85 protein-coding genes and 2 pseudogenes (1 of these 87 running past the window's edge) are annotated in these 51,719 nt (G+C 38.6%); 4 read left to right on the forward strand and 83 right to left on the reverse strand.

The window, feature by feature from the left end; genetic code table 11:
* The 5 genes from BPR_RS20830 to BPR_RS20465 all read right to left on the reverse strand — a co-directional run.
* Positions 1-144: the 5' portion of a hypothetical protein gene (locus BPR_RS20830; RefSeq protein ID WP_154649892.1), read on the reverse strand. 3 nt of this gene lie to the left of the window's left edge; only the first 144 of its 147 coding nucleotides appear in the window; its start codon is at positions 142-144; the stop codon falls past the left edge of the window.
* Between the two features lie 8 nt (positions 145-152).
* The gene (locus BPR_RS16720; RefSeq protein ID WP_013282671.1) at positions 153-437 is read right to left on the reverse strand and encodes a hypothetical protein; all 285 of its coding nucleotides are present in this window, start codon (positions 435-437) and stop codon (positions 153-155) included.
* Positions 438-478: 41 nt separating this feature from the next.
* Positions 479-991 (reverse strand): hypothetical protein, encoded by a 513-nt coding sequence (locus tag BPR_RS16725; RefSeq protein WP_042258490.1) that lies wholly within the window; start codon positions 989-991, stop codon positions 479-481.
* The gene (locus BPR_RS16730) at positions 949-1,164 is read right to left on the reverse strand and encodes a hypothetical protein (RefSeq protein ID WP_042258493.1); all 216 of its coding nucleotides are present in this window, start codon (positions 1,162-1,164) and stop codon (positions 949-951) included. Before BPR_RS16730 ends, BPR_RS16725 begins: the two co-directional genes overlap by 43 nt.
* A gap of 319 nt (positions 1,165-1,483) precedes the next feature.
* Positions 1,484-2,926, reverse strand: a complete 1,443-nt coding sequence (locus BPR_RS20465) for an ATP-binding protein (protein ID WP_013282674.1) — start codon at positions 2,924-2,926, stop codon at positions 1,484-1,486.
* A 417-nt stretch (positions 2,927-3,343) separates the two neighbouring features.
* Here BPR_RS20465 and BPR_RS16740 point away from each other — a divergent pair, with 417 nt between their 5' ends.
* Positions 3,344-3,910: a tyrosine-type recombinase/integrase gene (locus tag BPR_RS16740; RefSeq protein ID WP_081441828.1), complete on the forward strand. Its 567-nt coding sequence runs from the start codon at positions 3,344-3,346 to the stop codon at positions 3,908-3,910.
* Positions 3,911-4,200: 290 nt separating this feature from the next.
* Here BPR_RS16740 and BPR_RS16745 read toward each other — a convergent pair whose 3' ends face one another.
* The 11 genes and pseudogenes from BPR_RS16745 to BPR_RS16795 form a co-directional block, all read right to left on the reverse strand.
* Entirely contained in the window at positions 4,201-5,787 is a 1,587-nt protein-coding gene (locus BPR_RS16745; RefSeq protein ID WP_013282676.1) for an AAA-like domain-containing protein, read from the reverse strand.
* A 101-nt stretch (positions 5,788-5,888) separates the two neighbouring features.
* Complete coding sequence (locus tag BPR_RS16750) at positions 5,889-6,686, reverse strand: hypothetical protein (RefSeq protein WP_013282677.1); 798 nt, start codon at positions 6,684-6,686, stop codon at positions 5,889-5,891.
* A gap of 40 nt (positions 6,687-6,726) precedes the next feature.
* Complete coding sequence (locus BPR_RS16755; RefSeq protein ID WP_013282678.1) at positions 6,727-7,536, reverse strand: TIGR02452 family protein; 810 nt, start codon at positions 7,534-7,536, stop codon at positions 6,727-6,729.
* A 48-nt stretch (positions 7,537-7,584) separates the two neighbouring features.
* A complete protein-coding gene (locus BPR_RS16760; protein WP_042258496.1) occupies positions 7,585-8,091 on the reverse strand; it encodes a hypothetical protein in 507 nt (168 codons plus the stop codon).
* Positions 8,088-8,501 carry a DUF4259 domain-containing protein gene (locus BPR_RS16765; RefSeq protein WP_013282680.1) on the reverse strand — a complete coding sequence of 138 codons (414 nt, stop codon included), beginning with the start codon at positions 8,499-8,501 and terminating at the stop codon, positions 8,088-8,090. The genes BPR_RS16760 and BPR_RS16765 overlap by 4 nt, the downstream gene beginning before the upstream one ends.
* Before the next feature lie 35 nt (positions 8,502-8,536).
* On the reverse strand, positions 8,537-8,806 hold the full coding sequence (locus BPR_RS16770) for a hypothetical protein (protein ID WP_143754379.1): 270 nt from the start codon (positions 8,804-8,806) through the stop codon (positions 8,537-8,539).
* Positions 8,793-9,179, reverse strand: coding sequence for a hypothetical protein (locus BPR_RS16775; protein ID WP_013282682.1), 387 nt, complete (start codon positions 9,177-9,179; stop codon positions 8,793-8,795). Before BPR_RS16775 ends, BPR_RS16770 begins: the two co-directional genes overlap by 14 nt.
* 303 nt (positions 9,180-9,482) lie before the next feature.
* Positions 9,483-9,791: a hypothetical protein gene (locus BPR_RS16780; protein ID WP_013282683.1), complete on the reverse strand. Its 309-nt coding sequence runs from the start codon at positions 9,789-9,791 to the stop codon at positions 9,483-9,485.
* Entirely contained in the window at positions 9,788-10,330 is a 543-nt protein-coding gene (locus tag BPR_RS16785) for a hypothetical protein (RefSeq protein ID WP_013282684.1), read from the reverse strand. Before BPR_RS16785 ends, BPR_RS16780 begins: the two co-directional genes overlap by 4 nt.
* 1,004 nt (positions 10,331-11,334) lie before the next feature.
* A pseudogene (locus BPR_RS16790) lies at positions 11,335-12,712 on the reverse strand (transposase).
* 402 nt (positions 12,713-13,114) lie between these two features.
* Positions 13,115-14,492 (reverse strand): annotated as a pseudogene (locus BPR_RS16795) (transposase).
* Positions 14,493-14,660: 168 nt separating this feature from the next.
* Here BPR_RS16795 and BPR_RS16800 point away from each other — a divergent pair.
* Positions 14,661-15,098 carry a hypothetical protein gene (locus tag BPR_RS16800; protein WP_013282686.1) on the forward strand — a complete coding sequence of 146 codons (438 nt, stop codon included), beginning with the start codon at positions 14,661-14,663 and terminating at the stop codon, positions 15,096-15,098.
* A gap of 67 nt (positions 15,099-15,165) precedes the next feature.
* Here BPR_RS16800 and BPR_RS16805 read toward each other — a convergent pair whose 3' ends face one another.
* Together BPR_RS16805 and BPR_RS16810 are read right to left on the reverse strand one after the other, a co-directional pair.
* Complete coding sequence (locus tag BPR_RS16805) at positions 15,166-15,954, reverse strand: phosphoadenosine phosphosulfate reductase domain-containing protein (RefSeq protein WP_052301849.1); 789 nt, start codon at positions 15,952-15,954, stop codon at positions 15,166-15,168.
* 152 nt (positions 15,955-16,106) lie between these two features.
* Complete coding sequence (locus tag BPR_RS16810; protein WP_013282688.1) at positions 16,107-16,319, reverse strand: hypothetical protein; 213 nt, start codon at positions 16,317-16,319, stop codon at positions 16,107-16,109.
* A 239-nt stretch (positions 16,320-16,558) separates the two neighbouring features.
* On the opposite strand from BPR_RS16810, the gene BPR_RS16815 reads away from it, so the two are divergent.
* Positions 16,559-17,689, forward strand: coding sequence for an RNA-guided endonuclease InsQ/TnpB family protein (locus BPR_RS16815; protein ID WP_042258628.1), 1,131 nt, complete (start codon positions 16,559-16,561; stop codon positions 17,687-17,689).
* A gap of 137 nt (positions 17,690-17,826) precedes the next feature.
* On the opposite strand, the gene BPR_RS20835 is transcribed toward BPR_RS16815, so the two are convergent.
* From BPR_RS20835 to BPR_RS16910, 22 genes are all read right to left on the reverse strand, one after another.
* The gene (locus BPR_RS20835; protein WP_013282690.1) at positions 17,827-17,985 is read right to left on the reverse strand and encodes a hypothetical protein; all 159 of its coding nucleotides are present in this window, start codon (positions 17,983-17,985) and stop codon (positions 17,827-17,829) included.
* 273 nt (positions 17,986-18,258) lie between these two features.
* Positions 18,259-18,864 carry a hypothetical protein gene (locus BPR_RS16820; protein WP_042258498.1) on the reverse strand — a complete coding sequence of 202 codons (606 nt, stop codon included), beginning with the start codon at positions 18,862-18,864 and terminating at the stop codon, positions 18,259-18,261.
* Complete coding sequence (locus tag BPR_RS16825; protein WP_013282692.1) at positions 18,830-19,231, reverse strand: hypothetical protein; 402 nt, start codon at positions 19,229-19,231, stop codon at positions 18,830-18,832. The genes BPR_RS16820 and BPR_RS16825 overlap by 35 nt, the downstream gene beginning before the upstream one ends.
* 9 nt (positions 19,232-19,240) lie before the next feature.
* Positions 19,241-19,627, reverse strand: a complete 387-nt coding sequence (locus tag BPR_RS16830) for a hypothetical protein (protein ID WP_013282693.1) — start codon at positions 19,625-19,627, stop codon at positions 19,241-19,243.
* Positions 19,628-19,644: 17 nt separating this feature from the next.
* Positions 19,645-20,007 (reverse strand): hypothetical protein, encoded by a 363-nt coding sequence (locus tag BPR_RS16835; RefSeq protein ID WP_013282694.1) that lies wholly within the window; start codon positions 20,005-20,007, stop codon positions 19,645-19,647.
* Positions 20,004-20,357, reverse strand: a complete 354-nt coding sequence (locus BPR_RS16840; RefSeq protein ID WP_013282695.1) for a hypothetical protein — start codon at positions 20,355-20,357, stop codon at positions 20,004-20,006. The genes BPR_RS16835 and BPR_RS16840 overlap by 4 nt, the downstream gene beginning before the upstream one ends.
* A gap of 82 nt (positions 20,358-20,439) precedes the next feature.
* Positions 20,440-20,721 carry a DUF5983 family protein gene (locus BPR_RS16845; RefSeq protein WP_143754380.1) on the reverse strand — a complete coding sequence of 94 codons (282 nt, stop codon included), beginning with the start codon at positions 20,719-20,721 and terminating at the stop codon, positions 20,440-20,442.
* A gap of 8 nt (positions 20,722-20,729) precedes the next feature.
* Complete coding sequence (locus tag BPR_RS16850) at positions 20,730-21,131, reverse strand: hypothetical protein (protein ID WP_013282697.1); 402 nt, start codon at positions 21,129-21,131, stop codon at positions 20,730-20,732.
* 143 nt (positions 21,132-21,274) lie between these two features.
* On the reverse strand, positions 21,275-22,042 hold the full coding sequence (locus BPR_RS16855) for a hypothetical protein (RefSeq protein WP_013282698.1): 768 nt from the start codon (positions 22,040-22,042) through the stop codon (positions 21,275-21,277).
* Between the two features lie 50 nt (positions 22,043-22,092).
* Positions 22,093-22,359 carry a hypothetical protein gene (locus BPR_RS16860; protein ID WP_013282699.1) on the reverse strand — a complete coding sequence of 89 codons (267 nt, stop codon included), beginning with the start codon at positions 22,357-22,359 and terminating at the stop codon, positions 22,093-22,095.
* Positions 22,360-22,542: 183 nt separating this feature from the next.
* The gene (locus tag BPR_RS20840) at positions 22,543-22,716 is read right to left on the reverse strand and encodes a hypothetical protein (protein WP_013282700.1); all 174 of its coding nucleotides are present in this window, start codon (positions 22,714-22,716) and stop codon (positions 22,543-22,545) included.
* 15 nt (positions 22,717-22,731) lie between these two features.
* Positions 22,732-23,661, reverse strand: coding sequence for a DNA-methyltransferase (locus BPR_RS16865; protein ID WP_013282701.1), 930 nt, complete (start codon positions 23,659-23,661; stop codon positions 22,732-22,734).
* A gap of 72 nt (positions 23,662-23,733) precedes the next feature.
* Positions 23,734-24,057: a helix-turn-helix domain-containing protein gene (locus tag BPR_RS16870; RefSeq protein WP_013282702.1), complete on the reverse strand. Its 324-nt coding sequence runs from the start codon at positions 24,055-24,057 to the stop codon at positions 23,734-23,736.
* 198 nt (positions 24,058-24,255) lie between these two features.
* Positions 24,256-24,612 (reverse strand): hypothetical protein, encoded by a 357-nt coding sequence (locus tag BPR_RS16875; protein WP_013282703.1) that lies wholly within the window; start codon positions 24,610-24,612, stop codon positions 24,256-24,258.
* Between the two features lie 15 nt (positions 24,613-24,627).
* Positions 24,628-24,975 carry a hypothetical protein gene (locus BPR_RS16880; RefSeq protein WP_013282704.1) on the reverse strand — a complete coding sequence of 116 codons (348 nt, stop codon included), beginning with the start codon at positions 24,973-24,975 and terminating at the stop codon, positions 24,628-24,630.
* A gap of 12 nt (positions 24,976-24,987) precedes the next feature.
* Positions 24,988-25,620, reverse strand: a complete 633-nt coding sequence (locus BPR_RS16885; RefSeq protein WP_013282705.1) for a hypothetical protein — start codon at positions 25,618-25,620, stop codon at positions 24,988-24,990.
* Between the two features lie 110 nt (positions 25,621-25,730).
* Positions 25,731-26,117, reverse strand: coding sequence for a hypothetical protein (locus BPR_RS16890; RefSeq protein WP_013282706.1), 387 nt, complete (start codon positions 26,115-26,117; stop codon positions 25,731-25,733).
* A gap of 56 nt (positions 26,118-26,173) precedes the next feature.
* Positions 26,174-26,560 carry a hypothetical protein gene (locus BPR_RS16895; RefSeq protein ID WP_013282707.1) on the reverse strand — a complete coding sequence of 129 codons (387 nt, stop codon included), beginning with the start codon at positions 26,558-26,560 and terminating at the stop codon, positions 26,174-26,176.
* A gap of 82 nt (positions 26,561-26,642) precedes the next feature.
* Entirely contained in the window at positions 26,643-26,831 is a 189-nt protein-coding gene (locus tag BPR_RS16900; protein WP_042258500.1) for a hypothetical protein, read from the reverse strand.
* A gap of 106 nt (positions 26,832-26,937) precedes the next feature.
* Positions 26,938-27,063, reverse strand: a complete 126-nt coding sequence (locus tag BPR_RS21505) for a hypothetical protein (protein WP_275450185.1) — start codon at positions 27,061-27,063, stop codon at positions 26,938-26,940.
* A 23-nt stretch (positions 27,064-27,086) separates the two neighbouring features.
* Positions 27,087-27,701: a hypothetical protein gene (locus BPR_RS16905; RefSeq protein ID WP_013282708.1), complete on the reverse strand. Its 615-nt coding sequence runs from the start codon at positions 27,699-27,701 to the stop codon at positions 27,087-27,089.
* Positions 27,702-28,305: 604 nt separating this feature from the next.
* Positions 28,306-29,577 carry a hypothetical protein gene (locus tag BPR_RS16910; RefSeq protein WP_013282709.1) on the reverse strand — a complete coding sequence of 424 codons (1,272 nt, stop codon included), beginning with the start codon at positions 29,575-29,577 and terminating at the stop codon, positions 28,306-28,308.
* 105 nt (positions 29,578-29,682) lie between these two features.
* On the opposite strand from BPR_RS16910, the gene BPR_RS16915 reads away from it, so the two are divergent.
* On the forward strand, positions 29,683-29,958 hold the full coding sequence (locus BPR_RS16915; protein ID WP_013282710.1) for a hypothetical protein: 276 nt from the start codon (positions 29,683-29,685) through the stop codon (positions 29,956-29,958).
* A gap of 86 nt (positions 29,959-30,044) precedes the next feature.
* Here the strand turns inward: BPR_RS16915 and BPR_RS16920 are convergent, their stop codons facing one another.
* The 43 genes from BPR_RS16920 to BPR_RS17105 all read right to left on the reverse strand — a co-directional run bounded on the left by BPR_RS16920 (position 30,045) and on the right by BPR_RS17105 (position 51,711).
* Positions 30,045-30,833 carry a hypothetical protein gene (locus BPR_RS16920; protein ID WP_013282711.1) on the reverse strand — a complete coding sequence of 263 codons (789 nt, stop codon included), beginning with the start codon at positions 30,831-30,833 and terminating at the stop codon, positions 30,045-30,047.
* 106 nt (positions 30,834-30,939) lie between these two features.
* On the reverse strand, positions 30,940-31,128 hold the full coding sequence (locus tag BPR_RS16925) for a hypothetical protein (RefSeq protein WP_042258501.1): 189 nt from the start codon (positions 31,126-31,128) through the stop codon (positions 30,940-30,942).
* A gap of 21 nt (positions 31,129-31,149) precedes the next feature.
* A complete protein-coding gene (locus tag BPR_RS16930; RefSeq protein WP_013282713.1) occupies positions 31,150-31,356 on the reverse strand; it encodes a hypothetical protein in 207 nt (68 codons plus the stop codon).
* The gene (locus BPR_RS16935; RefSeq protein ID WP_013282714.1) at positions 31,353-31,793 is read right to left on the reverse strand and encodes a PIN domain-containing protein; all 441 of its coding nucleotides are present in this window, start codon (positions 31,791-31,793) and stop codon (positions 31,353-31,355) included. Before BPR_RS16935 ends, BPR_RS16930 begins: the two co-directional genes overlap by 4 nt.
* A gap of 65 nt (positions 31,794-31,858) precedes the next feature.
* Positions 31,859-32,206, reverse strand: a complete 348-nt coding sequence (locus BPR_RS16940) for a hypothetical protein (protein WP_207636506.1) — start codon at positions 32,204-32,206, stop codon at positions 31,859-31,861.
* 254 nt (positions 32,207-32,460) lie between these two features.
* Positions 32,461-32,820, reverse strand: coding sequence for a hypothetical protein (locus tag BPR_RS16945; protein WP_013282716.1), 360 nt, complete (start codon positions 32,818-32,820; stop codon positions 32,461-32,463).
* The gene (locus BPR_RS16950; RefSeq protein ID WP_013282717.1) at positions 32,817-33,104 is read right to left on the reverse strand and encodes a hypothetical protein; all 288 of its coding nucleotides are present in this window, start codon (positions 33,102-33,104) and stop codon (positions 32,817-32,819) included. Before BPR_RS16950 ends, BPR_RS16945 begins: the two co-directional genes overlap by 4 nt.
* Positions 33,105-33,205: 101 nt before the next feature.
* Positions 33,206-33,412 carry a hypothetical protein gene (locus tag BPR_RS16955; RefSeq protein ID WP_013282718.1) on the reverse strand — a complete coding sequence of 69 codons (207 nt, stop codon included), beginning with the start codon at positions 33,410-33,412 and terminating at the stop codon, positions 33,206-33,208.
* Between the two features lie 16 nt (positions 33,413-33,428).
* Positions 33,429-33,617, reverse strand: coding sequence for a hypothetical protein (locus tag BPR_RS16960; protein WP_013282719.1), 189 nt, complete (start codon positions 33,615-33,617; stop codon positions 33,429-33,431).
* Positions 33,618-33,654: 37 nt separating this feature from the next.
* A complete protein-coding gene (locus tag BPR_RS16965) occupies positions 33,655-34,161 on the reverse strand; it encodes a hypothetical protein (RefSeq protein ID WP_013282720.1) in 507 nt (168 codons plus the stop codon).
* A 19-nt stretch (positions 34,162-34,180) separates the two neighbouring features.
* Positions 34,181-34,873: a hypothetical protein gene (locus BPR_RS16970; RefSeq protein WP_013282721.1), complete on the reverse strand. Its 693-nt coding sequence runs from the start codon at positions 34,871-34,873 to the stop codon at positions 34,181-34,183.
* A 30-nt stretch (positions 34,874-34,903) separates the two neighbouring features.
* Positions 34,904-35,125: a hypothetical protein gene (locus tag BPR_RS16975; protein WP_013282722.1), complete on the reverse strand. Its 222-nt coding sequence runs from the start codon at positions 35,123-35,125 to the stop codon at positions 34,904-34,906.
* 177 nt (positions 35,126-35,302) lie between these two features.
* Positions 35,303-35,779: a hypothetical protein gene (locus BPR_RS16980; protein WP_013282723.1), complete on the reverse strand. Its 477-nt coding sequence runs from the start codon at positions 35,777-35,779 to the stop codon at positions 35,303-35,305.
* 68 nt (positions 35,780-35,847) lie between these two features.
* Positions 35,848-36,069 (reverse strand): hypothetical protein, encoded by a 222-nt coding sequence (locus tag BPR_RS16985; protein WP_013282724.1) that lies wholly within the window; start codon positions 36,067-36,069, stop codon positions 35,848-35,850.
* Positions 36,070-36,191: 122 nt separating this feature from the next.
* The gene (locus tag BPR_RS20470; protein ID WP_013282725.1) at positions 36,192-36,392 is read right to left on the reverse strand and encodes a hypothetical protein; all 201 of its coding nucleotides are present in this window, start codon (positions 36,390-36,392) and stop codon (positions 36,192-36,194) included.
* A gap of 202 nt (positions 36,393-36,594) precedes the next feature.
* Positions 36,595-37,002: a hypothetical protein gene (locus tag BPR_RS16990; protein ID WP_013282726.1), complete on the reverse strand. Its 408-nt coding sequence runs from the start codon at positions 37,000-37,002 to the stop codon at positions 36,595-36,597.
* Between the two features lie 15 nt (positions 37,003-37,017).
* Positions 37,018-37,206, reverse strand: a complete 189-nt coding sequence (locus tag BPR_RS16995; protein ID WP_013282727.1) for a hypothetical protein — start codon at positions 37,204-37,206, stop codon at positions 37,018-37,020.
* 12 nt (positions 37,207-37,218) lie between these two features.
* Positions 37,219-37,401 (reverse strand): hypothetical protein, encoded by a 183-nt coding sequence (locus BPR_RS17000; protein WP_013282728.1) that lies wholly within the window; start codon positions 37,399-37,401, stop codon positions 37,219-37,221.
* Between the two features lie 67 nt (positions 37,402-37,468).
* Complete coding sequence (locus BPR_RS20845) at positions 37,469-37,636, reverse strand: hypothetical protein (RefSeq protein WP_154649893.1); 168 nt, start codon at positions 37,634-37,636, stop codon at positions 37,469-37,471.
* Positions 37,637-37,780: 144 nt separating this feature from the next.
* Positions 37,781-37,951 carry a hypothetical protein gene (locus BPR_RS20850; protein WP_013282730.1) on the reverse strand — a complete coding sequence of 57 codons (171 nt, stop codon included), beginning with the start codon at positions 37,949-37,951 and terminating at the stop codon, positions 37,781-37,783.
* Between the two features lie 32 nt (positions 37,952-37,983).
* Positions 37,984-38,157, reverse strand: coding sequence for a hypothetical protein (locus tag BPR_RS20855; protein ID WP_013282731.1), 174 nt, complete (start codon positions 38,155-38,157; stop codon positions 37,984-37,986).
* 33 nt (positions 38,158-38,190) lie between these two features.
* Entirely contained in the window at positions 38,191-38,481 is a 291-nt protein-coding gene (locus BPR_RS17005) for a hypothetical protein (RefSeq protein ID WP_013282732.1), read from the reverse strand.
* A 67-nt stretch (positions 38,482-38,548) separates the two neighbouring features.
* Positions 38,549-38,893: a hypothetical protein gene (locus tag BPR_RS17010; RefSeq protein ID WP_013282733.1), complete on the reverse strand. Its 345-nt coding sequence runs from the start codon at positions 38,891-38,893 to the stop codon at positions 38,549-38,551.
* A 244-nt stretch (positions 38,894-39,137) separates the two neighbouring features.
* Positions 39,138-40,247, reverse strand: a complete 1,110-nt coding sequence (gene tnpB / locus BPR_RS17015) for an IS200/IS605 family element RNA-guided endonuclease TnpB (RefSeq protein WP_042258505.1) — start codon at positions 40,245-40,247, stop codon at positions 39,138-39,140.
* Positions 40,231-40,437 carry a helix-turn-helix domain-containing protein gene (locus BPR_RS17020; RefSeq protein ID WP_013282735.1) on the reverse strand — a complete coding sequence of 69 codons (207 nt, stop codon included), beginning with the start codon at positions 40,435-40,437 and terminating at the stop codon, positions 40,231-40,233. Before BPR_RS17020 ends, tnpB begins: the two co-directional genes overlap by 17 nt.
* A gap of 22 nt (positions 40,438-40,459) precedes the next feature.
* Positions 40,460-40,876 (reverse strand): IS200/IS605 family transposase, encoded by a 417-nt coding sequence (gene tnpA / locus BPR_RS17025; protein ID WP_013282736.1) that lies wholly within the window; start codon positions 40,874-40,876, stop codon positions 40,460-40,462.
* Between the two features lie 144 nt (positions 40,877-41,020).
* Positions 41,021-41,365, reverse strand: a complete 345-nt coding sequence (locus BPR_RS17030) for a hypothetical protein (RefSeq protein ID WP_013282737.1) — start codon at positions 41,363-41,365, stop codon at positions 41,021-41,023.
* 10 nt (positions 41,366-41,375) lie between these two features.
* The gene (locus BPR_RS17035) at positions 41,376-41,879 is read right to left on the reverse strand and encodes a hypothetical protein (protein WP_013282738.1); all 504 of its coding nucleotides are present in this window, start codon (positions 41,877-41,879) and stop codon (positions 41,376-41,378) included.
* On the reverse strand, positions 41,860-42,588 hold the full coding sequence (locus tag BPR_RS17040; RefSeq protein WP_013282739.1) for a hypothetical protein: 729 nt from the start codon (positions 42,586-42,588) through the stop codon (positions 41,860-41,862). Before BPR_RS17040 ends, BPR_RS17035 begins: the two co-directional genes overlap by 20 nt.
* Positions 42,589-42,602: 14 nt before the next feature.
* Positions 42,603-42,896 carry a hypothetical protein gene (locus BPR_RS17045; protein ID WP_013282740.1) on the reverse strand — a complete coding sequence of 98 codons (294 nt, stop codon included), beginning with the start codon at positions 42,894-42,896 and terminating at the stop codon, positions 42,603-42,605.
* Positions 42,897-43,005: 109 nt separating this feature from the next.
* The gene (locus tag BPR_RS17050; RefSeq protein WP_013282741.1) at positions 43,006-43,401 is read right to left on the reverse strand and encodes a defense against restriction DarA-related protein; all 396 of its coding nucleotides are present in this window, start codon (positions 43,399-43,401) and stop codon (positions 43,006-43,008) included.
* 10 nt (positions 43,402-43,411) lie between these two features.
* Positions 43,412-44,074: a hypothetical protein gene (locus BPR_RS17055; protein ID WP_013282742.1), complete on the reverse strand. Its 663-nt coding sequence runs from the start codon at positions 44,072-44,074 to the stop codon at positions 43,412-43,414.
* 100 nt (positions 44,075-44,174) lie between these two features.
* Positions 44,175-44,489 (reverse strand): hypothetical protein, encoded by a 315-nt coding sequence (locus tag BPR_RS17060; RefSeq protein WP_013282743.1) that lies wholly within the window; start codon positions 44,487-44,489, stop codon positions 44,175-44,177.
* Positions 44,477-45,202, reverse strand: a complete 726-nt coding sequence (locus tag BPR_RS17065) for a hypothetical protein (protein ID WP_013282744.1) — start codon at positions 45,200-45,202, stop codon at positions 44,477-44,479. The genes BPR_RS17060 and BPR_RS17065 overlap by 13 nt, the downstream gene beginning before the upstream one ends.
* A 10-nt stretch (positions 45,203-45,212) precedes the next feature.
* Positions 45,213-45,506, reverse strand: a complete 294-nt coding sequence (locus BPR_RS17070; RefSeq protein ID WP_013282745.1) for a hypothetical protein — start codon at positions 45,504-45,506, stop codon at positions 45,213-45,215.
* A gap of 2 nt (positions 45,507-45,508) precedes the next feature.
* Positions 45,509-45,709 carry a hypothetical protein gene (locus BPR_RS17075; protein ID WP_013282746.1) on the reverse strand — a complete coding sequence of 67 codons (201 nt, stop codon included), beginning with the start codon at positions 45,707-45,709 and terminating at the stop codon, positions 45,509-45,511.
* Between the two features lie 146 nt (positions 45,710-45,855).
* Positions 45,856-46,284, reverse strand: a complete 429-nt coding sequence (locus tag BPR_RS17080) for a hypothetical protein (protein ID WP_013282747.1) — start codon at positions 46,282-46,284, stop codon at positions 45,856-45,858.
* A gap of 62 nt (positions 46,285-46,346) precedes the next feature.
* Entirely contained in the window at positions 46,347-46,511 is a 165-nt protein-coding gene (locus tag BPR_RS20860) for a hypothetical protein (RefSeq protein ID WP_154649894.1), read from the reverse strand.
* A gap of 10 nt (positions 46,512-46,521) precedes the next feature.
* The gene (locus BPR_RS17085; protein ID WP_013282748.1) at positions 46,522-46,806 is read right to left on the reverse strand and encodes a hypothetical protein; all 285 of its coding nucleotides are present in this window, start codon (positions 46,804-46,806) and stop codon (positions 46,522-46,524) included.
* Positions 46,807-46,950: 144 nt separating this feature from the next.
* Entirely contained in the window at positions 46,951-47,700 is a 750-nt protein-coding gene (locus tag BPR_RS17090; RefSeq protein WP_143754383.1) for an N-6 DNA methylase, read from the reverse strand.
* Between the two features lie 106 nt (positions 47,701-47,806).
* Entirely contained in the window at positions 47,807-50,044 is a 2,238-nt protein-coding gene (gene ligA, locus BPR_RS17095) for an NAD-dependent DNA ligase LigA (protein ID WP_013282750.1), read from the reverse strand.
* Between the two features lie 230 nt (positions 50,045-50,274).
* Positions 50,275-51,402: an RNA-guided endonuclease TnpB family protein gene (locus tag BPR_RS17100; protein WP_013282751.1), complete on the reverse strand. Its 1,128-nt coding sequence runs from the start codon at positions 51,400-51,402 to the stop codon at positions 50,275-50,277.
* 60 nt (positions 51,403-51,462) lie between these two features.
* A complete protein-coding gene (locus tag BPR_RS17105) occupies positions 51,463-51,711 on the reverse strand; it encodes a hypothetical protein (RefSeq protein ID WP_143754384.1) in 249 nt (82 codons plus the stop codon).
* Between the last annotated feature and the right edge of the window lie 8 nt (positions 51,712-51,719).

Genomic DNA, 51,719 nt, shown 5'->3' on the forward strand with positions numbered 1-51,719 from the left:
TTCTCCTATCATTGGCATCCATACTGGCATATTTTTCATATAGTTCTCGGCCTGCTCTATGCTCGGAGTATCCTGGATTTCTCCATAAGAACAATACTTATTGAGTTTCTTGCACAGTTCCAACCACTGTTCTTTTGTTATCATATGTTTCCTCAGATCTCCTCATATGTCGCCATGGCGAGTGCTTCGCCAATCGGGCATCCGTTTCCATTAACTTCGTAAACTTCGTAGCGAAGGCTGTCTATTGGAAGCGCTCCATCATCATTTAGATGGTCAAAAAGGTCGCATATCTTATCGCCGGCATTTTCAACAGCCTCTTCTTTGGTCTTGTAGCCATAAACAAGTGGCTGATTTGCACACTCAATGTATGTACCATCTTTTACACCTGCAATCCTATTTGCTTTTTGTTTGATGATAAATCCAAATGTATTCGCCATTTTATTCTCCTCTCTTTTACCTGACATTAAAATAAATACTTTTAAGTTATGGCATGTTTTAAGCAAAATAAAAAGCAGCCCCATGTGAGCTGCTTTCCAATCATGCCGCCTTGCAAGATAATAACGCTTTTATAAATCAGAATGGTTTTAAAGTTATCCAAGATAAGCCCCGCGGCTACTTCCTGGGGATAAGCTTCTCTTCCAGTAAGAGACAGTTCCTTATCAAGCATCTTCTGGTAGACCTCTGCCGCGCTGTTTCCGAAATTCTCAAGATAATATCCTATGACAAGGAGCGTATCCTGTTCTTCAAATACGTCATTAGGATCCTTTGTAGAATGCCCCTGCATATTGCAGAGATAGTTTGATACAAAGTATTCTTCCTTTTCGTTCGCATGCTGATTTACAATTGCAAGCACGTTGTTAACAAAACCGTTATCTGTATTCAACCTAGCTGATTCTATCTCAGCCGTTTCAATTACCCATGGCTTTATATCCGCTGCCTTTGTCTTTGCTACTGATTCATTTGATTCATAAAAAGGAGACTTTCCACACAAAAAGGAGACTTTCCAGCGGGTTTACGTTCCACATAATCGCATTCAAATTCATCATCGCAATCAAATGGAATCATGAGCTTTGAATATTCGTTGTAAACTGCTCTTGCTAGATCAGGATGCTTTTTAACAAAATCTTTTGCATACATCTCTGCATATTTCGCATCAATATTCATTTGTTTATCCTCCTGTTCACCATACATTAACTGATATATATAAGTATGTTTTGTCTTAGGAAAGATAAAAATATGGCGCCGCTTTGCTACCCGGTCCAAAAGAAGCTTTCGCTTTTGAATATGAGCTTCGCTTTTCTTCAAATCATATTTTTATATTTTTATAAAAATAAGTTTGCGGTTGATAAAGATGTAAATCTTAAAACATAAACCTGCGGTACGTAAAAGAAACATTTAACGTATGACGATGTAAAATACATCTAGGAAAACTGCCTGGCACAAATGATGATGCCAGGCAGTTTTCTCACAATTATATAAATTTTTATCCAAGGTTCACATTGTTTTGATTTGTCTTATAATATTTCTTCCTTCCTTCACCGCTAATGATAAGATAATCATTTTCTACAAGATTATTAAGAATCTTATTCCTAAAATATGTAGAATCACTCACACCCAAATATGTAGTGATTTCTGTTGCTGTCCTTGCATTGTTATAACAAAATGAAAGAATTCTCTCATCATGTTTGCTTCCGTTTGGAACAGGAACATATATGAGATTTCTGGTAGGATCAGCTTCAACGCCTCCGTCATATGTAAGATCCGGAAGGACCAGTGTGAAATGATCGGAAGTTGAATAAATATATGGCCTATGCTTTTCATCTGCCTTTGAATAATCTTCTACTATTTTATCAAATCCTGTTCCGGCAGCTTCCATAACATTACATGAAACCAATATTCCACATATCAGTTCATTTCTTCTTTTTGAGATTATTGAAGAAAGATCATAGGTCTTTTCTGTCTTTGTACTCTGGAAAAAGCTTCCTGGTGACGATATCTCAAGTCGGTCTTTGAACATATCAACCTGAATCTGCGTACCATCAAGAAAGTAGTCTCTATGGGCGACTGCATTTATAAGTCCTTCAAACAATGCTCTTGCAGGATATGCATCAATGTTTATTCTTGAAGATGACTGCTTTACCATAGTATGGTTCATCCTCTGAGTTATGAAATCCTGCATATATTCGATGGTATCTGTTAGACATCCGGAAAATTTATTTACAGTGACTATCCTCTCACTACCTTTATTAAATCCAGAAAAAGCAGAACACTGGACTTCAGTCTTGTTATCCTTATAATCATCAGAGAATAAGACGGCACCATTTGCTAAATTCCTGTTCTCATCAAAAAATCCCAAAGAAGTAAGAGCTTTGTCTGATAGTTTTGTCCCTTTTGAATGTTCGTCATGAAATTTAAAGAGCTTGGAAAAATTGTCCCTTTTATACACTCGATCTGAAATGAGCGTATCATAAGCCTTGTTTTGGCTATTGATGCTCATTTCAATTATCTCTTCATATGTTGCTCCATTAGTAAAGCCTTCTCTCCTCATGTATATGGAAGGTATATTCTTAAACTTTACTATTACGGGTCTAACAGGTGATTTTTCTACTTTTACGGCTAATATAAAGAATTCTGTTTCTCTGACTTTATATGAAATAAAATCAATTTTATATGGAGGTCTTGGAGTAAGATGCTCATTTATCTGGTTGTTAAAATAATTCCTTTCATTATCAGCCTGTTTTCGTTCAAAGCCAATAAGGTTATTGGTCTTATCATCAACACCAATATACATGGTTCCGCCTTCAGCATTTGCAAAACCGGCTATTGTTTTTATCCATCCTTCTATGTCATCCCTGTTAAGGCGTTGTTTACATTCAATTTCTCTGCTCTCAAATGCATTACCATTAAGAATTTCCTCTAAAAACATGCTAAAATCCTCCTATTGAGTACTTCAAAAGCCACTTCAATAATACTTCAATATTCACTTCAATGCTACTTCAATAAAAACTTCAGAACCACTTCAATACAATTTATTTTGATTATATACTTAAATGTTCTTAAAAGATAATTTTTTAGGTTAATGACCGGTTTGAAGATTATCTGGCAAATATACTCAAATAGTACGTAAAATAGATATTTTACGTACCGTTAAATAGCTTAAATGCGTCACTTAAATTTTTAGCCATTCCAGGCATTCAGTATACGTAATTTCCCAAGATAAAATACGTACCGTAATTTTGCGTTTTCAGATAGCTATTTTGTGTTATTATAGGGTTGGGGATTTGAAAAAAAGAAATTTGAAAAGGGGATATGCCGGCGGCCCCGCCATGGCATTTTTATTTTTGTGGCTAATAAAACAACTGTTGCTCTTACACAAGATCAGTATAAAGAAATGATCCAGACAATCCGTGAAGGCGGAATAGGGTTTCGAAAAAACGATCGCATCGCAAATGCTCTTGTCCTGGAAGCGAATCTCGGACTTCGTATCGAAGACATTCTCAATCTTAAATTAAATGATATTATACCGGATGGTGACAGATACAGATTAAACATCGTGGAGCAAAAAACTAAAAAGAAAAGAAGCTTTACGGTCCCATTCCCGATCTACCAGTATATCAAGTTGTATGCTATGGAAAACGGGATCGGGCCAGATGAACGTCTCTTTGCCATTTCAGAAAGGAATGTGCAGAAATATTTACAAAAGGTTTCAGGCTACCTCGGATACGATAATATCGGCACTCATTCGTTCAGGAAGTTTTTTGCGACAGAAATTTATCTTAATAATGATTACAATATTGTTTTAGTGCAGCAACTGCTCCAACACAGCTCTGTTGCTATAACTCAGCGATATATAGGTATCACATCCGAGATGCAGGAAAAAGCACTTCTTGGTCACATACAACTTCTTTGAAAAATTTTAAAATGAAATGATACATAATAATTTATGGAAATAAAAAAAGCGGTCACACAAAAGTGTAACCGCTGCGCTTAGAACTCATTCTACTTGATTATTCTCCGATTTACGATCATAATACCGCAAGCATTAGACGTAACTCAAATCTGCGTACTTATTATCCATACAAATTAACTAACGTTAATTTTATGATTTCATTATAGCAGATATTTTCAAAAATGCAAATTTATTTGCTCATTCTCCCTTTCTGTCTGAAGCTGTTGTGCCTTCTGCGTAATCAGCTTCTTTTATACCGTTGCTTCATATAGGAGTTTATCTCCTACATGGACCTGTTTAACGCCGATTTCTTTGTTCTTGTTGAAATTAAAGCTGAGCATATAACCTGTATCAAGTCCGAAGTAATCCAGGTAATCGCTTATCTGTTCCTCTCCGCTTTCATTATAACGCTCTCCGTGCCATATCTTAAGTTCAATTATATACTGCTGTCCCAGGTAATCGATAATTACATCGGTCCGCTTCTGGTCTCTGGTCTGAGCTTCGATATAGTAATTACCTGTACCGTTGATGACAGGCTTTACATACAGAAGGAAAAATTCTCTTCCGTCTTTTTCCTTGAACTTTTCTTCAAGCTCACCATATATCTGATGATAAGTTTCTACAAAATGTTCCAGAATAAGACGCACATTAAGCTTTCCATTCTCAACAAAAATATTTCTATTAAGATCACCTTCTCTGAAGAATACATTACTCTTCATTTCTTCCTCTGAAAGGAAATAATTATATAGCATAGTCTCAAATATTCTATTTGAAACCTTTACTGTATTATGGTCATTTCTTATAAGTCCATACATTTCCATCTGAACTATTGCATCCTGTTGACCATTCCATGTAAGTCTTGTACCTTCCATAAGGATACTTCTAATGGTCTGCTTGAGTTCCGGAAGGTTATTTAGGTTCTTAGTAAGTGACTGGAACAAAGTATTATTCTCTGAAAGAATAAGCTTTACAGCTTCATCCAGCCCCCACTGAGTCCATATCTTATCGGCACTAATTTTGTCTTTTACACTAGTATCCAGAAGTTCGCATATTCTGCTAACAAGGAAAGGATAACCATTCGTGTAGTCTCTGATCATCTTTGCCATAGCTGCACAATCCATCCCTGTACCATGATCTGCCTCATATTCCTGAAGCATGTTCCTAATGCCATCTTCAGAAAGGCTCATGTCTACATTGAAATCAGCTGCAATATTCCATGGACTATTTTCTTTTGATTCATCTTCAGGACGAATCTTATTCTTTAAATGCTTTACATCTGTAACGCCTGCCAAAATCACAGATTGAAAAGTTCTAATACCGTCTCTGTCACGACTGATATATTTATCCCTAAGCTGGGCTAAAAAATCCAAAAACACTTGATTGTTCGTAGCTGTATCAACTTCATCAATAATCAGAACTATATCTCTTTCAGAAGCCTCGCACCATTTCATGAGTTCATCAAATAACTCTCCTAACCTAGCTTTAGGCTCTTCGCTATCCTTCCATTTTTCTATCGTTCCAATGATACAGCTCATATCTACGTTATCAAGTTTCCTACGATTGCATAAAAGCCTACAAAACTCCTGAACAAATTTTTCTTCGGTAGAAAAACCTGATTCTCCAATGCTTTGAAAGTCCAAGAAAAGAACATCATATTCTTCAGATAGATTTTTTCTAAGAGCAGTTAGCGTCGTGGTTTTTCCGTACTGTCTGGCTCTGTTTATGGTAAAGTATTTTCCCTGATCTACGAGCTCTTTGATCTCCTTAACACGCTCTGTAAGGTCAACCATATAATGTTTAGTTGGAATACAAACTGCTGTCGTATTGAATGTTTTCACTAGTTTCTCCCTTGTGATACATCATTACCCTGCATCATAGCTATACAAATAATATAACACGCAGACTTTTTTCGTACAAACTTAAATACCTGCGCATATCATTAAGGATTGCATTTCTTACATGCTTTATACTTCTGTGCAATGATTGAGTCCCTGCTTTCTGATGAAGTCGCATAATTCTCAGGAGCAATTTTCTTCACTTCGTTACAGCTTGGTCTGTGGAACTTCTGGGTATTAGTATTAAGCACATAAGTTTCGGAAGTCTGCTGCTGTTCTGGAATGTCATATGTATTAAAGTTATCTGCGTTACCGGCGCCGCCTGCTGTCTGATTACTGTTGTCCGCCTCTATTGTAGGCGCCTCAGAAGGAGCTTCTGCAGGAACGTTTTCTTCTACCTTGGGTTCTGCTTTCTCTTCTTTTACCTCAGACTTTTCCTCAGTAGCCGCTGCCACCGCCTCTTCTTTTTCTGCCTCTTCCTTACTGTTTTCAAGTGCTGCAGTATCTTCCGAACTTGCCTCAGATGCAGATTCGGTCTCTTCCATGGCAGGAAGTGCTCTTGCAAGCTCCTGCGCGCTCTCCACAGCTGAAAATTCCTCAGATGCTTCAATGCTTACTTCTTCGCCCGCTTCTGCAGACACTTCTTCAGGCGAAGCTGCTACGATAGATACAAAACCTGCTACAGCAAGGAATACTCCTGCTGCAATCGATATTGATCTGGTCTTATACTTATCTGGCAAATGCTCAAATACTTTCTTTCTTAGTGGGGAAATATAGATTCCCAGTGCCATGACAAGGATACCGCATATGATATCCCCGCTTGTGAATGCGCCAAGTGACGCAAGCATAAACATAGAACCAAACGCCCACTGGCAGACTCCCTTTAACTTTCCTGATTTCATAATATGTTACTCCTCTTTCTCTTTCCTTTGTTACTGTATATCAAGCGCCAAGTATTCGCTTAAATATCTTATAGTTCCTATCATCCCCAGGTGGGCAGTACACTGCAAATTCTATCTTTTCAAATATGCCTGGGAACATTGCAAGAGCATCTTTATATGCCTTTGCTACCACTTCAGGGTTATTTTTAAATGCTCCACATCCAAACGCGCCAAGGATCAGAATATCTACCCCATGGTGAGCTGCACATGTAAGCATATGGACTGCTCTCTTTACATGATATCCATACTGGGCAGCATCATCCAGGTGCATTCTTGGAGTGCTGTTGTTTGGAGCAGCCATGGTGATCACATCCACTATCGCCCAATTGCTTTTTGTAAGGCGTTTTGGAATTTCGTCATCTGTTTTGCAGATCACTATCTCCTCTGAATAGATAAGTGAATCCGTTGCTACAGGAATACCTAGCTCGCAGTGATAGCCGTAAAATGAATCACGTATCTCCCTGCTGTTTAATACAGGATACAAAGTAGTTGATCTGCATAAGCTCTCTTCTTGAGCTCTTGACCCCCTGGTAACACCACCTCCCGGAGTAAATGCGTTTGCAAAGTTAAGCACCGCAATCTTCTTATTAAGGTTAGCGGCATACATGTCCTGAGCTGCCTTTACAGTCTTTTTGTCAGATACCGTAACAACGGTCTTTTTAGAACCTTCGTCATATTTAGGATATACATACTCCCAGTACACAGATGAACTCGCCATGGATTTTCTGACCGAGCTTTTAAGTGTTGGATCCGTCATTGTCCATGTAAGTGTATCCTGGAACGCTTCAATTCTTTCTTCTACTGTTGCCAATTATTATTACTCTCCTTTGTCTACCTTTTATGCTGATATCTGGCTGCCTTACAACAATGTAACACATCTATCAGAATGTCTGATCCCGTGGACTGTCTGACCTATAGCCCAGGAAGTATCCGGGATCTCATCTCCAACTATTACCTGCCTTTTTACAACAAAATCAAAATAATAGCCGCCAATACCTGTGTAAACTTTTGTGATGACACCTTCCCTGAAGCTGTTTAAGATGATCCTGGATTCCTTTGCAAAAGTGCTCTCATGGATGCGAATGTGGTCGCCCACACTATATTTGCTGTCGACCTTCTCGCTTATTACGCATCGGTGCGGAATCTTACCCGTACATATTGATAGCCTGCATTCCCACAGGTAGCCTTTTCTTTTTATGAGCTTGCTCTTATCTCCGCATACCGGGCAGATATCTTCGCCAATAGCTTCTTCTTTTATTCTTTCTTTTTCATATGCATAATCTCCAAGCTCATAGCCAGGATACTTATTCTTATTCTCCACTTTTGATATTTCCTTTACAAAATCATAGGCCTGCTGCCTTATCATTTTCCAAAAAGAGGATCTTTCCATTTGTTTTCTGCTGATCTGATAGCCTTTACCATCTTTTCAAGCAGTAATGTATATTTGATCTTATCTTTGTCTTCAAACCACTCTCTTTTGCTATTTTCTTTAAGCTGCTGCAGTTTTAAAATTGCTTCAGGTTTGTAGAATTCTAAGTACTTACTTTCTGATTTAGCTAATTTCTCAAAAAATTCTTTGTAGTGATCCACCTCTGATGTATCGCCAGTGTAGTATACATACATGATGTATGCTCCAAGAACAGCTTCTTCTTCCTTTTCTGAGTGAAGCATGAGCCTTGTTATGATTCCTAATGTCTGATCACCTGCTGTGCACACTACATTCATAAGATCAAGTGCCTTATCATTAGATAGCGGTCCTGTTCCCCAAGTTCCCATTCTGGTTCCTCCGTTCAAATTTACTATTTTATCTTTTATTCTACAAATCCATTGATCTGCTGTCTTACCAGGCGATCTATGATAAGTTCTCTATCCATACCTGAATATGAACTTTCTTTTCCGTATTTTTCTTTGTTTTCCATATAGCACCTGCTGCAATACGGCTTGTCTTCGTCTTTTAGTAGAACAAGCTGCCCACCGCACAGTGGACACTTGTTGTCATCCTTTGGAAGATCTTCTGAGATGTAAGCATCAGGATATTCTGGCAAGAACTCCTGCCCCCAGTTCATTTCAGTTAGCTTCACTTTTATGTTCCTCCAAACGTTTCTTTTGCAGGCCCATAAAATCGCCTACGTATTTGCCCTTAAAATGCGCATATCTTAGCTCGCAGTTAATGTATATAAGATATGTTGCTAGTTCATCGTTATTCTTGTCCTTATGTTCCTTGTCATAGTACCAAGCATAGCTATCAGCTTCTCCAAAGGTATCAAAGTATGCTTTTCTTACCTCTAAAACCTCGGTGATAGGTCCAATAAAGAAGATGTGCACCAAGTGAAGACCTACGTTGCCTGCCTTGTCGATAGATTTTTGGAATTCTTTTTTCATAAAGTCGTTTGGCTCTATGTCAAAGGTCCCTGTTATGATGTTGGGATCGCCGGTTTTGTTGTTTGCATTCATAATATTTGCAAGTTCCTTCGTTTACTTTAGTTATTATTCTATACTATTTTTACCCTCATATATTTTTCTGCACAAGTGAAATTTTTCTGCACACTTTGTCTTTTGTATTGTGCGAAAGATATCCGGCGGTTATGCTATGCCATATTATCATTAAATGCACGGCCCGTAATCATGATTAAATCCCCGCTTTATTACTGTTAACGAGGATAAAGAAAGGATTTAAAATATGCTTAAAAGACTTATAAATTATCTGGCGAAAAAACCCTCCCAACGAAGTCGGTGGTGGTAGTTTAATTGTATAGCTCAGGCTGCATTTAACTTAAGGTAAGTACGCCCTGGATTATAGCCCGGAGACGTCTTTTTATATATTCTTTCGCTTAACTTCTCATTCCAGAGAGCTTCTTTTATTTTGGTCCCGTGGGTAAAACCATGGATAACACAAATATCATAACCTTCTCTGTCGACTGCGATAAGATTCTTTAAGAGTCTTGTAGCCTCTTTTACCGAAAGGCCGTGCATATCAACAGTAATGAGTTTTGCTCCGCCTTCCTCCGAAAGAACTATCCTTTTAAGTTCGCCTTTTGAAAATAAAAACATCATTCGTTCGCTCATGCTACAGCCCTCCTCTCATACATTTCGATGTATTTTCTTGCGTTTTCTCTGAAAATCTCAGGCCTTACCCACTTTTTATTTATCCACTCAAAGTCATAATTTGACGGGATTCCCAACTTTTTAAGTTCACCCAGGAACTGCTCATCCTTATCATGATGATCAAGCCCTACGTACCAGCAGTAATAGTGGCAGAGCTCGTGGATGAGAGTTATTACAAGCATCTCCTTATCTTCTTTAAGATCAGGTGCTATCTGGATCTTAAGTTTTGGATGATTAAGAACATCCATCCATGGAAGGTCCCTGTCATTTACGCCAACAGCAAAACCGTATCCTTCAAGACTCTTATATCCGTCGTATTCACAGTACAGATCATCATCAAGGCAGCAGTAGTCATCATTCATCTGCATATCAAACAGGCCCATGGCATCAAACCTGCAGTCTGGCTTCTTAAATTCGATATCAATTGCCGGGATGTTCTCAAACAGCTCTTTTAAGTAAAATTCTTCCATTTTTCTTAATTCTTCATTTGTCATGTTCATTTGCATGTCCTCCTATATAGTTCCGAAAAGCGCAACCCTATATGGTTGCCACGCGGAGTCTTAAATCTGATGTTTATAACTCCTTTAATAGTTAAGTAATTGAGCAGGGTACTTTTTCCGGTTTTTTGGAAAGAAAATAAAAAATCTTCCTATCTTCCTAAGTGAATTTTTGGATCCAAATTCCGGGGATTTTAAAAAATAATTCCCTAATATATGACCAATTTCGCAACCCCTCCTGATAGCCAGAGGTTTTTCCTTCACTTATTCCCACTAAGAGACAGCTTTATACAACCTCAGATGCAAAAAAAATGTTTCCCTATATAATGACGAAAAGCGCAACCCCTCAGCTATATATGTGATTTAAAAAACGAAAATTTCGGTTTTCTGTCGCTTTTTTAATATGGGAAGGAAGTTTAAAATAAGAAAAATAAAAGCCCTTCTATAACTCCTAATTACAGAAAGGGCGATTTTGGACGAGAATATTTGAAATTCTTTCATAAAAGTGCTAAATTTATTGATGTTATCTGTCGATATTCATAACAGATAGCAATGCGGACAATGATTAACCAATAATTAACCCTCATGGAAGTGAGGTATCGATTAAACATCTTCTATATAAAGGGGTGTGGAAGGTGGAAATTTTAAATGATTAAAGCAAAAGCTGCGCTTTCCTTAACCGGATCGGGCAGCTTTTATTTTTTGTGTTTTGACGGCATATTATGTCATAATAGTGTTGCAAGGTGATTTATAAATAAATGTAGGTAATTGCGAAACTCGCCGTGCGCGTTCGCAATCTTGAATTTAAACAAGGAAGAATTCATGCAGAGCATGAATTCTTTGATGCAAAAATGTGAACTAGCAATTTTGGCGCACTTTAATAAGCATATGGCTTAATGAAGTTGGTAAGTCCTACGCGATTAGCGGTTTTACACTGCGGATATACTCATGATGTTTGATTTTGTCGGCTAGAACGACGGTGATGAGCTGAGTGATACCTGCAAGAATTAGATCAGCATGCAATGTTTTTTCATTTTGTGTGCGACGCCCTGCAAGACAGAGATTCTCTTTCATGTGATTGATATCTCTTTCAACGACGGTTCTGATTTTATAGGTGTTATCCCATTCTTCAGTACCGCGCAGTATCCCTGGATATGCACGTAGATTCTTTTCGGGATAGATATATATCATACGGCCGCAAGGAGAATTAGTGCAGGGATTTTTACATTGACACTCACGAAGAGATTTGCCAGTAGATTTATTGTAAACACGTTTGATTTTGGGACAGACAAATTTATATCTTACTAAACCATTGTTCCTTGAAGATTTGCCATCGGATTTCATTGGGAGTGAATCATCTTTAGGACAACATGGAATGCCATCTGAGTTGACCTTGCAATCGGGATATTTGATGCTTCCTCTATTGGCTAGAGGGATATACGCTTTTGAAAAATGCTTATCTGATCCGAAGGTATCCCCTGTAAGCAGCTGTTTATACAAAAGAGCTGAATCAAAAGCGGAATCACCCAGAAATGTTTTGGGATTGATAAGTGGGTGCATTGAAAAGAAGTCCTGTAGTGTGGGAATGAGAAGTTTTGCGTCATGAACGCATTTATCTTCATCAGGTGAATCAGACTTCTTTTCGACAACAATATCCGGGTGAGATGTAAAAAAGTCTTTGTTGTAGAAAGAAATGTGGCGAACAATTCCTAGGCCATTTGTTACAATGCCAAACTTGAAAACGTAGCAGAAATGGCCGTTGATATATAACTGTTTGATTTCAGGATTGGCAGAAGCATGAGAAGGCATTGCTCCATAGGCTGACTTATAGGGATCATAGGATTTATCAAAGCCCATTGCTTTGGCATATGCCTTAAGTTGTTTGATTATCTTGTTTGCATACTTAGGGTTATTTTCAGTAACAAAAGCTTCAATACCAGAGGAATCAAAAATGGTCATGTTAGCTTTGTCAGTGTTAATGGCCTGACAGATAGGTTCGGTAATATCAACGAGCTTGTCAAAAATCAGTTGTAAGTCATCCACAAAATTTTGCTTAAAGCGGGTTATTTTAGAGGCATCAGGAACTTTGGTAAAACCACAGAATTCACGAAGTGGCTTGGAGTATGAAAGAAACACCAGTAGAAGCTGATCTGTGGGGATGCTAAAAACGCGTTGGATGATTAAAGCCCAGAGCATGGCTTTTAATGGGTATTTACGGGATCTTCCCGTTGATGCATAGAAATGCTTTATAAAAGAGAGCGGAATAATTTCATCAAGGTCGATATTGGTTTCTAATAGAGACAGAAACGCGGGCTTGTCATTTTCAAATTTATCCTGACAGTCTGCATAGATATCAGCCAAAGAAAGCTGTTTATATGGTATCATATATATCAGAATAACTCCTTTCTTAGTGTTGGTCAGTGGTTTCTCGTCAATTCTATTGTACCATATCTAGTGAGGGGTTATTCATTTTATATGAAGCAAAAACGCCGTATTTATGCGGCTTTCGGCGTTTTGCAAACGCCTATTTATAAATAAATGTAGGTAATTGCGAAACTCGCCGTGCGCGTTCGCAATCTTGAATTTAAACAAGGAAGAATTCATGCAGAGCATGAATTCTTTGATGCAAAAATGTGAACTAGCAATTTTGGCGCACTTTAATAAGCATATGGCTTAATGAAGTTGGTAAGTCCTACGCGATTAGCGGTTTTACACTGCGGATATACTCATGATGTTTGATTTTGTCGGCTAGAACGACGGTGATGAGCTGAGTGATACCTGCAAGAATTAGATCAGCATGCAATGTTTTTTCATTTTGTGTGCGACGCCCTGCAAGACAGAGATTCTCTTTCATGTGATTGATATCTCTTTCAACGACGGTTCTGATTTTATAGGTGTTATCCCATTCTTCAGTACCGCGCAGTATCCCTGGATATGCACGTAGATTCTTTTCGGGATAGATATATATCATACGGCCGCAAGGAGAATTAGTGCAGGGATTTTTACATTGACACTCACGAAGAGATTTGCCAGTAGATTTATTGTAAACACGTTTGATTTTGGGACAGACAAATTTATATCTTACTAAACCATTGTTCCTTGAAGATTTGCCATCGGATTTCATTGGGAGTGAATCATCTTTAGGACAACATGGAATGCCATCTGAGTTGACCTTGCAATCGGGATATTTGATGCTTCCTCTATTGGCTAGAGGGATATACGCTTTTGAAAAATGCTTATCTGATCCGAAGGTATCCCCTGTAAGCAGCTGTTTATACAAAAGAGCTGAATCAAAAGCGGAATCACCCAGAAATGTTTTGGGATTGATAAGTGGGTGCATTGAAAAGAAGTCCTGTAGTGTGGGAATGAGAAGTTTTGCGTCATGAACGCATTTATCTTCATCAGGTGAATCAGACTTCTTTTCGACAACAATATCCGGGTGAGATGTAAAAAAGTCTTTGTTGTAGAAAGAAATGTGGCGAACAATTCCTAGGCCATTTGTTACAATGCCAAACTTGAAAACGTAGCAGAAATGGCCGTTGATATATAACTGTTTGATTTCAGGATTGGCAGAAGCATGAGAAGGCATTGCTCCATAGGCTGACTTATAGGGATCATAGGATTTATCAAAGCCCATTGCTTTGGCATATGCCTTAAGTTGTTTGATTATCTTGTTTGCATACTTAGGGTTATTTTCAGTAACAAAAGCTTCAATACCAGAGGAATCAAAAATGGTCATGTTAGCTTTGTCAGTGTTAATGGCCTGACAGATAGGTTCGGTAATATCAACGAGCTTGTCAAAAATCAGTTGTAAGTCATCCACAAAATTTTGCTTAAAGCGGGTTATTTTAGAGGCATCAGGAACTTTGGTAAAACCACAGAATTCACGAAGTGGCTTGGAGTATGAAAGAAACACCAGTAGAAGCTGATCTGTGGGGATGCTAAAAACGCGTTGGATGATTAAAGCCCAGAGCATGGCTTTTAATGGGTATTTACGGGATCTTCCCGTTGATGCATAGAAATGCTTTATAAAAGAGAGCGGAATAATTTCATCAAGGTCGATATTGGTTTCTAATAGAGACAGAAACGCGGGCTTGTCATTTTCAAATTTATCCTGACAGTCTGCATAGATATCAGCCAAAGAAAGCTGTTTATATGGTATCATATATATCAGAATAACTCCTTTCTTAGTGTTGGTCAGTGGTTTCTCGTCAATTCTATTGTACCATATCTAGTGAGGGGTTATTCATTTTATATGAAGCAAAAACGCCGTATTTATGCGGCTTTCGGCGTTTTGCAAACGCCTAATAAATAAATGATATTGGAGGGCAAAATGGGCAAGATGGATGTTGATAAAGATGTTCAGGAAGTTTTCCTTGAATATAAGGATAAGTATGAAAAGCTTCGCGAAGAATACGCCTCTAAATTAAGAGAGATACTTAAGGATAAGCGCCTTTCTGTTCCATATGGAGCTGTTAGGGAATCTGACGGTACCTGGGGAAATTTAAAGGTAGCTGTTCCTCCGGCATTTGCCACCGAAATAGAAAATCACAACGCAGAAGCATATGAAGCGTGCAAGAATATGTTCCTTGGAGTCGGCCTTGAATTTATTGGTGAGCCAATGTCCAATACGGATAATTATCTGGATCCTTTTAACATAACTCAGTTTACTTCACAGGAAGATCTTACCTCAGAGCAGAAGGAAAAGCACAGACAGTTTTTGCTTGCATTATCAGTCAAACCGAACTTGGAAATGGAAAAGGAGAATTAAATATTTACAAGAAAAACACCCCATGCCATTACGACATGAGGTGTTTATGTTTACTTCAAATTTGCTGTTATGCACTCTTGTTTTCCTGACGCTTCTGATCGTCCCAGTAGGCTCCAAGGTTTCTTATATCACCAAGGTTACCAAAAACGGGATCCGTACGGAATCTCTTCATCGGACGTTCAAGTTTGTTCTGAAGCTCTATAAGCTTATCCCAGTATCCAGGAAGATACGTATAGATATTCTTAAGTTCTTTTTGGTTTTTGTTGCAGCAACACCAGCAGGATACCCTGTCCAGGATCTTATAAAGATCAGGAACAGATAAATCCGAAGGATCTTCTGTCCAGTGAATGCCCTTGCTCCAACAAAACTCAAGCGCTTCCTGTTCAGTCATTCCCCACTCGGCAAGAGGAGCTCTTTTATACTCTTCAAGCCTTGTAAGTCTCTGGGGTTCGTCAACTGCTATTCCGATATACACTATCGCATTACGCTCTTTTGCATATCTGTCAAGCGCATCCAGTTTGTTTCTCGTTCCCCATCTGCAAAGGCCTCCACACCAGCCATAGCCATTGTGATCTCCCTTTTGCTTTGAGTGAACAGGTCTTTCTAGCATATCATACATAAAAGGCCTTTCCGGAGTAAGGACCGTAAGTGGCACCTCGTAATAATCCAGAAGCTCTTTTATCTGATCCCTGACGTGGTAGATGGCTCCAAATTCCATCCCGGTGTCGTAAAACACCACCTCGTCAAGAGGATAAACGCTGCTGCCTTCTGCTTTCTTTTCCAAAAGCTTTAAAAGCATAGCTACCGAGTCCTTTCCAAATGATACGCTCGCAATATGAAGTTTTTTTGTTTCCATAACACACCACTACACTACCTGTGAAGTGGAAATATTTTGGATTGCTATTCATGTTTCTGCCAGTTTCCGGACAGAATTTTGTAGCCACGATGATTTACTTTATGTACGCCCATCGCATTCTCCGGCGCACAACCTGGTCTACCAGGATCGTGTTACCTTTCTGCCGTCTCCGGCCATACTGAATAATTGTTTTCCATAAGTGTCCTCGCCATTTCCTGCCTACAGTTTTCACAAAGAGCAACTCCCCATACTGTATAATCATGGCCATAGCTCATGATCACAGCGGTTGTCTCCTTGCCACATGCATCGCATGTTGGACGATACTTGTCGTCTGTAGCCAAATTAGGCTTTCTGATTCTTACCATATCTTATCCCCTTTCAATAACAGACATTAGTCTCTTGTGTGGTTATGGATAATTTTAGTAAAAATAAAAAGCTACCTCAAAAAGAGATAGCTTTAAAAATCACTCTATGGATTTTAGTTTAACAAGTCGTGAGCAAGAAATCCCCCACCTCTAAGTGAAGCGTAGGTGGCGGGATGAATTGCGGATACACGGCGTATTTCTTTTTGCTTTTAGAACGCCTGTTTGGTCATACTGTTAGTATGAATAAGGCTATCAAATACAGAATATATCCCACAACTGAACAGGCTGTCATGTTCCTCAAGACCTTCGGCTGCTGCCGCAAGGTCTATAATCTTATGCTCTCTGATAAGATTGAGAGCTATAAGTCTACCGGCAAATTTGCAGTAGTAACACCTGCCAAGTACAAGAAAGATTATCCGTATCTCAAAGAAGTAGACAGCCTTGCTCTTGCCAATGTACAGCTTAATTTGCAGGACGCATTTGGTAGCTGCTTTAGCAAATCCCGTAAAACAAACAATGGCTTTCCAAAGTTCAAGTCTGCAAAGCGCAGCCGTAAGTCTTATACTACCAACTGCCAGTATCCGAAAACCTCAAACAAGCTAAAACAGCCTACGATCCGCCTTGATGACAAAAGCATTATTCTTCCCAAAGTTGGCGTTGTCAAAGCGGTCATCCACCGCAAACCTTTGGATGGCTGGATGCTCAAATCCGCTACTGTTTCCATGGACGGTGATGGAAAATTCTATGTTTCCTGTCTGTTTGAGTATGAAGGGCTTATTACCCTTAATAGTTCAACTGATAAAGTCTTAGGTCTTGACTATAAATCAGATGGCCTTTACATGGACTCTGATGGCAACGTTGGCTCTAACCACAAATACTATCGTGAGAGCCATGTTAAACTCGCCAAGGCACAGCGTAAGTTAAAACATAAGACCATTGGGAGCAATAACTACCGCAAACAGCAGCTTAGGATAAACCGCATCCATAAGCATATAGTCAATCAGCGTCTTGAAAATCTCCACATACTTTCTACGAAGATAGCCAATTCGTATGATGTTGTGTGTGTGGAGTCCCTTGGCATACGCTCAATGTCCAATAAAGGCTTTGGTAACGGCAAGGCTACCATGGATAACGGCTATGGCATGTTTCTTAAGATGCTTGAATATAAACTCACTGACAGGGGTAAACGTTACATCAAAGTTGATAAATGGTTTCCGTCAACGCAGCTTTGCAGCTGTTGCGGCAGCCGTAAAAAGCTTGCTCTTAATGAGCGTATCTACAAATGCAGTTGTGGTCTTACTATAAATAGAGACCTTAATGCTGCCATCAACATCAGAAATGAAGGTTTGCGCATCCTGCAAAGTGCGTGAACATCATATATGGTAGGCTAGGAACTAGCCGAACCCAAAGCCTGCGGACACCGTGTAAGACGCATCGTTACATTTCCTTGTAACCTGTGCAGTGGTGGTTGAAACAGGAAGCTCCGACTTCTACAAGTCGGAGTAGTTCACTCTTCCATCATTTCAGCAGCAGCTCTTAATGCTTCGGGACCATATCCTTCAAGGCCATCAGCATAATCATCGCTGTTTTCTAGCCTATCTGCTTCTTCGATTACTTCATCCTTTGTCAGTCCAAGTTTGTCGATCTGTCTAAGTAATTCTTCCATACCTGACACCCCCTTACTTACTACTTTTCTACTAATACAATAATGCGGGGAGCCTTTTGCTGTCAACCGTTAGTTCAATCTTAACTACAATATATTGATATTTTTATATCTTACACCCAATTTACGGCATAAAAAGAACCGGCCCCAACAGGTAACCGGTTCACTACATTATTCAATTATCTCTGCTGTCTTATATCAGCTCTTCTTAAGATCAGGCCTGTAAGCGGATAATCCAGGTATTGGCTTTAATAGTCTTTTTCATAGTGAGCCTCCTTAAAACAGGATTCTGGCATAGGCCATTCCGGTTCCGCTACCAGGCAGATCCAGAGAGATCATTCCATTTATCTCGGAAAGAAGCTCTTTTGTAGGAGCGGCTTCAGCTATTTTCTTAAACAGATTTTTAGCATCTTCTGTCTGCTTTGCTTTTGTATCAACCTTTTTAAGATATTCAATACTTGTTTTAAGGCTCTCTTCTAATTCACCCATCTCGACTTCGGTCTTCCATTTGATATATGTACCGTCGTCATAGTGGCTGCACTCATCAAGAGTATGCTGCAGATATTCCTCAGCTCTTGGCTCGCCCATTTTTACTTTGTGTCTGGCGCTTGGGATGAACAGTTCGTCATAAACATGTCTGTTTCTCTTCATGTAACTGTAAGAGTATCTGGCCTCGGCAGCAGCCTTTTCCCTGATCTTGTCAGGATTGTTCAAAAGTCTCTCTTTCTCAGCGATAGCTCCTTCGGGATCAGTGATATCTGCTATTCCCATGGTAGCAGTACGTTTTTGCTGCTGCTTGATGTTGTAGGTATACGTGATGCCTTTTTCAAAGCCAAGCTTTTTCATTTCACGCTTGTACTTTTCCCATCTTTTCTTTTCCATTTTGTTCTCCATTATATTTTGACATATCTTTTGCCCTGACAGCTACCTGATATCTATCATTATAGCAGATAAGTGTATTTGGTATATCAACTTCTGTCTCATTTAAAGTTCCAAGTCCGGCTTCTTCGGCGGCATTCTTAAAAAGATTAAGAATAGTCTCTAAAGGCTCTTTGAACTTTTCCAGGCCTTCTTCTGTAAAATAGAATATCCAGGGCTCTGATGGGCGGGGACAGAATAAAAATTCTTCAAACTGTCTCTGTGCCCATTCAAGATCTTCCTGGTCTGAAAACTCCATCTCGCACTCTTCTAAGATATCCATTGCATGGAATATGCCGACATCACCAAATTCAAAGCGCTTAACTTTCATGCTATCTCCTTAATCAGCAAACTCATATTCTGACTTAGTCCATTCCTCAAACATCTTAAATGCTTCTTTTACGCTATTTGAGATATGTCCCTTCTTGTCAGTAAGAGCTCCTGATGAAAACAGGATTTTTCCATCCTCGTCAGTAATAAGATCAACATTCATTGATGCATTTCCGTCAGCCCTGTCTTCATCGTAGTACCTGAAGCATCCGCACATAGCTCCTGCATATTGCTGGTTAAATGACCAGTCATCGTTATGAGCAGGGAATCTTATATAAGACTTTCCAAGGCAGTCCTTCTTTACCTGTGCAAGGAACTGTCCGATGTTCTCGTACTGTAATGAGAAGCCAGGCCTATTATTGTCGTTATAATAATGGAATCCTTTTATAGTAATCATATTATTCTCCTCTGTTATCAATTGGTATTATTTTCTGGATCATACTTTAAAAGATAATCTCTTATTTCGTCTGTATAGATCCTGTCTTCCTGGTCATCCTGATACCATACGCAGATTTCTGTCTGCTCAGCACCATCCTTGATTTCAATAATGACGTCGTTGCAGCCGTCTCCTGCGTACTCAGGCATAGCATCGGGTTCAATAGAATCTTCTACTATGATTTCGTCAAATTCAAAGCCACAGTAATCAGGCTCACCTTCTTCACGCTCAAACCCAGCATCGTAATTCTTGATCCATACTTCATGGCCAAGCTTGTTAGCGAGGTTTAAAGCTCTGACAAGAAGCTCCTCTCCTTTTTCAAGGGATACGTATTCTGTCATGCCGTTACCTCCTCTAAATCGATCTTGTACTTAAGTCTGTCTGTGATAGCTGATACCAGTGAATATTCATAGGTCTTAATAGCTTCAGCCTCAGATTTTTTAGACTGTCTGCTGCACTCAACAAGCACTTCTGTAAGGCTTGGTGTTGCAGCGCCATAAGAAGTGGAAGTCATCTCGCTACCATCCAGTGTAAACTTATACACCGGGCGGATATCTGCGTAGTAACCTCTCTTTGAGTCGTAGCAAAGGCTTGCCCTGATGTAATTAGGGTCACCCTTTACATAGTCTCTTTCCTTGGCTGCCTGCATGCCCGTTATATGATAATAGTCTTCTCTGATTGTTTTTCTCATATTATTCTCCGTTTTTTAAAACTGCTCTCTCCTATACAGAGGCAGTTATTTAAGCCCTGTATAGGTTGGCCAGTCTATTAAATTACCACTCATAAGTTGGGAGCTCATCCACGGGATCGACATCGCGGTCAAACACGATCCAGTTGCAGTTATTTGCCTTTGCAAGTCCAATGCACTTTTTAAGGTCCTCAGGGATGTCCCAGCCTCTTTTATCAAGGAGCTCGATATTAGGATATATAAAATATCCGTATTCGCTTTTTTCATAGACATTCACTTCGTAAATTGACTGCTCGGAAAGCTTCGACTCCGTCTCCTTAGTAATATGAGCCGTTGAAAGACTCAGCATCTTGTTTATTTCCATCATTATCTCCTTCAGGCTATATCGGCCCAGTTACGTTCGTTATCATAGAATTTCCTGATCATGTCGGGCAGCTCGTAAATGGAACAGAAGTGATTGCATCCTCCGGCAAAATCCCTTAAGGAGCTTGCGCTTCTATACAATACGCCACTGCAAAAACGTCCTGAACCAAAATCAACAATCTCGCCGTATCTTGGGATGCTGTACGCAATATATACGTACTTGCCATCTTTCTCTACAAATCCTGAAAGATCGTAGTGATTTGGAGTAATACGGATCACATTGATACCATCTTTTGAAAGCTCTCTTTTGAGCATATTCCTGAATGCGATAACAAATGATGATGCCTCTTTTGACATATAGCAGCCATCATCCTGGATAGATCTGCCATGCCAGTTTTTCATAAAACTTTTCATTTTATTCTCCTTTCTTTATCAGACATTAACTAATTTCATAGTCATAATGGTATTTACAGGAGAAAATAAAACGCAGCATGTATATTCTGCATAAAAAATAAGCTGCTATCTAAAGATAACAGCTTACGCTCATGCTAGGATATTTAGTGTTCAAACAGGTCGTCCAGCATACCGGATACGCCTCTTTCATCAAGAAGAGATCTTCCTGGCTCATACTTTTCCTTAAGTCTCATGTACTCTCCGTATTCCATATGTTCTTTAAGTCCTGCAACAGTCTTTTCGATATCTCCTTTGTTTTCTATAAAGAGTTCTACTGCTGCTTGGGTATTCTCATTTATGATATAATCCGCATTTTCTTCTATAGCATCTTCAACTGTCATTTCGAGCTTCTCAACAAGAACCTGGATGTCTCTAAGGTCTTTAGCCCTTGTGAAATCCATGTTGCTCTCGAGCTCTACAAGTGATGTATCAAGAGCGATCAGCTTCATTCTAAGAAGATCCCTCTCATCAAGAACATTGATCTTTATCTTATCAAGCTCGTACGCAGGTTCAAAATGGAGCTTGCCTGTTGAATACTCGAGATCTTCAAGAGTAGTCCCACGAAGTAAAAGGTCATTATTAAGCCAGTCGTCTGCAATTCCGCCTTTGCCCTCTTCTGTTTTATATTCTTCCATCTGTCCCATCTGCTGGGCAACTTCTACTGAAAGCCGTTTGACTTCCATGGAAAGAGCAGGGCCTGCAAAATCAATATCTGTATATTCAGATGGGAGTCTGTCCTCGTGAACCATAAGAGCAAACCCGCCTACAACATTTAATGTGATAGGGGCGCAATTATGCTCTACCATCTTCTTATCAAGTTCCTTAAGGGCGTGGAACAGGGGATCATTTTTATGTGATTCAAAATCTATCATGCCATTTAACTCCTTTTCAAAAGAAAAGCCGGCTTAAAGTATAAGCCGGCTTATGTTAGGTACTTTGACAGCTGGGCTTTAGCAATCCCAAGATGCGCTTTTGGCAGTTCGTTTTGATGCTTTTCTATAAACAGGCATGTAGAGCGTTTATCAATACTCATTGCCTTTTCTAAAAACACTTCAAATTCCATCTCAGTCTCTGCCTTTAGAAGCCTTCCGGCGATACTCTGGAAATTTGCTATATTGGTAAACCAGCTGTTTACTAGATCATCTGATTGTTTCTTTTTATAGTGTCCCATATATAATGCCTTTCCCATGACATGAACAAGTTCCAATCTAATGATAAGATAAATCAGCGTTTAATACAACATAGGCGTATCAAGAGCTGTCTTTATTGGTTTCTGATCTGTCATTTCATGATGTTCTTTTAGATAATGGAAAATACAAAATAAAATAAAAATTGCAGCAGGATTCCTGCTGCAATCTCATATTTTATTGTATCAGTTGTTTTCTTTTGCCATTTCTTTTGCACAGCTTAGGCAGTAACAGCCTTCACAACCATCGACCTTGTAAAGAAAACTCATCCAGGAAACATTCCATTTACCCATATCTGAGCATCTTTTACATGACCCCTGGCCATGCCCTTCGCATTGTTTATATGATATTCTTTCCATTATTTGGTCCTCCTATCATGCCGAGCATGCCTGTTTAGGGTAAAGCGTACTTAAAAGCGTCGCATTTAATCTGTTTGCTATATTGGCCGCCTTCATGCTGTCAAGCTCAATCAGTATAGACTTTCGCTTTTTATTAAGACACGCCTCACCCAGTGCTCCAGATCCTGCAAACTGATCTAGGACCAGTTCATTTTCTTTAGTAAGGTAATCCAGGAGCTGCTCAAAAAGCGGCACTGGCTTTTCGGACTGAGCAATCTGGTCTTTTCTTGGGACCGCCTGTACATCAAACATAGTTGGCAGCATCCCATTTGCTCCTGACATGAATCTTGTAGGATTTCCATTAGGATCAAGCCCTCTTTGCTTATCTGGGCGCAGCGCTCTTGCTTTCCCTTTTGAAAAGATCATTATATCCTCGGTATTTTTAGCTTTTCTTCCTGTGTTTGATACGAATGTGCCCTTCTTCCAGGGAACGCAGGCGTAATATTCAAACCCTGCCCTTTTGGCCATCTGCTTGAGTTCATACAGATACTCATAATTTGTAGCAGATTCAGCAGGTATTATCTCAACGAGGAAGGAACCATCTTTAAGGACTCTGGCTTTTTCGTCAAAGTCTTTCTGGGTATATTTAAAGCAGCTATAGTTGGCAAAGTTTTTATTGCCGCCTGATGTAGCTTTAGTGTCTTCCCATGGGTGATCCGTAATTATACAGTCCGCAGCGCCATTGTTTATGATGGAGAGGTCTCTTCCGTCACCTTCAATGACAAGGCACTCTTCATCCATAGTCATATAGATACCACGTCCAACCTTCTTAAATGCTTTTCCGAGATTTTCGTAGATACGGGCACGTACAGAGTCGCTGCTAGTATCAGGAACTGCCTTATAAGCCTGGTTAAGCGTAAAAGTCTGATGCCTGAAAGCCTTTAAAAGTCTGTCTTTTACTGACATATTATTATCCTCCTATTAACTTACATTAAATGTTTAACATTCGGATAATGGTTTGTTTAAGCCAAAATAATGTCAGCTAAATACTTTTGAGGCAAGATCCGCCTTTTGTTCTATAGTCATCCTTGATGCATTTCTTGCTACCCATGCTTTTGCCCTTAAATATTCACTATCAAAATCCCCTTTTATGTCAAGACCAAGGAGATAATCCGTGGTTGTTCCAAGAGCTTTTGCAAGGTTAAGAAGGACAGTCCCCTTTGGCTCTCTGTCGCCTGTAATATACCTTGACAATGACACTTCGGTAATCCCTGCATCCTTTGCAAGTTCTCTTTGCGTTTTACCAATTAGTTCCAACTGCAACCTTATCCTTATCCCAGTCTCTCTGGCTCTGATATTCATACCTTATTTTTACTCCTTCGATATTCTGATACTCACCTTAGTATATAGATTTGCTTTATAAAATCAAGAGTATTTTTAAATGATTAAACGTTTGGTTAATAATTTCCAAATATGTTTCCATTTGTTATATATAATGTCAGAGAAATCGCTCTGAACATAAAAAATCCTCATGCTAATTTAGCATGAGGATTATAAAAATCAATTATCAACTGCAGAAATGCTTATATCGACTTTTTCATCTTCTCTGATAACGCAGCTCATCACATCTCTTGCATATCCAAGCATTGCATCAAGCACATATGCAAGGCTCTGGAATGTAGTATCAGAAATAGTAGCATCCAGGTATGATATCTTGGCCTCTTTGTTTAAAAGGGTGATCATAAGTCTGTCTGTAAATCCTGGGGCAAGTCTTATAGAAAATACAAGGCTATATCCTTCCATCTGACTAGATGAAAGATCAAGGCACTTAAAACCTTCTTTATTTGCATATAATTTCCAGTTATCAGATATCTGTCTTGCAAACTTTTCTGTCTCAGCAAATCTATATTTCTTCATGGTTTATTATTCTCCTTATTCTTCAAAAGCAAGTCTGTGAAGAGTTGCTCTTACTTCTTTATAATCAGCTTCATCCTTGCAATTTTCATTATACCATTCAAATGTATCCTTAAGTGAATCATTTGAATGTTTTGCTTCGCTAAGGATGCGGCCAACTGTCCATACAACACGTTCTTTCTTTGGAAATCCTTCAATCCCATCTTCATCTAAAAAGAAGTTGTAAGCTCTTGTTCTGGCTTCTTCAACATCTTCCTCGGATGGTTTTGGGATAAATAAGAGCCTATCTTTTTTAATGAACTCGAATTGTTCATTATATTCTCTAAGGAAATCCTCTGCAGACATGTCTTTGACCTTCTTATCCATTTTACTCTCCTATTATTTTATATATTCTTCGTAGTTCTTTTCTCTGAATGCGCAGTATTCATCATGATAGTTCATATCAGTAAGGAGCTGTTCGATCTTCGCCCTATGCTTGCTAGCTTTGTGGAGTCTTGCAAGCTCTGATATGGCATACTCATTTAGGCTATAGTGTAAAATACCGGAAAGCTCATATCCTTTCTTTACGTCTTTCAAGGCAGTCTCAAAATCTCTATAGACCATAGCTTCTCTTCTGATCTTATCCCAATTTATATGCTTCATTATCTCGTCGCCATAGTAAGTCTTTTTGATGATATCTGCTATATCGTTAATAGTCTCATTAAGCTGGAACTTTACGTCATTACAGATACAACTTATATCTGCGATAAGATACTCATAATAGTTATCGTCTGTAGGTCCCTGTGCTTTTCCTTCCCATTCCGGATAATACTTATTCCAGATGGTTTCAATCAGGTACTTTACCGTTACGACAACGCTCTGATCCTGGATAATTGCTTTTTCGTAGCTTTTGATTTTGGTTTCAAGCTCTTCGATCTGTTTTTCAAGCCTTTCTTTATCCTGCTTTGCATTTTTCATTGCTTTCTCTGCGTCCTTGATGTTCTGGCGCAGGTATATTTCGCGCTGAGTCATATATTTCTCCTTTCTTTAACTGACATTTTGTAATATGAATAAATAATGGTTAACGTCAGACAAAATAAAAACGCCGCTGCAAATGCAACGACGCCTTAGTTTATAATTATTTAGTTTTTATTGTACCAACTAAAATCCCTGTTCTTATCAACTTTATGTAAAGGTAATAAGTAATTGTCTTTCTTTATGCATGATAAAGTTTCTTCGCTACAAGGAACGAAAGGTATTTTGTCTGATACAGCGTGCCTATTCTTTATAGCCTTTACGCAATCGGCTAGTTTAACATAAGAATAATCGCTACCATCAGGATAATACGGACTTACATCCAGCAGTAAAACCCATAACGCTATTCTATCTCCTTCTAACAATTTGCCGACAATAGCATTATATTCCTTTGCAGCTTTCATATATGTATGACAGCAAAAACCTTTATTTAATATCAAATCTAAGCTCTTGCGTATCTCATCCGGATAATAAAACATGGATTCTTTTATCATATTCTGTCCTCATATTCAAATTTGCAAAAGCGATATATCTGTTTTAGCTTTAAACATCATTTCTTTTCCTGCAAAACAGCAAAGTCATATCCGTTTTCAATAAACAGAATTGTCTTTTCATGATTGATAGCATTCCCAAGATGCTGATATATAGTTCTCATTTCGTCCTCTGAAAAGCCTGTGTCAAGAAAAGCATTAACACCATTTCGCATGAACTCACGGAATTTTCTATTTCTCCACTCTTGGCTATAGGGCTGGCCTTTGCTTGCAGGCCTTGAAAACCATTCAAGAACTTTACATTCAATATCTCTTGGCGTTTTGCAGTCACCTAAAAGGAAATACTGATTGCTTCTTTTTTCTGCTATAAACTCATTATTTTCGTTTATAAAGCTGTTTGGAAAGCAGTCTACCAATGCTTGTTTAGCTTCTTGTAGATCGTTCATGATAATCTCCTTTACTCTTTAGGAAGGTCCTGATACTCAATTTCAAAAGACGATTGTTTATAGCGCTCGATAAGATTATACATCATCGTCCATTCTCCTTCATATAGGTACCAATTTCTTTTAGGTAGCAGCATTCCCTGGGATTTTCCTCGTCATCACAGACTTTATATTTATCCCAGTCACGGGGACAATCTGATTCAAATTGAGGGCAATTATCCATAAATGGGCACCAATCTCCGTAATATGGTAAGCTATCTACTAAAATCTTCATTTTAAACCTCCATTCTTACTCTGACATTAATTTTAACATCGAGATTATGTTATATTCCAGCCAAAATAAAAGCAGCGCCTCCAAATGGAAGCGCCGCCTGTGCTACTTAGAACCCCATGTAAGCAAAGCCGTTTACAGATTTAGCAAAAGCTTTTGCTCTCTCTCCGTCCTGCTCAAAATATCTTACATCTGTTCTATTGTTTTCATCTTTAAAACATACCATCCACTTCATGATTGTTTCCTCCTGTCTTTTAATCAAGTTTCCTTCTTAAGAAGGATATAAGGTGTCTTAGCATCGTCGTAAGCAAGCTCTAATACTTCAGGGATTGCTTCTTCAAGGCTCATATAAGTATCTCTTAAGTACTCTTTTTTATTGATCTGTCCGCCATCTGCTTCATCATCCAGGCAGTCAAGATCAAACTGGGCGTAATAGATATAGTCTACATCCCCTTTCTCTCTATCTTCCCTTGAAAGATTTGTTCCGCCTTCGCCTTCTGAGATCTGAATTAACTGACCTGCAGATGGAACGAAGATGGTTACCATTGGAAGCTCCTGCCAAGCCGGCGCGCAATTTTCCTTATTCTCTATTCCTTCATCAGCAAGATAGTGATCAAACTCAATTTCCGTTACATCAAACTGTTTTACGAATGTAAGAGTGTCTGGCTTTTGCGGCCACTCGATCTCATTTATCATTTCAATGATCCATTCACAGAACTCGTTTACATCTTCATGGAAATCTCCCTGAGTTTCCTCGATGTGCCCATTCTCGTCAACGATAGTAACGTTATAAGCTGCGTGCTTTTTATCAAGCTTTCCCTTAAGCCACTCGAGCTTTTCTTTAGGAAACATCATTTTAGTTTTCTTAGCCATTTTGTTATCCTCCTTGTATCTGACATTAAATAACTTATGGTTAGATAATGTTAAATACTGGCCAAAATAAAACGTAAGTGGCGTCCGGCTTAATTTTATCTTTAATATGTCAGGTTCTGGGCAAAATAAAAAGAGCCCTGGATATCCAGAGCTCATAATAAACAATAACATCATGAATTTGATGCGTCTGCAGCAGCTTCCTCTTCAGGAGTATCCACTATGGATGCCTGCAGGTAATTGTCGTAATCAGTTTTTGTCATTGCCTCGAGTTAACTTGTAAATATATAACTGCCATCTTCCTGATAATAGGCCATAGCTTTGTATTTTCCAGCTCCATCAAAGTTTTAATCATAAGAATCAATAAATACAGCTTTCTGCATACAAAAAGCGCCCGCGGCATTAAGATACCTGGGCGCCTACATATTGGTTGTACATAATCCACTCATCATGCTGTGAACACGATAAAGAGTGCGATTGCGATAAAAGACAGAACCTTTCTCATCTCTTACTCTCTCCTTTCATACTGACATTAAATTTAACAGCTATATAATGTACAATACTAGAAAAAATAAGTAAACCTCATATCTGCAGCCATTAAGGTTGATTAGTGTGTTGTATCATCATGCGAATGAATATTTTCTTTGTGGCTAAGATCATATCCCTTGATAGTGCTTATTACATCATCTGCATATCCGGCGATCTTATCCATACTAGATGCTTTAAGCTCCTTAAGAGGCATGTGCTTGCCATCTATAAAACATGTTATCTTAGGAACATCTGATTCAAAACTCACATTAAATGAGCAGGTATGGTCATTAAACTGAATTTCGGGTTTAATAATGAGCCTGTTAATATCCCTCTTACTCTGTGATGCATTTAAGTATTTTGGCAAACGGTCGATGAAACTGTTCTGTCTTTTTACAGTCTGGAGAGATACGTCTTCGATTCCAGCTGTCTTTGCAAGATTTGCAAGCTTGTTCTTTTCCATCAGGATCAGGTACTTTGCACAGTTCTGCACCTGCTTTGCGAACTCCGGGCATCTTTCTTTAAGTCTGTCTATGTCAATCTTATGAGGCTTTTGCTGCTGATCGTATTCTTTTATATTGATGTGATCTGTAGATATAAATGTTGTAAACCATGGTCTCCCGTCATCCAGGGTTCTTACAAGCTTAAGTTCCTTATTTCCCGTACTGGGATTCTGGGTTGCAAATGCTTTTACATTAGGATCCACGTCCCTCATGATAAAAAGGAGCTTATCAAAGCTTGATGATGACTTTGCCAGGTTCTCAAATGCTTCCACAAACTCTTCTCTGCTGTACGTATATTTAAGTTCAGCATGCTTTTCATGTACATCCGGATAAGCTGTCTTTAAATAGAATCCCTGAAGCGAATATTTTGGATCCCTTTTATCACAATCTGCGTCAAGGACAAAGGTGACAGTCTTGGCCATTTTCTCCTGGATAGTTCCATCGTTTTGTATTTCGAAAGATCTTCCGACATCAGTATTAAGATTCACGCTGGCTACAAAACGCTTACCGTCAGCCTCAATCTGAAGGTGATCTGTCTTCATGTTAACATCACACAGGTCCCTGTTTTTAACCCAGTCCTTGATCTGGGCAGAGACCTTGATCATTGCTTCTGAGACATACTGGTACATCTCATCTTCTGATGAAAATCCGCCGTCACCCTTAACTATTCCCGATAATATACGATCAACATTTAACGGGTGCTTCTCATTAAGATAATGGATGTCAGTATGGCCAAGATTCATTCCAAACTGAGTCTGAAGGGTATTTTTAGCGTCTTTTCCAAGATCTATAATAGACTGATCGAACATCTTTTCGTGGCTCTCAGTGTTAAATTCCCAAATATACATAAAATATCTCCTTAATATTTTGTGCAGAAAAATATGCTGCTGGTAGTATGTGGTATATTATTCATATCGAAATGAAAGTTACATATCGAAAGGAAATAAATACAAATGCTTAATACAGCTCTTAAATACAACCCAAACAAAACATATACTGCAGTACCTAACTTCCTTCTTGGGGAGGTACTTGATGCAGTAAAGAAAATAGATCCAACCTGCGACACAATCGCAGAAGCTTCTGAGGATTATCCAGAAGATCTTCCTGATTACGCCATCGTAAATAACATCCCGATCTATGCAGACATCACTGCAGTAGGTGCACATGTATATCCAAGCGATGTACAGGCACTCATGAATGAGATCCAGGCTAAAGGCTCCGATATTTAATCGGGGCTTTATTTATATTATGAGCAAAAGTAAAAATAAAAATGCCGGATCAGGAATATTCCCAATCTGGCATTTATAATTTAGCTTTAGAAAGCAAGACTGCTCATCTGACGTCTTTTATCAAACCATTCGTCTTCAGCTTTCTTAAGAAGGTCCATGTGTCTTGTCTGGTATATTGCGAATGGAATGTCTCCTGCGCATCTAGGATCTTCTTCATACAGCTTTTCAAGTTCCCTTTCCTGGTTGATTACTGTGATATTCCCTGCGTACCATGAATTTGTAGCAAGTTCATCTATATCACTTATCATCAGGTACTTTTCTGAACGCCCCATATCCTCGTGAAGTTTTAATTCATCAAGGAGTCTCTGAGCTTCTTGGAGCTTTTTAACAGGATATGAATAGAATCTCTCAACTGAAGGCACGCCTTTATTTGGGCAGAGGAAGTTCTCAACTGCCAGATAGCGGACATTTGCATCCGGGATTACCTTTACATCGATGTAGGTATGGAATTCAAACTGTCCTCCGGCATATTCTACTACTATTTCCTGGTCCTCAGGGTCATAGCAGAATGTATTTTCATACCAGCCTTCCTTAAGTCCTGTGCTTCCATCAACATATTCCTGAAGCCTTTTGTTAAGACAGATCTTCATCTTGTCTTCGATACGCTGTTTGAGCTCATCTACTGATGGAACAGGGCTTGAATTTGCATCCTTTACTTCCTTGTCGAATTTAAGCAGTCTTGAATGGATATAACTGGCGATTACTTTGTTTGCATCTACGATATCATAGCTTCCATTTTCTGTAAGATAGCTGCTACTTTCTGTTGAATCATGCCAGTCCATTCCGCCATAAGTTGTGATCTTGATAATTTTCATTTTACTCTCCTTCTATTTATCTGACATTTGTTTAGATAAATAGGTTATGGCGCGCGTAAATAAAAATAACGGAGCAGTTTCCTGCTCCGTTATATGCTTAATTCTATTATTTAGTTGCAAGCGCCAGCTGTCTTTCAAGCTCAGCAATTCTAGCGTCCTTTTCACTTATTTCCGCATCCTTTTCACTTATTTCCGCATTCTTTTCGCTTACAGCCTCTTGAACAGCCTTGTCGACAGCAGCTTTTACTTCAGCCTCTATTTCAGGCTTCATAAATTCTCTTAATGATTCATACATTTTACTGTCCTCTGTATTCAGTTATCTGAACATATTCATTATTTCTTCCTTGTTCGGTCTAGTATCTTCTTCGATATACTTCTCCTGAGTGTAATCGCCAGCGCCTCCGTTATCAAACTGCTCAAGAAATTTTAATGTTCCTGTTACGCCCAATGCGTTTTTCAAAGCATTTATTCCTGTTGTTTGGATCTGACTATCTGGCAATACATTTATTCTTTCAGCAATCATGATATTACCTCCATTAACCACTCTGTAGGATTCTTAACCTTGATTTTCGCTGGAATCCTGTTAGCATTATTCATAAATTTCTTATCCGTTGTTAAGAATACATCCGCTTTTGCCGCTTCAGCGCAGGCAAGATGAATGCTGTCTTTTGTTCTAATATTGCTATTGTCTCTTATTTCTATAGCTCTATCAACAATGTTTTCTGTAACTTTTATTTCGGACGAACAAAGACTGTACATTAAAGCAAGTTTTTCTCGTTTCATATAACTAGGAGTGTCGCTTATTTCTTTTCTTAGCATTTCACTCCCAATGATTTCTATGCGTTTTGCTTCGGCCAGTTCAAGAATAAGCATAACTGAGTTTCTTTCAAGGTATATTATTGGGTAGCTTCGATCATCTAAAATTCTGTTGAAGCAACAGTTATCCAAATATATTTTCATGGTTTTATTCCTCGTTATTTTGACCTTGCAGTTTTATTATATCATTCCCAGCTTGTTTCTTCTAGTTACCTGCTAAGATAGATATCAATTCCTTTGAACTGATAATGCTTATCTTTTCTTTCCTTTTCCATATCATCAAGGATAGAGGCTACAAAATCATGAAGGCCTGATGTTTCGTAGTCAAAGTCCAGAGTTTCTGCTGCCTTTGGGGTAATAAATCCCATAGCACTGCTTTCGTGTTCTCTTGCAGAAAGCTCAATAGGATAAACCTGAGTCGAACCATTGCTGTAGATACCTGATACAAGTCCATAGAGAAGCTGCAGATCTTCTTTATCAAGACCATCCTCTCCTGGTTTTTCAATAAGTGCTATTCCATATGTGATCATATTGTTTTCCTTTCTTTTAGCTAACATTAGTTTCATGGAACTATTATGGATTTTGGCAATAAAAATAACGGAGCAGCTTGTGCTCCGTTATATATTCTCTTTTTATACACTCCAAGGGTCGTCAGGTTTTGGTTCATCTGTTCCACGTTCACCCTCTGTATTAGCCCAGATTAGAATCAAATCATCAGATAATCTTCTTACTTCGACATACATGGGGTACTCCTCGGCATCAACATCATTAAATGCTTCGCAGTCAAAACTTACAGCAGTGCTAAGAGCTCTTATGCACAGGTGTTTTCTATGAGCTTATTTATCTCGTTCTCAATCTTATCCGACAGACATACTTCCCAGTCATCAAGATTTTCACACAGAGGAACTCTGGTTCCCTTTGGAACATAAATATCATATTCGCCATCTGATATAGTGTAGATAAATTCATCCCTAAGAAGCTGCTCAAAAGTTAAATACTCTGGTACACGAGTGCTCTCATTCGCTGTTGCTCTCATGCCATTAAGGTACGATTTGGGGAGGCCTATGCTGATTATATTGCAATCTACATCGATATAGATCTTGTTGTTGCAAGGAACCTTTCCAAAATTTTCTTCGCCTATAGCTTCTCTCAATTCTTCTAATGTCGTCATGCAACCTCCTTTGCTCTCTTAACGAGAGTCTGATATGTAGGCAGTCCTGCATAACAAAGAATAAAGTCGATAGCATAGCGTTTACCAGCTGGGAAACAGTTTGTTTTTTCTGAAATATCAATGTTGTTATGGCTTATATCATCCATTTTTGTAATGTGATATAATCTCCCTGCGCCAGGGTAGGTTTTAGCTACATATCTCTCCTTGTCAATCGTTATTGAAACAGAATCACGATCGTCATCAATCTGAATCCGTCCTATTTTTAAGCTATAATCTTTTCTCATCACTTATTTCCTTTCATTATCAATCATTAAATATACTTGTTATCAGTATGGAAAATACAAAAAAAAATAACGGAGCAGCTTGTGCTCCGTTATATAAATCATCAGTACTGACACTCAAGTGTTGTATCGAGAAGGCTTCCGTTTTCTTCATCCCATGTCTCAATGACTGTAAAAGGATGGGAATCTCTCACTTCTATAGCCTTCTGGACAGCTTCATTTCTGTCATAAGTTGGAAATATTACATCACTGTTGGTAACATCTCCGTCTTCATCGCGGTCCTCAATACAGACCTTATAAAGATCTCTCATATATTCCTCCTGGTTATCAATAGATTGCAACCATACTGCCATCAGCAGCTTCTTTTTCAAGCTTCTTCCACTGCTTTTCAGCCTTATCTTCATCCTCGTAGTAATCGATAACGGATACTTTCAGATCCTTCATCTCTTTTGGCACGTAGATTGCCTGAAGCTCTGCATCACTATTGATAATCACTTTAATTTTCTTATTTGCCATGTTATTCTCCTATACTTATTCTTTAAATTAGGCTTTATTAGCTATTGTAGATCTCTTCATTATGCTTGATTCCAAGCTTATCCATTAAATCTACCAGGGCATCGTGATATCCCTCATAGTACCCTTTTCCATAGGCATCACTTGTAATAGATTCAATATTGTTTTCTTCGTTATCTGCAATTAAATTCTTTACAGTCCATTCTGTCATGTTGTATGGAGTAAAGTTCTCAACAAGATCATCATCTGCGATATGCTGATCCAGCTCTTCATCAGAATAAGTAAACAGAACTATAACAGCATTTACTGCGCTAGTATAAACTGATTCATCCTCATTAAATTCATCATCTACCCAGCATACGAGTTCTCCAAATATGTTGTTTTTCTCACCTACTTTTGCCTTGAATGTGACATAGATACCATCATCTAAAAGGACAATATTCTTCTTTCTGCTGTTATTTTTAGCTTCATCGAAGGAATCAACTACAAATCCGCCAAATCCCTCTTTTTTAAGCATTTCCATAAGTCTGTTTTTCATTTCGCTCATATTATTCTCCGTTCTTTTTCTATGCTATCCATGCTTCCGGTGGAAGGTAATTTGCATACCTGTCAAATTCCTCGTCATTTCGGATTCCAAGGATAGGATTATGCTCGATCTTTTCATAAAGCTCTTCAATATGTTTTACTGTCTGGATATGTCCCGTGTTTTCATCACGAAGTATATCCAGGGCAGCTTTTAAGTTATCATATCTGTTCTGCAGTCCGATAAAGCTCATGGCAATGTTAAATGACAGGCCTGCGTATAATACAATATTTTCCTTGGTCATTCTCAAAAGCTTCTTTCCGGCTTCTTCCTCTGCAATATCCTTAAATTCGATTCCAAAATAATCCTGTTCGAAGCTATCCCAGCCAAGATAATCATCGTCAGCTTTTATAGCTACAAAGAAATTATTAAAGATAGCCTCGAAGTCTTCATCAAGCCAGTGTTCGTTTAGATCTTCAAGCATCTTGTCGCACTCTGCACAAAGGTTTGTAAACTCCATCCTGAACTCAGAAGCTTCATCCTCATTGCCGTCAAGGGCATTTACAAGGCTGTCTTCATCACCGTCCACATACCATCTGACATTCTCGCACTCTTCCTGAATCTCATATAAAGTATTCTTTATATGATCAAGATTCATATGCTTTGCAATAGGCTTTTTATAGCGCATATTTCTGGCTTTTAGCCTTTTTGTTTCTTCAAAGTCTGTTATATTCATAATTTATTTATTCTCCTTGTATCTGGGCGATTATATCTCAATTACAAAGCCGTCATGACAGAAGCCATACTCATCTGACAAGTAGTTCTCTACGCTGTCAAGCAGTGACTGGTACTGCCAGGTTCCTGGTTTAGCATTCTTATAGTCAGGATCCTCTGCAATTTCTGCAGGAAGGTCTACTTCGCTGGGGAGGTCTATTCCTGCCTCGATATCTTCATCATCTACTTCCCACTTGATATTAACTGCTTTCATGTTATTCTCCTTTCTTTATCAAACATTAAATGATATTCATGGTTAGTATGGATTTTGATAAATTAAATAAATATTAAGTACTGATTACATCTAATAGAACTGTTATTTTGTAATCTTTTGCAAGCAAAAAAGGAGCAGAATATTCTGCTCCTTCTATTTAAAAATTGATATTCAGTTTTATCTTCCGCAAGGGAATCTTTTGATGTAATCATTGATATTAGTCAGATCATCAGGATCAAATGTATTTCCGTACTGAGCATGATATAAAGCTTCTTTAACAACGTTAGCCATCTCATCTTCGGATGGCATTTCGTTTTCGGCTTTGCATATATCAATATGTTCCTGGATTTCTTTTAATACCTTTGCATCTTCAAAATTATCATGCCCATCGAACTTATAGCGTTTCTTAAAAGCTGCGACATGCTCTTCTATAGTGATAATTACTTCGGGCTCTTCAACTGCAGCTTCATGAAGGCTAGAAAAATGTTCCTTTTCATATCCAATATCTTCAAGTTCTTCCGAAGTGATCCCCATGCCTCTTATAAGGTCATGTGTCATCTGCTCACTATGTTCTATAGCCCATTCAATTGCTGCAATGCATAAGTCTATAGCTCTGTCATTCGTTATCTGTTCTCCTATGGTCTTGATCGCCATTTTTAAATCCTCCAATTTGTATTAGTCTATTTCGTTGTTCTGATAATCATTTTCATTAAGCGTTCATATCAGCCCTCCAAGTCTTTATATGAGATTTCCATGGCAAATGGATAATCGTGTATGTTGGCGGCCTCGAATTTTACACCTATGTTTTTCTGAGGGTCCATGCCGACCTCGCGATCATACTTGCGAGCAAATCTATTAGCCTGCTCTTGTGTCGTAATTCTAGTGTCGTTCACAATTACCACTTCTTCATACATCTGAATCATTCTTACAGCGAATTTTCCCATTTCTTATTCTCCTTTCTTTAACTGTCATTTGGTTATTGTATTTATAAAATATGGGAAACATTGAATATAATAAAAAGCCCTGCCAGCACAATACGCTGACAGAGCTATTTGTTCAATAAAAATTAGATATCTTCTGGTTTATAGGTATATGTTACACTGCCGTTAACTTCATTATCTGCAGTGATAACAGCGTTTCTGAACCAAAGCTTGTCACAGACTTTTCCAAACCACTTTGTTATCTCATGAGGATCTTCATGAGCACGCAGAACCCCAAAAATAGATACAGTATAGGCAGCCATGCAGGATTTATCGGGATTTTCCACACAGATTTCTGTAGTGTTCCTTCAGAGCCTAGAGGCAAAAATCTCTCCGGACGCTCACTTGCTTCATTCCAAAGCTCTGAAGAACTATCGAACAGTACTTCCTTGCCAATAAGCTCATCAAAATCAGAGGGCTGCCTGTAATATCTTTCAAGTCATCATTCGTAATCTGCCTACACGAATGTTCCCAGCTACATGCGTCCAATCACTCATTATTTTCTCCTTTTAAAACATTGATTTTATTTTGAATAATATCATTTACATCATCTAGTTCAATCAAATCAACTCTCTTTTCATCACAATTATCACAAAAAATCCTTTTATAGTAAAAAGATTTTTCCTTCATCTCTGACTTCAACTCGGCAAGCATAGTCACCATATCAGCCTTTAATCTTGCGTTATAGTCAGCTTGCATCATGGTAATGTATGCTCTAAGCTGTTCATTGTCGTTAACTAGCTTATTGTTGATTTTTACCTGTTCTTCATATTCGTCTTTTGGGATTGTTTCTACTTCATCCTCATAATATGGACAACTATCTTTTCCAAAACAAAAGGCATCCTTAATATTATCTTTGGCTTTACACTTATCCATAACTCTATACTTGCAACTCATAATTATCTCCTTATCTTATTCTTCTGCCTTCTTATACATCTGGCATTTGCCTGTTTTTCTAAGTGCATTATCCTGTACATCATGATAACCACTATACCAAAGACCCGTTGCTCTGCATTTTGGTTTGGTATCACAGTATTCACACAATGCACACGCTGTATATCTGCCAGCTTCCATATTATTGAAGTCTTTACCTCTCGCCACTTTTTATCCTCCTTAGCGTATGTCTTTATACGTTTTACTCTTTTCGATTGCATCCAGTCGCTTACGCATTTCCTTGAGTTCATCATCCTCGAAGGACTGCGTATCAAAATCAAGCACTTCTACATCGATGTTTTTGTTTCTTGTATAAACGCTTGTTACCATACCGCCTTCAACAACTACAATTACTTTTGTCATCTTTTATTACTTTCCTTTCCTTATCTGACATAAATTACAAATACTCTGATATTATGACATTCACTAATCAAAATAATTCCAGGTAAAATAAAAGCGCCTCCGGAATCCGGAAGCGCCTATAATTATAAATATCGTGCGAAAAAACCCTTATTACAAAAGGCGAAACCTTAGTTTTATTGGAATAACTGTCATTTCTTTTTGCAAGTATAAACATTGCAACCTTCTTTCTCATCATATACGATTTCTCCTTTGTAAAAACAAAACTCGCATACTCTTGGGCATTTACCATGCTTTTGATTCTTCTCTTAATTCTTCAATCCTTTGAAACTCTTTTTTTGCTTAATGCCATGTATTTTCCTTTCAAAATAAAAGATTCGTTTTATTCAGTAGTTACATTGACCACTTTTAGATTACTTAACATATATCTAATATCATTTTCTGTTTCTTCTAAAGCAATTTCTTTTGCTTTATCTTCATTGCTAGTATTTACAAGTTTTACAAAAGAGTATCCGCATATACCTGTATCTACCGTCACATAAAAATCACTCATGTTTTATTCTCCTTTCCAATAAAAATTAGGTTTTATCCTATATCGCAACTACAGATGCAATATCCATATTCATCCGAAGCCCAATCTAATATTTCATCTGTAGTACAGCCCTTCTTTAGGAGTGTATCGGGAACATCAATCTCTTTTGGAAGTGCGTAATCACTATCCCCTTCTTCTAAATCCCAAATAATATGTGTTATCTTCATAATTCAGTTCTCCTTTCCAATAAAAACTAGATTTTATAATGTTTCAAAATCTCTATATTCATTAATTCTTACAAGCTCATCATACAATGAACCGTCTGTAACATAGGTGTCTTCTGTATCATCAACGGCCTCTCCATCCTGTAATGTTACGATATGTACCATATTTGATTCGTCCTCTTCAGGTTCAAATTCGCCATCTTTCCATATATGCAATTCAAGGTCATTGTTAGTTCCAAATTCTGTTACAACTAATTCCTTGTCTGCAAGTAAAGCATCAGCAGCATTAATTATTTCCTCGAAAGTAGGTCTTACTAATTTATTCATCTCTTTCTTCTCCTTTTATATCCAACGAAAACATAGGTTTATTCTCCCTTCATTTCTCACATATTCTTCAGCGCTTGATATAGTTATCCAAGTTACATGGTATGGTTATCCAAGTACCTTCTACAAACTTATATGGAACAGGTTTGACGGAATCGATAGCCTTATAGATGTCATTCCATGTTGTCTTTTTATTATCTTTTCTTACGAAAAACTGACGTCTGCACTGTTCGTAATTCTCTGGTTCTGTAAAAGTCAGTTTCCTAACCTCATCATAGGATACATGAACCCCATCCATATCTCCTAAAAGAGTCATGATTGCAGCCCATCTTTCTTGTAATAACTGTTCAATGTCCGCATCAAATCTACTGTCTGTAATCTGCTCAAAAACAAGTGTTTTCATTTTTCCTTCCATATTATTTTCCTTTCGTCAACCATCATAAATTACACATATATGAATAATTATGGTATTTGCTAAATATAATAAATATCGCGCAAATTGACACTCCCATCAGCTAAAGCTAATGGGATTCTTGCTTCAAGGATCACGGTTATTATCACATCTATCTAAAGATAGCAGTTTTCTCATCGGTCTCCACAAGCGTAAGGCTATTGCCTAGTTCGGGTGTGCCCCACCCTACTACAAGTATATTTAAGGTTTAGGCCACTTGCTCAGCAAGTAGGCTTAGACCTTTTTCTTTTATGTTAATAGCAGCATTAATATCTCTATCGTGATAAGTTCCACATTCAGGACAAATCCATTCTCTAACAGATAGATTCTTAACCTGGATATGTTTATATCCACAGATATTGCAAGTTTGACTACTTGCATAGAATCTAGGAACTCTAACAATTTCAGATCCATAGAATGCTGATTTATATTCAAGCATATCAAAGAATTTAGACCATGATACATCACTAATGTTTTTAGCTAATTTGTGATTATGAACCATTCCTTTTACATTCAAGTCTTCAATACAAATGATTTGGTTTTCTCTCAAAAGCTTTGTAGACTCTCTATGTAAGAAATCATTTCTTTGATTAGTAATCTTCTCATGTATTCTAGCTACAATGATACGCTGTTTATTCCAGTTTTTAGAGAATTTAGTCATGTGAGACAGCTTACGCTGTTCTTTGACAAGTTTACGCATAGACTTATCAAGGTATTTAGGATTATCTACTGTATTACCATTGCTATCCGAATAGAATTCCTTAATACCCACATCAATACCAATGATACGTCCTGCATTTTCATATATTGGTTGTTCAACCTCTACATTAAGGACACAAAAATATTTACCACTAGAAACCTGTTCAATAGTGGCATTATTGATTTTGCCTGTTACAGGCATAGAGATTTTAGCTTTTACATAACCTAATTTAGGAAGTTTAATATACTTTCCAGCTACTGCGATATTACCATTAATACACTGCGTCCTATAGCTTTTATTGTGGTTATGCTTAGATTTGAATTTAGGCATAGCTGCTCTCTTGGCAAAGAAGTTTTTATAGGCTCTGTCTAAATCTCTAAGAGATTGTTGCAGAGCTACAGAATCTACTTCTTTAAGCCAGACAAATTCTTCAGACTTCTTATAGCTAGAAAGCATCGCATTTGTCTCTTTATAGCCAATAGAATTACCTTTTTTGAATTCATTAGTACGCAAAGAAAGCCCTTGGTTGTAAATGAATCTACTACAACCAAAGGTCTTTTGAATTATATGCTGCTGTTCTTTATTAGGATAGATCCTAAACTTAATTCCTTTGAGCATCTAATTGCTCCTCTAAATCCATTACTTTTTCTATTAGCCAAACAACATAATCAGGAGTTTTACGAGTACCTTGTTCCCATGTTTGAACGGTTCGCACGTTCAAGTGAAACTTATTTGCAAATTTGCTTTGGGAAAGTCCTGTTTTTTGACGTAACTCTAAAATTGTCATAAGCATTACCTCTAAAGCCATTATACAACGTTGTTGTATATTATCAAGTATTTTTACCCTGATTTTTGATGTAATGTTTCAGAGTATCGCTGCTAACTTCTCCAATAGAACTTATGAAGTATCCATCAGACCAGAAAGTTCTTTCGTTCCAAAAACATTTGCTTAGATAAGGAGTATATTCCTTCCAGATATGGTAGGTTGTGTATGACTTCAGAGTTCTTACAAAATCCGACAAGTTTATATTAGGAGTAGTTTCTATCATTAAATGTAAATGATCTTTATCAGCTTCCATGTGGTGAATATGTACATTGTGAGAGTTTGCTATATGAATAGCAAGAGTTTTTATATCGGAGGATATATTGTTAGCAGATAGCAATTTTCTTCTATTTTTACAAACTAAGATTAAATGATATCTTAAGAGAAACTTATGTCTATGTCCATGATTATAGTCTTTATTCATGAATCCTATTATACAAGAACAGCCCCGCTTAGGCGAGGCTGAGTGAAGTCTATCGGCTTTCATCCCATAAGCTAAAGCTTGATGGGTTTTCAGCCGTGAGAGTTATATAAAAGCGCCTCCGGAATCCGGAAGCGCCTATGATTATTACAAGTTATTTTCGATATATTCTTTTAAGTTCCTGGCTTCTGCGCAGTCCGGAAGATCTGCTATAAGGTAGAAGAGTTTATTTGAAAGGTCTTTTTTGATCTTATCAATTTCTGCCTTGAGCTTTGTTTTTTCATTTATAGCATCACTTATGGCCTGGTCTCTTGAAGCATACCCTTCAAGCTCATCGAGTTCTTTTTCGATCTTTTCCATCTTGTTGTAGTACCTGTCATATCCAGTGTCGTTATAACATGCTTTGGCTTCTGTGTAAGCATCTTTTAACTTCTTTGTTTCACTTTCTATGACCTTCTTTTTATAGTTTTCGATCTTTTCTATCGCGTTCATGTTATTCTCCTTATCTTGCAGCAAGCTTTTGCGGAATAAATCCTTTTTCCATACAGATCTTATCGACCTCATCATCAGGAAGGATCCTGTTAACTTTAATCTCACCGCTTATAAGCCATGGATCACGCTGCTTTGAATTAGTCTTAAATCTGTAGTAGCCCTTTGGAATGGTCCGAAGACCATTTCGTTCGGTCACCGTAAGTTCGTCTCCTCTTATCTCACATTCACACCACACACTGTCAGGTCTTCTTGCAAGACTGCCATCAGGTTGTCTTGCTCCGATCCAATCTGTCCAGGGCACGTTTGTCGTGTGCCAGCCTGGTCGCAGGGATAATTTTCCGCCACAGCCGGATGCCTTAACGTGAGTAGCATCAGCAAGAGGGCCACAAGAAGCCTTAAGCCATTTACCAAGGACTATCTCCTTATCTGATTCGACATATAAAGGATACAGCTTGTCACTTTTGATCCGGCAGAGTTTATATACCAGGAGATTCTCATTCTTTTTCGTAGACAAACTCTCCCTCCTCATCTCTGATGCTGGAAATTTCACCCTCAACATCTTCAGCAGCTCCAAATTTAAGCTTTTTGAATTTCTCTTTAGCTTTTGGGTATGCCTCATCAGGACTTCCTGCACTTATATCGATAACGACTTTTGCTTTTATCTCAAATTCCACAGTGTAATTCTGGGTGTTTTCAGTGATAACGCAATAACAGTCAGACTCTGAATCATCAAGCATCTGTTGCAGGCTTTCGGCGTCGGATTCATCGTAAAAGACGGTCCTATCATCAGCTGGCACAAGCTTAACTTTATCTTCTTCTCTTTCCTGCTGCACAAACAGTCCTTTGGTCATATTTCTTACAGAATATCTAACCTTTGGAGCAGTTCTGTTTTCGATGCGTCTTTCATTTGTTTCTAAGTTTCCTGTAAATACACACCACTTGAGGTCACCTCTTAGATTTGCAACAAGTTCAAAAGGGATTTCCCCATTTCCGAATGGAGCATTCTTTTGATAGGTCTCATTAGCGATCTTGAGAGCTTCCTCTTTTGTAAGGCCACTTTTATACTGCCTCGCAAGCATCCCTCTGTATACCATATTACCTGTAGAATAACTGTATTCAACAGACTCGGTATCATCAAAACAGATACTCTTACCGATCAGAGTGACATCTCCTATTGACAGGCGGTTACATTTATTACCGCAGCAATCATAATATACGCTCATTTTCTTCTCCTTCTTTAGGCAAATTCTTCTTCGCAGTATGTATCTGCTATAGCGCGGGCTTTTTCTGGATAACGCCAGTTCTTTCCCTCGTTTTCGTCTATCTTTTTGTAGATCTCCTTTGTGATCTTAGAAAGGACTTCTTCAGGGATATTTTTCTCAGCATCCTCCCCAAACTGTATATCAACACTGCTGTAGCAGGCAGCCTCATATTCGTCGCCTTCGTACTCAAACTTAAATCTGTGACGGTCAGCTAAGAAATCACTGATACTTACACGGATGTGCCTTAATTTGAATTCATTTTTGTTCATAATTTAATTCTCCTTTATTTAGCTAACATTAAATTTGTTTGTCTTATTATGGGATCTGGCGGTAAAAATAAAAGAGGCCTGCCGTAGCAAACCTCTTTAAAAGTCTTATTTAGTTTTCTTTTTTAGCTTCTTCGATAATACCCACTATAGCTTTTCTCAGTAGCTCTTGTGCTTTCACAAGCTTTCTGTGATCAGCAGCATCAATTTTTTCTGGAGCGATATCAAGGAGACTACCTATCTCTTTAATGATCTCAGCTGACTTATCCTGGATAAGCCTTGATATTCTTTCGTCTGCAGTTTCATCTTCGATAAATCTGTCTGGTTCCATCATGAGCTGCGTTAAACTAAAGTGTTCCTCCTCTTCTTTAGTAAGAAGCCTGTCATAGCTGATAATATCATGATATTTTCCGCTTACAGAATCAAGTCGCGCTTTGAACCCTTCTTCAGGCTGACACCCAGGGGCACAACCTCTGAGTCTCATTCCATAATAATAAATTTTGCTCATGTTTATCTCCTTATAGTCTCTTGAAAGTTTCTTCAGAGCAGAATCTTCCGCTTTCCCCGGTAAGATCTGCCATGGAGTGGCCAATAGCAATGCTCTTGATATACTTAAGTTCTCTTGCCTTATTAAGTACAAGTTCCAAAGCATTAAGCTTTGCCTTAGAAGAGATTTCGGAGTATTTGATGGTAAATTCAAAGCCCTTTGGATAATTCTTTATCCTATCAAGCGCACTGTTAAGCTCTGATAAAGTCTCTTCATCAAAAAGTCTGTCTTTCTTCCAGGTGCCAGCCACATCATCTCCATTTCGGATCTCAAGTTCGATATCCTGACATGAAGGATGAAAATCTTCCTTAGGAATATTCCAGTACCTGTCATCCTCCCAGTAGTATTCGATTGAATAGAGTTTAGACCCCTTGAGCTCCTGGACAAGCTTTTCATAGGTATCTTCAGATATTTCATCATCACTCACAGGATCATTATCACCAATACCAAATTCAAGTCCCTTCCATCTAGCATCATATCGACCATTTTCTACGCCGTATTCAGATTCGCCGCACAATCTCACCTCGATAAGTTTGCCGCTCTCGCTTTTAAGAGTGATAGAATCAACCTGCACTGTAGTCTTCTCTTTTATGGTATCAGGGATATTTGTCTTGAATCTAAAATATGCTCTCATATTTCTTTCCTTTCTAACTATCATTAACAACAATCATGTCTATTATGTAAATATGTGAACAAAATAAAAGAAGCCCCTTATAAAAGGAGCTTCCTGCTATTTAGTTTCTGTTGTATGCATATCCAAGTGCTTCATCGAGATAGAAATAATAATACTCATATTCTTCAGGGAATTCTATACGCATTTCTCTGTCAAGCTGCGTAAAGATCTCATGAACAAGTATCTCTTTGTCGATTACCTTAAGATAGCTCTCTGCTGTTACTTCACCATCGTCCAGGTAAGGATTGTAGTAAAACTGGTTATCTCCTATCTGGCAGACAACGCCGGAACACCCATGGTCAAGATCGCCATCAACTATTTTAATGACGTTCTTTTCAAGACCTTCAATGACCATTTCTTTTGTTATTGTATGCATTTTAAAACCTCATTCCTTTTGGCATTAGTTATCATCTCTGCGTTAGATACAAGTGACAGCACTTTATCGTTCAGAACGCTTAGCTCCTTTGTTTTAGCATTTACCTCTTTGAGCAGGTCACTGCCTACAAGGTTCTTTTTAGCGTTCTGCATATTATCCATGGCCATCAGTATACACTGACTGATTATAAGAAGTTCATCATCAGAAATGTTATTCATATTGCCTCCATTTGAAGAGTTTTCTTCATTATAACACGCTCTTACCTTATGGAGCATTGATTCAAGCGTTTCTGATGGGCTGAATACTATGTGGCATTCATGTGGATGAAGAATTGCTTCCTGCATTTCTTTAACAATGGTCAGTACAACATTTCTTTCGCTTTCGTTATTGCTTATAGCTTTTGCAACATCCTCAATACTTGCAGCCTGCATTCTGGGATCCTCAAGCATCTCTGAGTCGCAGTGCCATTCGCGGAAATCTTCCATAAGGGCAACCACCTGCTCTGCCAGTTCATAAGCTGTTCCGAGAATATAATTTTCGATCCTGCTTACAAGTTCCTCAGGGCCAAGCCTTTCTGTGTGATGAGGACACGCCTCAAAATCTACATCGGTAATTTCCTTCATGCAGTGGCCACAAAGTGTCATCTGGTTATTTTCATCAGGAGCAAGATTTTTGCACCCCTTACATCTTTGATTAGCATCCTGTCTAAACATTTTGTTCTCCTTATTTTGTAATAAAGTTGTATCCTTCTTTACATCTGATCTCCGAGAAAGTCATATCGCATATTGACCAGCTAAAGATCGTTCTTTTCTCAGTTGTTTTATGAAGACTCCTTTCCAGAACCTTCATATCGACGTAAAAGTCATCTTCCTTGCTGCCAGCCTGCTTTCCATGATTTTCTATCGCGTCCTTAAGGGCGCTTTTATAAGTCTTTTCACTTACTTCTATTTTTGATGTAAAGCTATCTGCGAGCATGGTTTCTATAAAGAATCTCTTTGTTTTTACTCTTTTAGCCATGTTTAGTCCTCGCTGATATGTATGACCAGGCTATTATCTGCAACTGTTGCACCTCTTACGATGCAGTTAGGCTCAACAGGCCTGATATTCCAGTCCACTACAGAACCTTTAAAAACCTCGTTAAAATTATGGTTTCCATCCTCTTTCTTTACTACAAGCTGTGTATCGTTATCGATATACATAAGAAATCCGTCAAGTTTCATGATTTATCTCCTTTCTTTAGTTGACATTATAAATATTTCCTGTATTATGGCCCGCATCAGAATAAATAAATCAAGGGCTTCAGCTCTGGTTTTGAGTAAAATAAAAGGACCGCCATGGTATAGTCATGGCGGTCCCTATCAACTTATCATCCCTTGAAATAACTACTTCTGTCCTTATTCTTATCCCAGCCCGGGTAGTATTTATCCCACCACTCAGTATTCTGCCAGTCATGTTCTATTACGGCACCATCACTTCTTAAATAATATGCCGGTTCCTTCTTAAGCCACGACTTCCAGTCTTTTTCTGTTGTTTTTTCAAACTGTTCTCCAGTAAGATGAAGATCAGCTCCAGAAAACCAGTCGGCCCATTCTTTAACTGAATCAAACTCGCAGTAGATGTCATAGACATGATGTTTTTCGTATTCCTTTGCAAATGTAAGGAACTCTTTAGCTGCTTCACCACACATCTTTACAGCTGCATAGAAGCCCTCACGATAAGCTTTTGATAAATGAAGTTCTCTTGGCTCAGTTCTTCCAAGCCTTTCTAAGAATGATTCTACTAAATAATTATCCATGTTATTATCCTTCTGTTTTATTATTTTCTACTTCTTTTACATGTCATTATTATTATTCCATTTCAATAATTGATACACGGACGAAGCTTACATACAGGTATCTTTTTATGCCAGGTAAGCTGATCAGCGCAGCGGATATAAGCTATCCCATCAATCACCTTACTTACATAGACCAGGGTATTTTTACTGTAAGCGAACGTTCCGCTTAGTATTCCTTCCTTATTCATCTTATTCTCCTTACTTTGTGAATGCTCCGAAATCAAGGACCATGTCTGCTGCCTCAAAGAAGCTGCAGAAATTTACGAGCTCATTCCTCTGCTGGTTAAGAACCTTGAGTGTTGGCATAAAGTAACACATATCGCCGCACATCTTAAAGTTTTCAACTGCTTCTTCCTCTCTGCCTTTTATGGTCAGCCACTCAGATGAAACAAAAGAGTAATCCTTAAAGCTCTTTCTGTCGGTGTCATAGACAAATCCTGTAACCTTGTCTGTAGCACCTTTGTAGTACGTATTGATTAACATGTTATTTTCCTCTTTCCCATTCTGACATTAAAATAATTTACTTGATTATGGTTTATGCCGGCGCAAATAAAAACAGAGAGGTTAGTATTTGAAACCTCTCTGTTTCATTATTGTCAAGATAGCTAAATAAATCTTTGTTTCTACTTATGCAATCTTATTATTATCCCGTAATTCTTCAATGAAAGCCTTGCGTCTTTCAAACCAGGCTTTTGTAAACAGCATTGGCGTGTACCAGTAGCTGCTGTTATCATCTACAAAAAGAGGATTCCCTGTATAAGGTTCTGCCAGTGAATCACCATGTACGACTACAGCCGGGCATCCAATAATAGCAAGCTGCACAAACGCCATATAGACTGCAGTAATATCGACGTCCTGACCAACTGCGATCATCTGTGTTTTTGGATCATATCCAGCATCTCTTAATGCCTGAGCACTTGCAATAAGCATTGCTCCTCCTCCAACAGCAGGATCCAGTGTCGTCACATAGCCGTGATCTTTGATATCCTTCTCAGGAGAATCAAAAGTCATCTGAGCCATCATCTCGCATACATGATATGGAGTAAATATCTGTCCCCAGGCTCTTTCTCCCATTGAAAGCTTCATATACATGTCACCGAGGAAATCCTGATTAGGATCTTCGTTAAGAGCCATCATAAGATATGCAAGAAGCTTCGCGGGAATCTCTTTTCCTCCAAGGCGCTCTTCGCACTTATAATACTTTTCTTCTCTTTCCTGCCTTACATTATATCTTGGCTCTGTCTGATTGCTTAAAGTGCACGCAAACATCTCCATCAAGATGCCCCAAGCCTCTTTCTTATTAAGGCCCTTATTGTAGCACATACTCTCGAATTCCTTCTGAAATTCTTTTTTGTAATCCATTTTAGTCTCTTTCATGTTATTATCCTTATTTGATCTGGCGTTAACAGTTACAAGGATAATATGTTTAATTTAGGATAAAATAAAATAGGAGTCCTGCTAAAAGCAGAAACTCCTATTAAGATTATTTTTCTATGCTATTCCCTAATGAGATGTTGCCAAGATATGCCATAGCGCGATATTCCTGTTCTGAAATGATCTTCACTCCAAGTTCTTTGGCCTTCTTATTCTTTCCAGAAGAAGATGTAGTGTCATTATTGATCAGATAGCTTGTCTTTGCTGAAACAGTTCCGGATACCTTACCACCAAGTGACTCGATCTCATCTTCTAAAAGCTTTCTTGGCTTGTAGTTTTCAAAAGAACCTGTAACTACAAATGTGAGGCCTTCAAGAGAACTGGCACCTGCTGCCTTTTCCTCAATAAAAAGGATATCAACAGCATCAAGAAGATCTACATACTTCTGAGCTGTATGGTCTTTATCTGGAATGCCTAAATCCAAGATACTCTGGCAAAAGTCATTGAGAGTCTTCTTAATAACATCGCCAAATCCTTCGATCTTACTAAAGTCATATCCAGCCTTGTACATCTCAAGGAGTCTTCCGAAATAGTTAGCTTCCTTGCCGTCGAACTTTTCGATTGCCTTCTTTAAAAGCTTAGCCTGGCCATGTCCAACATTAGGAAGACCAAACGATGCCAACACTCTGATAAAGTCAGATGTTCTTGACTTATCAATAGCAGTAACGAGGTTCTCTACGCTTTTTTCTGACCAGCCATCCTCATTCTCAAGATGTATTTCAGGCTTCCCGAGCTTTGCAAATACTCCATCTTCATGCCACTTTTCCGCCTGGAAATATAATGAAGCAGGTGCTGATGCATTGATATATCCCTTTGAATCAAGGAATCTTATCGATTCGATTGAAAGCCCCTCGATATTCATCTGGTCTCTTCCGACAAAATAATCCAACTGCTGGATAGCACGCTCTTTGCAGTTATCATTGGAACAGAAGTAATCCGTACTTCCAAGGTTAACAATAGGAGAACCACAGAACGGACACACAGTTGGTACTTCAAAGAGCCTTTCAGGTTCCTTGTATATAGTCTCTGTAAGCTTGGGGATGATCTCTCCTGACTTAAAGATTCCATATACTCCACCGATTCCGATATGGCGCTCTCTTATGTAATCCATGTTGTGAAGAGTTACACGGGATACTGAAGTGCCGCACATCTGAAGAGGCTCTCCAGTCTCATCGTCACATACAACAGCTGTGAAGGTAAGCTTGCCTGTTCTTCCAAGAGCTACATCAATATCAGTTACTCTTGCCTTCTGTTCCTTCTGAGGATACTTATAGGCAATGTGGCCTGGAATGTACTTACTTGATGTAGAGAAGTCATCCTGGTGTTCTATAACATCGATCTTGACAACAGCGCCATCGATGTCATATCCAAATCTTCCATCCTTGTGAGTCTCATACTCATCAATAAGAGCCTCAACTTCTTCAAAAGTCCTGGCAAATCCGCAGATAGCTGTCTTAAAGCCATCTTTTTTAAGGATCTGCATTGCTTCATACTGGGTTCTTGTGAGGATATCTCTTGTAGCTCCCTCGACTTTCTGGACTCTGAAGATAAACATATTGAGCCCTCTTTCCTTAACGAGGACTGCTTCTTTCTGTCTGAGTGTTCCTGCAGCAAGATTTCTTGGATTGGCAGCAGGCTTTCTTCCAGCTTTCACTTCTTTTTCATTGAACTTTTCAAAGTTCTCATGCTTCATATAGATCTCACCACGCACCTGGAAGGAATCTCCGTACAGGTCATGAGATAAAAAGAGTCTTTTTGGAACATCAGGGATCTGCAGTACATTTTCTGTAACATCTTCGCCAATGATGCCGTTACCTCTTGTCTCAGCAAGCACAAGATCATAGCAGACACAGTTAGCCTCATCATAAGGCTCAGTATCATTGGTCTTATAGCGGAGTGTACAGGAAAGACCGTCAATCTTCTCTTCAACGGTAAAACCCGCATCAGGGTAGTTTGTCTTAACATTTTCCATCCACTCTTTTACTGATTCTTTATTAAAAACATCCTCTATTGAGAGCATTGGTACGTCGTGAGTAACCTTCGAGAACTTACTCGAAGCAGTTCCTCCGATCACCTGGCTGATAGAATCATCCGTAACCCAGGAAGGATTCTTTTTCTCACAGGCCTTAAGCTGCACCATCAGCATGTCATATTCATGATCAGAAACTTTTGGAGCATCGTCATCATAATATGCTCTGGCAAGATCCATGAGCTTATTTTTAAGCTTTTCATAATCTTTTTTAGAAAGCTGCTCGCCAAGTGCTGTATTTAATTCAATCTCGTTCATACCTATTATCCTTTCTTAACCGTCATTTTTATAGATACGATATAAGTATGTCTTTTTCTGGTCAAAATAAAATGTATTGAACTACCACCACCGACTTCGTTGGAAGTGGATTCCTGCTTCAGCCACCACTGCGCGGGACTGTTCTATAAAAGCAACAGAACTGCGGCTTATACGGTGTCCACAGGCGTTTGGTTCCCGTAGTCCCTACGGTACTTTATGTTTTTGTGTTTCTATGCTGCATCAGGGAGCATTGTCCGCCCCTTTTGAAGCAGGCACCTGGCAGCATTAACATCACGATCGTGCTCTGTACCACATACAGTGCAGGTCCATCTGCGGATAGCAAGGTCCTTGGTTTTCGGATTCCTGTGTCCGCATATATGGCATGTCTGGGATGATGCATAGAAACGTGGTACTTTGACAAGGGCGCCCTGATACAGGGGCATTTTATACTCAAGCATTTTGGTAAACTCAGACCATGATGCATCACTTATGGAACGTGCGAGCTTATGGTTTCTGATCATGCCTTTGATATTAAGATCTTCAATGCACAGGAGACTGCACATCTTTGCAAGGCGTGTACTCTCCTTGTGGAGATAATCATGACGCGCAAAACAGACCTTCTCGTGGAGACGGGCAACCTTGCGTTTTTGCTTTATGTAGTTGGATGAACCTTTCTTCATGCGGGAAAGACGGCGCTGCGCTCTTATGAGCTTTCCATTGGTTTCATAGAGATACTTCATGTTTGGAGCAACAGTTCCGTCATCAAGAACATAGAATGACCTTAGTCCCAGATCAAGGCCATGCTCCATGCCATGATTGCCTTTAATAAGAGAAGCACTTTCTATCTTTAAGGTCAGGGATACAAAGTACTTGCCTGATGGTTTCCTTATGAGCGTAGCATTCAATATCTCGCCAGGTATATCACGGGAGAGCTTTATGCGCACCATGCCAATCTTGGGGATATTTATGAAATGCTTGTCCAAGGACAGTCTGATGCCGCCATTTTGGTTTCTTGTGCGGTAGGAAATACCAGATTCCTTTTTGGAACGGAACTTAGGATAGCCGCCACTATGACTAAAGAACTTCTCAAATGACAGCTGTAAGTCTTTAAGCTCTTCCTGAAGAGCCATGGAATCAGCCTCTTTAAGCCACGGATATACGAGTTTTAAGTATTTAAGGTCATTTGCGCAGGCATTGTAGTTCATACTGCGGTGCTGAGTGCGCCATGCAAGGCTTCTCATGTTCAGATAGTAGTTGTGAACAAATCTGCAGCAGTCTGCTGTAACAGACATCTGTTTTCGCTGCGTGATATTTGGATATATACGATATTGATATCTAAGGTAAATGAACTGTTCCATGGATATAGCATACCACAAAATCACGCAGAGCGCACGTATGTTTGGGTTGTATCTGGCAATTCATCCCCAACCGGCATTCGCTGGAAGGGGTTTTCTCGCCAGATAATTTATAAGAGAATGATAGACATTGTTATCAAAGTCAAAATGCGCTTGAAGATTGCGGGTTTCAATTGCACTTCCAGTGCTGAAAAGATAGGCATTTACAGCAAATTTTCCACGGCAATCTGTGGGGCGGAGTATATCGTATTTCTTACAATCGCTTAGAAGCGTTTTTACACGTTCTTCTGAAATGCCCAACATTTCAGCCATTTCTTTTT

Origin of the sequence: Butyrivibrio proteoclasticus B316 (assembly GCF_000145035.1) — a bacterium.
GTDB lineage: Bacteria > Bacillota > Clostridia > Lachnospirales > Lachnospiraceae > Butyrivibrio > Butyrivibrio proteoclasticus.

Excerpts from the sequence above, each read along its gene's own strand:
- BPR_RS16815 (WP_042258628.1), top strand. The coding sequence starts at position 16,559 with ATGAATAAGGCTATCAAATACAGAATATATCCCACAACTGAACAGGCT.
- BPR_RS20840 (WP_013282700.1), bottom strand. The coding sequence starts at position 22,716 with ATGGAAAGAATATCATATAAACAATGCGAAGGGCATGGCCAGGGGTCA.
- BPR_RS16960 (WP_013282719.1), bottom strand. The coding sequence starts at position 33,617 with ATGGCAAATAAGAAAATTAAAGTGATTATCAATAGTGATGCAGAGCTT.
- BPR_RS16875 (WP_013282703.1), bottom strand. The coding sequence starts at position 24,612 with ATGAAGAAATATAGATTTGCTGAGACAGAAAAGTTTGCAAGACAGATA.
- tnpA (WP_013282736.1), bottom strand. The coding sequence starts at position 40,876 with ATGAATAAAGACTATAATCATGGACATAGACATAAGTTTCTCTTAAGA.
- BPR_RS16945 (WP_013282716.1), bottom strand. The coding sequence starts at position 32,820 with ATGACGACATTAGAAGAATTGAGAGAAGCTATAGGCGAAGAAAATTTT.
- BPR_RS16830 (WP_013282693.1), bottom strand. The coding sequence starts at position 19,627 with ATGATTACTATAAAAGGATTCCATTATTATAACGACAATAATAGGCCT.
- BPR_RS17050 (WP_013282741.1), bottom strand. The coding sequence starts at position 43,401 with ATGAGCAAAATTTATTATTATGGAATGAGACTCAGAGGTTGTGCCCCT.
- BPR_RS16910 (WP_013282709.1), bottom strand. The coding sequence starts at position 29,577 with ATGTATATTTGGGAATTTAACACTGAGAGCCACGAAAAGATGTTCGAT.
- BPR_RS17070 (WP_013282745.1), bottom strand. The coding sequence starts at position 45,506 with ATGGCTAAAAGAGTAAAAACAAAGAGATTCTTTATAGAAACCATGCTC.
- BPR_RS20845 (WP_154649893.1), bottom strand. The coding sequence starts at position 37,636 with ATGATGAGAAAGAAGGTTGCAATGTTTATACTTGCAAAAAGAAATGAC.
- BPR_RS17060 (WP_013282743.1), bottom strand. The coding sequence starts at position 44,489 with ATGCATACAATAACAAAAGAAATGGTCATTGAAGGTCTTGAAAAGAAC.
- BPR_RS16990 (WP_013282726.1), bottom strand. The coding sequence starts at position 37,002 with ATGAGTTGCAAGTATAGAGTTATGGATAAGTGTAAAGCCAAAGATAAT.
- BPR_RS17065 (WP_013282744.1), bottom strand. The coding sequence starts at position 45,202 with ATGTTTAGACAGGATGCTAATCAAAGATGTAAGGGGTGCAAAAATCTT.
- BPR_RS16835 (WP_013282694.1), bottom strand. The coding sequence starts at position 20,007 with ATGACAGAATACGTATCCCTTGAAAAAGGAGAGGAGCTTCTTGTCAGA.
- BPR_RS16720 (WP_013282671.1), bottom strand. The coding sequence starts at position 437 with ATGGCGAATACATTTGGATTTATCATCAAACAAAAAGCAAATAGGATT.
- BPR_RS16840 (WP_013282695.1), bottom strand. The coding sequence starts at position 20,357 with ATGAGAAAAACAATCAGAGAAGACTATTATCATATAACGGGCATGCAG.
- BPR_RS17000 (WP_013282728.1), bottom strand. The coding sequence starts at position 37,401 with ATGACAAAAGTAATTGTAGTTGTTGAAGGCGGTATGGTAACAAGCGTT.
- ligA (WP_013282750.1), bottom strand. The coding sequence starts at position 50,044 with ATGAACGAGATTGAATTAAATACAGCACTTGGCGAGCAGCTTTCTAAA.
- BPR_RS16785 (WP_013282684.1), bottom strand. The coding sequence starts at position 10,330 with ATGAACATGACAAATGAAGAATTAAGAAAAATGGAAGAATTTTACTTA.
- BPR_RS16895 (WP_013282707.1), bottom strand. The coding sequence starts at position 26,560 with ATGAACGATCTACAAGAAGCTAAACAAGCATTGGTAGACTGCTTTCCA.
- BPR_RS21505 (WP_275450185.1), bottom strand. The coding sequence starts at position 27,063 with ATGAAGTGGATGGTATGTTTTAAAGATGAAAACAATAGAACAGATGTA.
- BPR_RS20860 (WP_154649894.1), bottom strand. The coding sequence starts at position 46,511 with ATGAATAAGGAAGGAATACTAAGCGGAACGTTCGCTTACAGTAAAAAT.
- BPR_RS17100 (WP_013282751.1), bottom strand. The coding sequence starts at position 51,402 with ATGGAACAGTTCATTTACCTTAGATATCAATATCGTATATATCCAAAT.
- BPR_RS16760 (WP_042258496.1), bottom strand. The coding sequence starts at position 8,091 with ATGATAAGGCAGCAGGCCTATGATTTTGTAAAGGAAATATCAAAAGTG.
- BPR_RS17030 (WP_013282737.1), bottom strand. The coding sequence starts at position 41,365 with ATGAACGCGATAGAAAAGATCGAAAACTATAAAAAGAAGGTCATAGAA.
- BPR_RS16915 (WP_013282710.1), top strand. The coding sequence starts at position 29,683 with ATGCTTAATACAGCTCTTAAATACAACCCAAACAAAACATATACTGCA.
- BPR_RS17040 (WP_013282739.1), bottom strand. The coding sequence starts at position 42,588 with ATGAGCGTATATTATGATTGCTGCGGTAATAAATGTAACCGCCTGTCA.
- BPR_RS16920 (WP_013282711.1), bottom strand. The coding sequence starts at position 30,833 with ATGAAAATTATCAAGATCACAACTTATGGCGGAATGGACTGGCATGAT.
- BPR_RS16870 (WP_013282702.1), bottom strand. The coding sequence starts at position 24,057 with ATGAATATCAGAGCCAGAGAGACTGGGATAAGGATAAGGTTGCAGTTG.
- BPR_RS16845 (WP_143754380.1), bottom strand. The coding sequence starts at position 20,721 with ATGATGGAAATAAACAAGATGCTGAGTCTTTCAACGGCTCATATTACT.
- BPR_RS17045 (WP_013282740.1), bottom strand. The coding sequence starts at position 42,896 with ATGAACAAAAATGAATTCAAATTAAGGCACATCCGTGTAAGTATCAGT.
- BPR_RS16775 (WP_013282682.1), bottom strand. The coding sequence starts at position 9,179 with ATGAATGCAAACAACAAAACCGGCGATCCCAACATCATAACAGGGACC.
- BPR_RS16765 (WP_013282680.1), bottom strand. The coding sequence starts at position 8,501 with ATGGGAACTTGGGGAACAGGACCGCTATCTAATGATAAGGCACTTGAT.
- BPR_RS16885 (WP_013282705.1), bottom strand. The coding sequence starts at position 25,620 with ATGACTCAGCGCGAAATATACCTGCGCCAGAACATCAAGGACGCAGAG.
- BPR_RS20855 (WP_013282731.1), bottom strand. The coding sequence starts at position 38,157 with ATGAAGATAACACATATTATTTGGGATTTAGAAGAAGGGGATAGTGAT.
- BPR_RS17085 (WP_013282748.1), bottom strand. The coding sequence starts at position 46,806 with ATGTTAATCAATACGTACTACAAAGGTGCTACAGACAAGGTTACAGGA.
- BPR_RS16855 (WP_013282698.1), bottom strand. The coding sequence starts at position 22,042 with ATGATAGATTTTGAATCACATAAAAATGATCCCCTGTTCCACGCCCTT.
- BPR_RS20850 (WP_013282730.1), bottom strand. The coding sequence starts at position 37,951 with ATGAGTGATTTTTATGTGACGGTAGATACAGGTATATGCGGATACTCT.
- BPR_RS17010 (WP_013282733.1), bottom strand. The coding sequence starts at position 38,893 with ATGGAAGGAAAAATGAAAACACTTGTTTTTGAGCAGATTACAGACAGT.
- BPR_RS17105 (WP_143754384.1), bottom strand. The coding sequence starts at position 51,711 with ATGGCTGAAATGTTGGGCATTTCAGAAGAACGTGTAAAAACGCTTCTA.
- BPR_RS16975 (WP_013282722.1), bottom strand. The coding sequence starts at position 35,125 with ATGAAAGCAGTTAATATCAAGTGGGAAGTAGATGATGAAGATATCGAG.
- BPR_RS16930 (WP_013282713.1), bottom strand. The coding sequence starts at position 31,356 with ATGATTGCTGAAAGAATAAATGTATTGCCAGATAGTCAGATCCAAACA.
- BPR_RS16950 (WP_013282717.1), bottom strand. The coding sequence starts at position 33,104 with ATGAGAAAAGATTATAGCTTAAAAATAGGACGGATTCAGATTGATGAC.
- BPR_RS20835 (WP_013282690.1), bottom strand. The coding sequence starts at position 17,985 with ATGGAAGAATTACTTAGACAGATCGACAAACTTGGACTGACAAAGGAT.
- BPR_RS16750 (WP_013282677.1), bottom strand. The coding sequence starts at position 6,686 with ATGAAATCAGGAAAGTTAAAGGGAGTCTGCCAGTGGGCGTTTGGTTCT.
- BPR_RS16965 (WP_013282720.1), bottom strand. The coding sequence starts at position 34,161 with ATGAGCGAAATGAAAAACAGACTTATGGAAATGCTTAAAAAAGAGGGA.
- tnpB (WP_042258505.1), bottom strand. The coding sequence starts at position 40,247 with ATGCTCAAAGGAATTAAGTTTAGGATCTATCCTAATAAAGAACAGCAG.
- BPR_RS16800 (WP_013282686.1), top strand. The coding sequence starts at position 14,661 with ATGGGCAAGATGGATGTTGATAAAGATGTTCAGGAAGTTTTCCTTGAA.
- BPR_RS16890 (WP_013282706.1), bottom strand. The coding sequence starts at position 26,117 with ATGATAAAAGAATCCATGTTTTATTATCCGGATGAGATACGCAAGAGC.
- BPR_RS16820 (WP_042258498.1), bottom strand. The coding sequence starts at position 18,864 with ATGGAAAAGAAAAGATGGGAAAAGTACAAGCGTGAAATGAAAAAGCTT.
- BPR_RS16970 (WP_013282721.1), bottom strand. The coding sequence starts at position 34,873 with ATGAATATAACAGACTTTGAAGAAACAAAAAGGCTAAAAGCCAGAAAT.
- BPR_RS16850 (WP_013282697.1), bottom strand. The coding sequence starts at position 21,131 with ATGAAAAGTTTTATGAAAAACTGGCATGGCAGATCTATCCAGGATGAT.
- BPR_RS16925 (WP_042258501.1), bottom strand. The coding sequence starts at position 31,128 with ATGTATGAATCATTAAGAGAATTTATGAAGCCTGAAATAGAGGCTGAA.
- BPR_RS16980 (WP_013282723.1), bottom strand. The coding sequence starts at position 35,779 with ATGGCGATCAAGACCATAGGAGAACAGATAACGAATGACAGAGCTATA.
- BPR_RS16935 (WP_013282714.1), bottom strand. The coding sequence starts at position 31,793 with ATGAAAATATATTTGGATAACTGTTGCTTCAACAGAATTTTAGATGAT.
- BPR_RS16905 (WP_013282708.1), bottom strand. The coding sequence starts at position 27,701 with ATGGCTAAGAAAACTAAAATGATGTTTCCTAAAGAAAAGCTCGAGTGG.
- BPR_RS16730 (WP_042258493.1), bottom strand. The coding sequence starts at position 1,164 with ATGAATATTGATGCGAAATATGCAGAGATGTATGCAAAAGATTTTGTT.
- BPR_RS16900 (WP_042258500.1), bottom strand. The coding sequence starts at position 26,831 with ATGAAGATTTTAGTAGATAGCTTACCATATTACGGAGATTGGTGCCCA.
- BPR_RS16825 (WP_013282692.1), bottom strand. The coding sequence starts at position 19,231 with ATGAAAGTTAAGCGCTTTGAATTTGGTGATGTCGGCATATTCCATGCA.
- BPR_RS16880 (WP_013282704.1), bottom strand. The coding sequence starts at position 24,975 with ATGGATAAGAAGGTCAAAGACATGTCTGCAGAGGATTTCCTTAGAGAA.
- BPR_RS20465 (WP_013282674.1), bottom strand. The coding sequence starts at position 2,926 with ATGTTTTTAGAGGAAATTCTTAATGGTAATGCATTTGAGAGCAGAGAA.
- BPR_RS17075 (WP_013282746.1), bottom strand. The coding sequence starts at position 45,709 with ATGAAACTTGACGGATTTCTTATGTATATCGATAACGATACACAGCTT.
- BPR_RS17090 (WP_143754383.1), bottom strand. The coding sequence starts at position 47,700 with ATGAAAGAGACTAAAATGGATTACAAAAAAGAATTTCAGAAGGAATTC.
- BPR_RS17005 (WP_013282732.1), bottom strand. The coding sequence starts at position 38,481 with ATGAATAAATTAGTAAGACCTACTTTCGAGGAAATAATTAATGCTGCT.
- BPR_RS16810 (WP_013282688.1), bottom strand. The coding sequence starts at position 16,319 with ATGGTAAGAATCAGAAAGCCTAATTTGGCTACAGACGACAAGTATCGT.
- BPR_RS16955 (WP_013282718.1), bottom strand. The coding sequence starts at position 33,412 with ATGAGAGATCTTTATAAGGTCTGTATTGAGGACCGCGATGAAGACGGA.
- BPR_RS16865 (WP_013282701.1), bottom strand. The coding sequence starts at position 23,661 with ATGTCAGTAAAAGACAGACTTTTAAAGGCTTTCAGGCATCAGACTTTT.
- BPR_RS17020 (WP_013282735.1), bottom strand. The coding sequence starts at position 40,437 with ATGGCTTTAGAGGTAATGCTTATGACAATTTTAGAGTTACGTCAAAAA.
- BPR_RS16985 (WP_013282724.1), bottom strand. The coding sequence starts at position 36,069 with ATGGGAAAATTCGCTGTAAGAATGATTCAGATGTATGAAGAAGTGGTA.
- BPR_RS16860 (WP_013282699.1), bottom strand. The coding sequence starts at position 22,359 with ATGGGAAAGGCATTATATATGGGACACTATAAAAAGAAACAATCAGAT.
- BPR_RS16805 (WP_052301849.1), bottom strand. The coding sequence starts at position 15,954 with ATGGAAACAAAAAAACTTCATATTGCGAGCGTATCATTTGGAAAGGAC.
- BPR_RS17055 (WP_013282742.1), bottom strand. The coding sequence starts at position 44,074 with ATGAGAGCATATTTTAGATTCAAGACAAATATCCCTGATACCATAAAA.
- BPR_RS17080 (WP_013282747.1), bottom strand. The coding sequence starts at position 46,284 with ATGGATAATTATTTAGTAGAATCATTCTTAGAAAGGCTTGGAAGAACT.
- BPR_RS16780 (WP_013282683.1), bottom strand. The coding sequence starts at position 9,791 with ATGAGCGAACGAATGATGTTTTTATTTTCAAAAGGCGAACTTAAAAGG.
- BPR_RS16940 (WP_207636506.1), bottom strand. The coding sequence starts at position 32,206 with ATGTTAGCTAAAAGAAAGGAAAACAATATGATCACATATGGAATAGCA.